This is a genomic window from Liquorilactobacillus sp. (assembly GCF_047719775.1).
GTDB lineage: Bacteria > Bacillota > Bacilli > Lactobacillales > Lactobacillaceae > Liquorilactobacillus.
This window is the reverse complement of the sequence record NZ_JBDNTS010000017.1, coordinates 1-55,336: the sequence shown is the minus strand read 5'-3', so window position 1 is coordinate 55,336 and position 55,336 is coordinate 1. Positions and strand designations below refer to the sequence as shown.

General features: G+C 36.6%; 50 protein-coding genes and 1 tRNA gene. 12 read left to right on the top strand and 39 right to left on the bottom strand.

The window, feature by feature from the left end; genetic code table 11:
• Positions 1–214 precede the first annotated feature (214 nt).
• From alr to ABF682_RS09430, 8 genes are all read right to left on the bottom strand, one after another.
• Positions 215–1,336: an alanine racemase gene (gene alr / locus ABF682_RS09465; RefSeq protein ID WP_415619645.1), complete on the bottom strand. Its 1,122-nt coding sequence runs from the start codon at positions 1,334–1,336 to the stop codon at positions 215–217.
• 20 nt (positions 1,337–1,356) lie between these two features.
• Positions 1,357–1,719 carry a holo-ACP synthase gene (gene acpS / locus ABF682_RS09460; RefSeq protein ID WP_415619644.1) on the bottom strand — a complete coding sequence of 121 codons (363 nt, stop codon included), beginning with the start codon at positions 1,717–1,719 and terminating at the stop codon, positions 1,357–1,359.
• Between the two features lie 338 nt (positions 1,720–2,057).
• Positions 2,058–3,575 carry a DEAD/DEAH box helicase gene (locus tag ABF682_RS09455; RefSeq protein WP_289980335.1) on the bottom strand — a complete coding sequence of 506 codons (1,518 nt, stop codon included), beginning with the start codon at positions 3,573–3,575 and terminating at the stop codon, positions 2,058–2,060.
• A gap of 21 nt (positions 3,576–3,596) precedes the next feature.
• The gene (locus ABF682_RS09450) at positions 3,597–4,979 is read right to left on the bottom strand and encodes a UDP-N-acetylmuramoyl-tripeptide--D-alanyl-D-alanine ligase (RefSeq protein ID WP_415619643.1); all 1,383 of its coding nucleotides are present in this window, start codon (positions 4,977–4,979) and stop codon (positions 3,597–3,599) included.
• Positions 4,980–5,238: 259 nt separating this feature from the next.
• Positions 5,239–6,021: a hypothetical protein gene (locus ABF682_RS09445; RefSeq protein WP_289980337.1), complete on the bottom strand. Its 783-nt coding sequence runs from the start codon at positions 6,019–6,021 to the stop codon at positions 5,239–5,241.
• A gap of 31 nt (positions 6,022–6,052) precedes the next feature.
• The gene (htpX, locus tag ABF682_RS09440; RefSeq protein ID WP_415619642.1) at positions 6,053–6,937 is read right to left on the bottom strand and encodes a zinc metalloprotease HtpX; all 885 of its coding nucleotides are present in this window, start codon (positions 6,935–6,937) and stop codon (positions 6,053–6,055) included.
• A gap of 24 nt (positions 6,938–6,961) precedes the next feature.
• Positions 6,962–7,519, bottom strand: a complete 558-nt coding sequence (locus tag ABF682_RS09435) for a LemA family protein (RefSeq protein WP_289980341.1) — start codon at positions 7,517–7,519, stop codon at positions 6,962–6,964.
• A 702-nt stretch (positions 7,520–8,221) separates the two neighbouring features.
• Complete coding sequence (locus tag ABF682_RS09430) at positions 8,222–8,653, bottom strand: GNAT family N-acetyltransferase (RefSeq protein ID WP_289980342.1); 432 nt, start codon at positions 8,651–8,653, stop codon at positions 8,222–8,224.
• A gap of 191 nt (positions 8,654–8,844) precedes the next feature.
• Between ABF682_RS09430 and ABF682_RS09425 the strand changes: the two genes are divergently transcribed.
• Complete coding sequence (locus tag ABF682_RS09425; RefSeq protein WP_289980343.1) at positions 8,845–8,982, top strand: hypothetical protein; 138 nt, start codon at positions 8,845–8,847, stop codon at positions 8,980–8,982.
• Between the two features lie 422 nt (positions 8,983–9,404).
• Here the strand turns inward: ABF682_RS09425 and ABF682_RS09420 are convergent, their stop codons facing one another.
• The 7 genes from ABF682_RS09420 to ABF682_RS09390 form a co-directional block, all read right to left on the bottom strand.
• The gene (locus tag ABF682_RS09420; protein ID WP_415619641.1) at positions 9,405–10,712 is read right to left on the bottom strand and encodes an NCS2 family permease; all 1,308 of its coding nucleotides are present in this window, start codon (positions 10,710–10,712) and stop codon (positions 9,405–9,407) included.
• Positions 10,713–11,254: 542 nt separating this feature from the next.
• Positions 11,255–11,512 carry a type B 50S ribosomal protein L31 gene (locus ABF682_RS09415; protein ID WP_289980345.1) on the bottom strand — a complete coding sequence of 86 codons (258 nt, stop codon included), beginning with the start codon at positions 11,510–11,512 and terminating at the stop codon, positions 11,255–11,257.
• Positions 11,513–11,735: 223 nt separating this feature from the next.
• Positions 11,736–12,977, bottom strand: a complete 1,242-nt coding sequence (rho, locus tag ABF682_RS09410) for a transcription termination factor Rho (protein WP_415619647.1) — start codon at positions 12,975–12,977, stop codon at positions 11,736–11,738.
• Positions 12,978–13,055: 78 nt separating this feature from the next.
• On the bottom strand, positions 13,056–14,318 hold the full coding sequence (locus tag ABF682_RS09405; protein ID WP_415619640.1) for a UDP-N-acetylglucosamine 1-carboxyvinyltransferase: 1,263 nt from the start codon (positions 14,316–14,318) through the stop codon (positions 13,056–13,058).
• 363 nt (positions 14,319–14,681) lie between these two features.
• Positions 14,682–16,277: a CTP synthase gene (locus ABF682_RS09400; RefSeq protein ID WP_415619639.1), complete on the bottom strand. Its 1,596-nt coding sequence runs from the start codon at positions 16,275–16,277 to the stop codon at positions 14,682–14,684.
• A gap of 191 nt (positions 16,278–16,468) precedes the next feature.
• Positions 16,469–17,038, bottom strand: a complete 570-nt coding sequence (rpoE, locus tag ABF682_RS09395) for a DNA-directed RNA polymerase subunit delta (RefSeq protein WP_289980349.1) — start codon at positions 17,036–17,038, stop codon at positions 16,469–16,471.
• A 43-nt stretch (positions 17,039–17,081) separates the two neighbouring features.
• Positions 17,082–17,510, bottom strand: a complete 429-nt coding sequence (locus ABF682_RS09390) for a DUF1934 domain-containing protein (RefSeq protein WP_415619638.1) — start codon at positions 17,508–17,510, stop codon at positions 17,082–17,084.
• A 149-nt stretch (positions 17,511–17,659) separates the two neighbouring features.
• On the opposite strand from ABF682_RS09390, the gene ABF682_RS09385 reads away from it, so the two are divergent.
• On the top strand, positions 17,660–19,024 hold the full coding sequence (locus tag ABF682_RS09385; protein ID WP_415619646.1) for an HD domain-containing protein: 1,365 nt from the start codon (positions 17,660–17,662) through the stop codon (positions 19,022–19,024).
• 299 nt (positions 19,025–19,323) lie between these two features.
• Here the strand turns inward: ABF682_RS09385 and ABF682_RS09380 are convergent, their stop codons facing one another.
• From ABF682_RS09380 to ABF682_RS09355, 6 genes are all read right to left on the bottom strand, one after another.
• Positions 19,324–19,617 (bottom strand): hypothetical protein, encoded by a 294-nt coding sequence (locus ABF682_RS09380; RefSeq protein WP_415619637.1) that lies wholly within the window; start codon positions 19,615–19,617, stop codon positions 19,324–19,326.
• A gap of 43 nt (positions 19,618–19,660) precedes the next feature.
• Positions 19,661–20,059 (bottom strand): hypothetical protein, encoded by a 399-nt coding sequence (locus tag ABF682_RS09375; protein WP_289980353.1) that lies wholly within the window; start codon positions 20,057–20,059, stop codon positions 19,661–19,663.
• A 172-nt stretch (positions 20,060–20,231) separates the two neighbouring features.
• Positions 20,232–20,597, bottom strand: a complete 366-nt coding sequence (locus tag ABF682_RS09370) for a DUF3899 domain-containing protein (RefSeq protein WP_415619636.1) — start codon at positions 20,595–20,597, stop codon at positions 20,232–20,234.
• Between the two features lie 15 nt (positions 20,598–20,612).
• A complete protein-coding gene (locus ABF682_RS09365) occupies positions 20,613–21,590 on the bottom strand; it encodes a tetratricopeptide repeat protein (protein ID WP_415619635.1) in 978 nt (325 codons plus the stop codon).
• A gap of 81 nt (positions 21,591–21,671) precedes the next feature.
• Entirely contained in the window at positions 21,672–22,439 is a 768-nt protein-coding gene (locus tag ABF682_RS09360; protein ID WP_415619634.1) for a YibE/F family protein, read from the bottom strand.
• Complete coding sequence (locus ABF682_RS09355) at positions 22,436–23,530, bottom strand: YibE/F family protein (protein ID WP_289980357.1); 1,095 nt, start codon at positions 23,528–23,530, stop codon at positions 22,436–22,438. The genes ABF682_RS09360 and ABF682_RS09355 overlap by 4 nt, the downstream gene beginning before the upstream one ends.
• 161 nt (positions 23,531–23,691) lie before the next feature.
• Here ABF682_RS09355 and ABF682_RS09350 point away from each other — a divergent pair, with 161 nt between their 5' ends.
• Positions 23,692–24,660 (top strand): biotin--[acetyl-CoA-carboxylase] ligase, encoded by a 969-nt coding sequence (locus ABF682_RS09350; RefSeq protein ID WP_289980358.1) that lies wholly within the window; start codon positions 23,692–23,694, stop codon positions 24,658–24,660.
• A gap of 238 nt (positions 24,661–24,898) precedes the next feature.
• On the opposite strand, the gene ABF682_RS09345 is transcribed toward ABF682_RS09350, so the two are convergent.
• Positions 24,899–25,606, bottom strand: a complete 708-nt coding sequence (locus tag ABF682_RS09345; protein WP_289980361.1) for a glucosamine-6-phosphate deaminase — start codon at positions 25,604–25,606, stop codon at positions 24,899–24,901.
• Positions 25,607–25,941: 335 nt separating this feature from the next.
• Positions 25,942–26,622, bottom strand: coding sequence for a hypothetical protein (locus ABF682_RS09340; RefSeq protein ID WP_289980363.1), 681 nt, complete (start codon positions 26,620–26,622; stop codon positions 25,942–25,944).
• A gap of 163 nt (positions 26,623–26,785) precedes the next feature.
• On the opposite strand from ABF682_RS09340, the gene ABF682_RS09335 reads away from it, so the two are divergent.
• A complete protein-coding gene (locus tag ABF682_RS09335) occupies positions 26,786–27,373 on the top strand; it encodes a GNAT family N-acetyltransferase (protein WP_415619633.1) in 588 nt (195 codons plus the stop codon).
• Between the two features lie 68 nt (positions 27,374–27,441).
• Positions 27,442–28,401, top strand: coding sequence for an aldo/keto reductase (locus ABF682_RS09330; protein WP_415619632.1), 960 nt, complete (start codon positions 27,442–27,444; stop codon positions 28,399–28,401).
• A 337-nt stretch (positions 28,402–28,738) separates the two neighbouring features.
• Here ABF682_RS09330 and ABF682_RS09325 read toward each other — a convergent pair whose 3' ends face one another.
• From ABF682_RS09325 to ABF682_RS09300, 6 genes are all read right to left on the bottom strand, one after another.
• The gene (locus ABF682_RS09325) at positions 28,739–29,713 is read right to left on the bottom strand and encodes a ribose-phosphate diphosphokinase (RefSeq protein ID WP_289980371.1); all 975 of its coding nucleotides are present in this window, start codon (positions 29,711–29,713) and stop codon (positions 28,739–28,741) included.
• Positions 29,714–29,805: 92 nt separating this feature from the next.
• Entirely contained in the window at positions 29,806–31,209 is a 1,404-nt protein-coding gene (glmU, locus tag ABF682_RS09320; RefSeq protein WP_289980372.1) for a bifunctional UDP-N-acetylglucosamine diphosphorylase/glucosamine-1-phosphate N-acetyltransferase GlmU, read from the bottom strand.
• A gap of 198 nt (positions 31,210–31,407) precedes the next feature.
• Positions 31,408–32,247 (bottom strand): pur operon repressor, encoded by an 840-nt coding sequence (purR, locus tag ABF682_RS09315; RefSeq protein ID WP_289980375.1) that lies wholly within the window; start codon positions 32,245–32,247, stop codon positions 31,408–31,410.
• A 392-nt stretch (positions 32,248–32,639) separates the two neighbouring features.
• Positions 32,640–33,686: a PTS transporter subunit IIC gene (locus tag ABF682_RS09310; protein ID WP_415619631.1), complete on the bottom strand. Its 1,047-nt coding sequence runs from the start codon at positions 33,684–33,686 to the stop codon at positions 32,640–32,642.
• Between the two features lie 23 nt (positions 33,687–33,709).
• A complete protein-coding gene (locus ABF682_RS09305; protein ID WP_415619630.1) occupies positions 33,710–34,696 on the bottom strand; it encodes a D-2-hydroxyacid dehydrogenase in 987 nt (328 codons plus the stop codon).
• 2 nt (positions 34,697–34,698) lie between these two features.
• Positions 34,699–35,877 (bottom strand): aminotransferase class I/II-fold pyridoxal phosphate-dependent enzyme, encoded by a 1,179-nt coding sequence (locus ABF682_RS09300; protein WP_415619629.1) that lies wholly within the window; start codon positions 35,875–35,877, stop codon positions 34,699–34,701.
• 603 nt (positions 35,878–36,480) lie between these two features.
• Here ABF682_RS09300 and ABF682_RS09295 point away from each other — a divergent pair.
• The 3 genes from ABF682_RS09295 (at position 36,481) to ABF682_RS09285 (ending at position 40,304) form a co-directional block, all read left to right on the top strand.
• On the top strand, positions 36,481–37,716 hold the full coding sequence (locus ABF682_RS09295; protein ID WP_289980380.1) for an argininosuccinate synthase: 1,236 nt from the start codon (positions 36,481–36,483) through the stop codon (positions 37,714–37,716).
• A gap of 2 nt (positions 37,717–37,718) precedes the next feature.
• Positions 37,719–39,107: an argininosuccinate lyase gene (gene argH / locus ABF682_RS09290; RefSeq protein ID WP_415619628.1), complete on the top strand. Its 1,389-nt coding sequence runs from the start codon at positions 37,719–37,721 to the stop codon at positions 39,105–39,107.
• A 321-nt stretch (positions 39,108–39,428) separates the two neighbouring features.
• Positions 39,429–40,304 (top strand): polysaccharide deacetylase family protein, encoded by an 876-nt coding sequence (locus ABF682_RS09285; protein WP_415619627.1) that lies wholly within the window; start codon positions 39,429–39,431, stop codon positions 40,302–40,304.
• Here the strand turns inward: ABF682_RS09285 and ispE are convergent.
• The 8 genes from ispE to ABF682_RS09245 all read right to left on the bottom strand — a co-directional run bounded on the left by ispE (position 40,301) and on the right by ABF682_RS09245 (position 48,289).
• On the bottom strand, positions 40,301–41,161 hold the full coding sequence (ispE, locus tag ABF682_RS09280) for a 4-(cytidine 5'-diphospho)-2-C-methyl-D-erythritol kinase (RefSeq protein WP_289980384.1): 861 nt from the start codon (positions 41,159–41,161) through the stop codon (positions 40,301–40,303). The genes ABF682_RS09285 and ispE overlap by 4 nt on opposite strands.
• Positions 41,162–41,293: 132 nt before the next feature.
• The gene (locus ABF682_RS09275) at positions 41,294–41,536 is read right to left on the bottom strand and encodes a Veg family protein (protein ID WP_003687218.1); all 243 of its coding nucleotides are present in this window, start codon (positions 41,534–41,536) and stop codon (positions 41,294–41,296) included.
• A 94-nt stretch (positions 41,537–41,630) separates the two neighbouring features.
• The gene (rsmA, locus tag ABF682_RS09270) at positions 41,631–42,527 is read right to left on the bottom strand and encodes a 16S rRNA (adenine(1518)-N(6)/adenine(1519)-N(6))-dimethyltransferase RsmA (RefSeq protein ID WP_289980390.1); all 897 of its coding nucleotides are present in this window, start codon (positions 42,525–42,527) and stop codon (positions 41,631–41,633) included.
• Positions 42,517–43,080, bottom strand: coding sequence for a ribonuclease M5 (gene rnmV / locus ABF682_RS09265; RefSeq protein ID WP_415619626.1), 564 nt, complete (start codon positions 43,078–43,080; stop codon positions 42,517–42,519). The genes rsmA and rnmV overlap by 11 nt, the downstream gene beginning before the upstream one ends.
• Complete coding sequence (locus ABF682_RS09260; RefSeq protein WP_289980393.1) at positions 43,077–43,844, bottom strand: TatD family hydrolase; 768 nt, start codon at positions 43,842–43,844, stop codon at positions 43,077–43,079. Before ABF682_RS09260 ends, rnmV begins: the two co-directional genes overlap by 4 nt.
• Positions 43,845–43,912: 68 nt before the next feature.
• The gene (metG, locus tag ABF682_RS09255; RefSeq protein ID WP_415619625.1) at positions 43,913–45,952 is read right to left on the bottom strand and encodes a methionine--tRNA ligase; all 2,040 of its coding nucleotides are present in this window, start codon (positions 45,950–45,952) and stop codon (positions 43,913–43,915) included.
• A gap of 119 nt (positions 45,953–46,071) precedes the next feature.
• Positions 46,072–47,025, bottom strand: a complete 954-nt coding sequence (locus tag ABF682_RS09250) for an IpaB/EvcA family protein (RefSeq protein WP_289980397.1) — start codon at positions 47,023–47,025, stop codon at positions 46,072–46,074.
• Positions 47,018–48,289, bottom strand: coding sequence for a hydroxymethylglutaryl-CoA reductase, degradative (locus tag ABF682_RS09245; protein WP_415619624.1), 1,272 nt, complete (start codon positions 48,287–48,289; stop codon positions 47,018–47,020). Before ABF682_RS09245 ends, ABF682_RS09250 begins: the two co-directional genes overlap by 8 nt.
• Before the next feature lie 96 nt (positions 48,290–48,385).
• Here ABF682_RS09245 and ABF682_RS09240 point away from each other — a divergent pair, with 96 nt between their 5' ends.
• Entirely contained in the window at positions 48,386–49,141 is a 756-nt protein-coding gene (locus tag ABF682_RS09240; protein WP_415619623.1) for a hypothetical protein, read from the top strand.
• Positions 49,142–49,448: 307 nt separating this feature from the next.
• Here the strand turns inward: ABF682_RS09240 and ABF682_RS09235 are convergent, their stop codons facing one another.
• Positions 49,449–50,390, bottom strand: a complete 942-nt coding sequence (locus tag ABF682_RS09235; protein WP_415619622.1) for a Ppx/GppA family phosphatase — start codon at positions 50,388–50,390, stop codon at positions 49,449–49,451.
• 37 nt (positions 50,391–50,427) lie between these two features.
• Positions 50,428–51,441: a tryptophan--tRNA ligase gene (gene trpS, locus ABF682_RS09230; protein WP_415619621.1), complete on the bottom strand. Its 1,014-nt coding sequence runs from the start codon at positions 51,439–51,441 to the stop codon at positions 50,428–50,430.
• 328 nt (positions 51,442–51,769) lie between these two features.
• Between trpS and helD the strand changes: the two genes are divergently transcribed.
• The 3 genes from helD to ABF682_RS09215 all read left to right on the top strand — a co-directional run bounded on the left by helD (position 51,770) and on the right by ABF682_RS09215 (position 55,204).
• Positions 51,770–54,040 (top strand): RNA polymerase recycling motor HelD, encoded by a 2,271-nt coding sequence (helD, locus tag ABF682_RS09225; protein ID WP_415619620.1) that lies wholly within the window; start codon positions 51,770–51,772, stop codon positions 54,038–54,040.
• Between the two features lie 281 nt (positions 54,041–54,321).
• Positions 54,322–54,394 (top strand) — tRNA-Thr (locus tag ABF682_RS09220).
• 219 nt (positions 54,395–54,613) lie between these two features.
• The gene (locus tag ABF682_RS09215) at positions 54,614–55,204 is read left to right on the top strand and encodes a sigma-70 family RNA polymerase sigma factor (RefSeq protein ID WP_289980407.1); all 591 of its coding nucleotides are present in this window, start codon (positions 54,614–54,616) and stop codon (positions 55,202–55,204) included.
• Positions 55,205–55,336 lie beyond the last annotated feature (132 nt).

Sequence of the window (55,336 nt, the reverse complement as noted above, 5' to 3'; positions counted from 1 at the left end):
TATACTAAATCAGAGTCTCTATTTAACTTGTACACTTTTTATTCTAGGCCCAAATAATAATCACAATAAACAGAAATTCGCTCACTATTATCACTACTTAATTCCTCAGCCATACTTTCAAATCGATATGCCATTTTGTGACCCCCAGCTATATTTTATCCATTAATAATAACACAAATTCATATTAATGTATCATTAAAACCTTAGTTTATTCTTAATATATTCTTGGAACACGTTCCGAAATTAAACAAGTTACCTCATAATGGATTGTTCCAACTTGATCTGCGACGTCTTGTACCCTGATTTCTTTTTGGCCTTTTTTTCCTATCAAAATTACAGTTGTTCCCACCGCCATTTTCCAAGGAACTTTAACCATGATTTGATCCATACAAACCCTACCAATAATTTCACAAAAATGATCAGCAATCAATATTTTAAATCCTTGCATTTTTCTTAACCAACCATCTGCGTAACCAATCGGAATTGTTGCAATCCATTCATCTTCTTTTGCAGTATATGTCTTACCATATCCGACCGAGTCATTCTTCTTAATTTTCTTAATAGCCGCAACCTCGCTCAAAAGACTAATCGCTGGTTTAAATTCAGAAGGAATACTTAATTCATCGCTTGAAGGATTCAAACCATACATTGTTATCCCAAACCGAATTGTATTACCCCCACACTCCTTATGCCAGATTGACGCTGCTGAATTCGCTACATGCACATATTCAGGCAGCTCCTCTAAACAAGAAATAAGCTCATTGAACTCAGCAATCTGCTTTTCATAATAATCAACTGCCACTTTTTCACCAGAATCGGCCGTTGAAAAGTGTGTGAAGATACCTTCAAAATTAAATTCTGTAGAGTGTTGCTTTATAAAATCAGCTGCTTCCCTTAATTCTTTCTGTGTCCGAAAGCCAATTCTTCCCATCCCTGTATCTAATGCTAGATGAACAGATAATTGCTGCTTTTCAGTGCTTAATACAACCTGCGCTTTCTTCAAAAAATCAATATCCCCGACTGTTGCTGAAATATTATTTTTCGCCATTAACGACGCGTATTCAAACGGATTAACTCCGAGTACCAAAATCAGTTCATTAAGTCCTGCTTTCCGCAACGCCAAGGCTTCATCAATTATTGCAACACAATACCCAGCAACACCAACTTCATGTGCAGCCTTCGCAACTTCAATAATTCCGTGTCCATATGCATTTGCTTTAACAACAGCAAAAATATTTTGCTTATTTGCTAACTGCTTTTTTTCAACCACTATATTATGTTTAATCGCACTCAAATCAACTTTTGCATAAGTCTTTCGATGAATACCTACAACCATTTTTATAACTTCCCTTACAATTAATTGCTTTCTAAAATAACCTCTGTCATTACCAACCTATCAGTATGTGAAATCGATATATGTGCCTTCCCATTTCTTAACGGCTGCTTTGTAACAACTGGTCTGCCACTTTTTTGATCGTTCAAAATTTCTACTTCTTGGAATCCTACTTTTTTCCCTATTCCTGTTCCATAGGCCTTACTATATGACTCCTTAGCAGAAAAACGTCCAGCTAAATATTCATTTTCCCTCTGGTTACTCATCTTCTCAAAACATTCGAGCTCTGCGGCAGTCAAAATCTTGGCAGCAAAACCTTGGTGGCGCGCCTGAGCTTTCTGAATACGAGTAATCTCAGTTATGTCTATTCCAATTCCTTGAATCACTCCACTCATCCTTTTATCAATCTTTGTACAGCCTACTTCTTCCGCTTTTTATGTCAATTATCTTACCACAACTTCTTGATGCACAAAAGAAGACATCTACTTAATACACCTCGAACTATATCTTATTTTACTACTATAAATTATGCATGAACTATTTGAATCAAAATTAGTTACAAAGAACACAAAAAAGGGCTGGAACAAAATTTAACTTTTGATCCAGTCCCTCTATTTATTACGAATAAACGTGTTCCATAAGTCAAAATTCTCCGTCTAACTAGAAATTTTCCCGACTTATGGCACACTCCCCTATAATTACGGCTACTATAACTAAGAACTACTTAGCCTTCCTTAGTTCTAATAGTAAATTTTCTTTTCTTTTTACTATCTCGATTGAATTTATCTCGATTTTGATCTTTTTTTGGTTTACGCCCATTATTACTCTTATGGTTACCTGATTTATTTTCTCTTCTTTGATAACCGCCCTTACCACTTCTCCGATTACGATCATAATGGTTAGAAGATGCTTTCTTATGCCTTGGTAATGGTCGCTCAGGAGTAATCTTAACTGGAACCTCAACTGCAGCATCCTTTGTCATTTCATTCAACAATGCAGCAACTAAATCTTGAGTGTCATATTTTGCTAACAACTCATTGATTTGTTTTTCAAACTTCTTTGCATCGGTCTTCTTAACAAGTTCATCAATGTCATCAATTGCCGAAGTAATTTGTCCATTGAATGCTTCTTGATCCGTAGGTGGCTTCAGGTTTCCCATGCGTTTCTTTGTCAAATTCTCGATAACGCGTAAATAGTCCATTTCATTTGGTGTGACAAAAGTAACTGAAACACCATGATGTCCTGCTCGACCAGTACGGCCAATTCGATGGACATAACTCTCTGGGTCTTGTGGAATATCATAATTATAGACATGAGTAACACCAGAAATATCAAGACCTCGTGCTGCCACATCAGTAGCAACTAGGATATCAAGCTTACCTGCCTTGAACTGCTTAAGAATACTCATACGACGTTGTTGTGACAAGTCTCCGTGAATTCCCTTAGCATTGTAGCCACGAGCTTCCAATCCCTTTGAAAGTTCATCAACACGTCTCTTAGTTCTACCAAACACAATTGTCAGCTCTGGTGCTTGGACATCAAAAATTTTCGTCATTACATCGAACTTTTCAAAATCACGTGCACGGACATAATATTGATCTACTAAGTCAGTAGTTAATTCTTTGCCCTTAATCTTAACAATACTTGGCTTTTGCATAAACCTTTCACCAATTTTTAAGATTGCAGTGGGCATAGTTGCAGAAAATAGCAATGTCTGACGTTTTTCAGGAATTGCCTTAATAATACTCTCAATATCTTCTACAAATCCCATATCAAGCATTTCATCGGCTTCATCAAGCACCATCATATTGACAGAGTCAAGCTTGACAGTTCTTCTTCTAATATGATCTAACAAACGCCCAGGTGTTCCCACCAAAATCTGTGGTGCCTTCTTTAATGAATTAATCTGGCGACGAATATCCGCACCACCGTATACAACTTGAACCTTTGCATGTTCATCACGACCTAGACGATATAGCTCTTCTTGTGTTTGAATTGCCAACTCACGAGTAGGCGACACAATTACTGCCTGTATTTCATTTTTCTTTGTATCAATTTTATTTAAAATTGGCAATCCAAAAGCAGCAGTTTTCCCTGTACCTGTCTGAGCTTGTCCAATAACATCCCCACCCTTTAAAACCAATGGAATTGTTTCTGCCTGGATAGGTGTTGCTTCCTCAAACCCGCTACGGTTTATTGCCTTTAAGATGTTTTCTGAAAGGCCAAGTTCTGTAAATTTCAAAAATTATTTCCTCCTGTTTTATTAAAAACTATTCTTCAACATTAACTTCTCTAATACATTCTCCAAGTGAACTCCATGACTGCCCTTTAACAATACTGAGTCACCGGCCGAAATTTTACTTTGTAAAGCTGCAACCAAATTTTGCTTGTCGGTTGCCTTATACAAGCGAAGATGTTCTTCGTCAAATTTTGATGCTAGTTTTGTAGCCAAATATCCTACTTCTTCCCCACAGAGATACACACTATCAATTTTATCTGGATCAATAACTTCAGCTAAGTTTTCATGCATTTCCTTTGAATTGTCTCCGAGTTGCAACATGTCACCGATTACTGCAATCCTTTTCCCATCTGTTGCCGAATTTGAGAAGGCTATTATAACCAACTTTGCAGCTGATGGGTTGGAATTATACACATCACTTAAAATCCGCTCACCCTTTGCCCCTTGTAACCACTGAGTTCTATTTTTGGTCAAATCAAAAGACCTGAGTGCTTTTTTCATCTCCTCAACAGGTATTCTGAAAAATTCCCCTACACTCAGTGCTGCTAGAGCATTCGTTGCGTTATATGATCCAATCATTGGAATTACAAAATTCTCATTCTCCCACTGTGCTACCCTAAAACTCGTCTCTTTATCATTGCTTACGACATTAAGTGCACGTAAATTAACATTATCTGAAGTTCCAAAAGTAGTCGTTTCCTGCCCTATCTCCTTAGTTCTCTGGACAAGTAAAGGTTCATCACCATTATAGATAAGCACCCCATCTTCTTTTAAGCCATGGGTTATCTCCATTTTTGCATCAGCAATCTTGTCTCTTGTTCCAAAAAACTCAATGTGTGCCTCACCAATCATGGTAATAACTGCAATATCAGGTTCAACAAGGCGACTAAGTTTATCCAGTTCGCCAAAGTGGTCCATACCCATCTCAATAACCAAAGCTTCAGTATTTGGTTCCATTGATAACACTGTCATTGGAACTCCAATAAAATTATTGAAATTGTCATGTGTTTTTTGTACATTAAACCTTCTTCCAAGGATAGCAGCTACCATATCCTTAGTCGTAGTCTTACCATTACTCCCAGTAATAGCGACAACTTTGGGATTTATTTTCTGAAGATAATAATGCGCAATTTTTTGCAGTGCTTGCAAGCTATCAGGAACAACCAATTTAGGAATTGAAACTATGCTCTCATCATGACCTTCTTGCCATAATGTTGCAACGGCTCCGCTATTAATTGCATTTTCGATATAATCATGCCCATCATGTTCCGCAACTAGTGGTATAAATAGCGCACCTTGTTCAAGCGAGCGAGTATCAAAAGAGACACTTGTGACAACTATCTCTTCCCATTCTTCTTTCGGTTCAACCTGTAGAGCTTTCGCAATTTCCGCTAATCGCATCTTCATGTAAATTTCTTCCCTTCATGACATGCTGTCTGAAAGCCAATCTCTCAGCTTCATCTCACTAATATACACAGCATCTCCATTAAAATTGTCCTATGCTATTGTATCACAAAAACTAAAATATCTTAAATTAAACACAAAACAAGACAGAAATTATTTATTGGTTTCTAATACTCTCATCATCTGAGTACTTTTTCACTACTCTGCCAACAAAATATTTCTGTCTTCCTAGTATTAAAGAACTTCGTTAAACGATAAATGATTATAAATTCAAGCTATCTTCAAGTAGCTCTGGTGCCAAAATTTTTAATTTCCACTCTGCAGTGTTCAAGTAGTATTTTAATTCACCAACAAGTTTTGATTTTTCAATCAGCATTGTGGGCTCATGCCACTTTAATTGATACACGGAATCCGGTGCTAGAAAAAAAGGAACTGTCAATTCTTGTCCTTTTATTTGAATTTCGCCAAAGTCAAATACTGTTCCACATACCAATAAAGAATCAATCTCTTTGATAATTGCAGTCTCAAGCGTTTGAAAACGATGACGTGATCTTAAAAAGGGCTTTCTTTCACGATAGGTACTTGCCAACTTATTAGTTAGACACACCGCTAAGATTTGATAGAAACGTGGCAGATATCGATAGTATAACTTTTTTGCACCATTGGGTAAAGTTAAATATACATAATTATTTTGTAATTTATAATAAAAAGGAGACTTAAGATGCGTATACGCATGCCCCAAATATAATAATTCGGCGACTTCATGTGGTGTTAACGATTCCAGATCATTAACTTCATCAAAATCTATCCAGTCAATATTAGGATTCGAATTTTGCAACAGAAATTTCTGTGCGTTATCTTCTTCGAGATACATGTTAAATCCCGAATAAATATCTATCTCTTGATTAGGGTCTACATTCCCTAGTGATAACAAATTCTGTGGCTTAGTCTTTACGCCTCTAAAAAAATCTAAATTTGAAATCCCATATGTTAATGTTAAATGCGATACCTTTTCAATGTGCACATATATAAGGTTATTACGCATCATCAATCCTCTATTCTATTTAAAATAATTATCACATTTTTTTCAATCGTTTAATCCGCTCTTCGGTTGAAGGATGCGTATCAAATAAATGTGTCCAAGAACTGTCTTTGAATGGATTAGAAATGTATAGCGATGAACTACTAGGATCAGCCGATTGCATTGGTTCACTATTTGAAATCTTCTCTAATGCACTTATCAGCCCTTGAGGATTACGTGTTAATTCAACTCCAGAAGCATCAGCAAGAAATTCGCGATTACGCGACAAGGCCATCTGCGCCAGCGATGCAGCTAAAGGACCTAGTACCAAAATGACAATTGATAAAACCAAAACAAGCCAACCACCATTACTTTCGTTGTCACGCTTACGACCTCCACCCCACCAAAATGAATTATATCCAATATTAACCAAGATTGAAATCACGGATACAAGCGCCAACGCTGTCGTCTGCAAACGAATATCATAATTACGAATATGAGATACTTCATGGGCAACAACCCCCTCAAGCTCCTCGCGATTCAAACGAGTTAGTAGCCCTTGAGTTACCGCAACTGCAGAATGCTCAGGGTCTCGTCCCGTTGCAAATGCATTAGGACTCTCGTCATTAATAGTAAATACTCGCGGCATTGGAATTTTGCCTACAAGTGCCATATCTTCAATTATGTGCCAAAGTTCTGGAAAGTCACTTTCCTGCTTGATCTCAACCGCATTATTCATTCCCATCACTATATCCGTCGATCGTGCCAACATCGAAAACATGTAAAAGGCCCCAATGACAGCAGCCATTAAAACACCTGCGACTGAACTATTGAAAAAAACATAACCAATTGCTGCTCCAATAAGAATTACTAATAAGAAAAAGGCGATCATGACATAAACTGTTCGCCTTTTATTGCGTGCTATTTGCTGAAATAACATCTTCAAAACCCCTTCAACAAAGTTTTATTCAAAAGATACTTTTGGTGCATTTTTTTCTTCAGATGGAACTTCCAAATAATCAACTTTTGTTAACCCATGTATCCTTGCAACAAAGTTAGATGGAAAAGTCATTAATTTTTGATTGAATGAAGCAGCGGATGAATTAAACAACTGACGCGAATATGCTATCTTGTTCTCAGTATTACTTAATTCTTCCATCAATTTCGCAAATTCTTGGTTAGCTTTCAAATCTGGATAACTCTCAGCTAATGCAAAAATTGACTTTAAAGAACTAGAAAGCTGATTTGACAGCTCCATTTTTTCCTCATGTGCATCAGCTGGTAATTGTACCATTTGATTACGTAACTCAACAACCTTTGCAAATGTCTCACGTTCATGTTTGGCATAACCTTTGGTAGTTTCAACAAGATTTGGAATCAGGTCGTTTCTACGCTTGAGCTGAACATCAATTTGACTCCAAGATTCCTCTGTATAAACTTTTGCAGTCTGTAGCCCATTATAAAGAGCAACATACCCAAAGACAACTAAAGCAACAATTATGATAATTATAATCCAAGCCATTATAAATTCCTCCACTGTTTATTATTGAGAATAAGGATAAGCTACATAAAAATTATTGAACTAGTAACTATACTTTTCTTCTACTTATCATGAAAAAAGTTCACTAATACAAGACACTTCAACTCAATAGCCGCAAACAAAACTCCCAATAAGATATCTTAAGTCAATCATAGCAAATTTAATTGCTATTATAAAGCCGATTACATTATAATTTGAAAATTATTAAAATTTAGTTTCAGATTGCTAATCATTATTCTAGAATGTCTTTCAATAATTACAACTACCAAACCGTAACTAAATGCATGCTGAATCTTATTATTATTTTTCAGAAAAAAGAGTGTGATGTAAGTGAGGTGCCTTATAAACCTTGAACATGCAAGTCAAGTTTTGGAGGTACTTTTTTGACACGTAATTATACCTACAGAGTTAAGCTGAAAGTCGTTAAAGAATTATGAAACATATTTATTCTGAATAAAAAAGTAAGCCATAACAAAATTGTTATAGCTTACTAACAGGTACCATTAATTAAATGATAGTAGGGTCATTCCACAATGAACACCTACAGACACACTGGAAATCCGCCAGTATTTGTGTCCCTTTCGAAAAAAATCACTAGCCGCCGCAGCGGAACGAATAAATTCGTCTGATTACTTCGACTCATCGCATGAAGTAAACTATACTCTCTTATCCTAAATAAGTCAACTATAGTTTTTTGTTCATTCTATGATGTGGAATTCCTGCATCCAAAAAACCATCTCCGACAACATTGAATCCTAATTTAGAATAAAATTCCTGTGCTTGGTCTTGAGCTCCTAATGTTAAATAAGGAATTTTGTCATCCACTGCGATTTCCTCAATACACTTCATTATTTCCTTTGCATATCCTTTATGACGCTGATTATTCAAAGTAGCCACCCTCTGGATATGCCATGCCCCATCATCTTCCACAATAGTTCTAGCAGTCACTACAGCTTGGCTTTCTATGTATCCAACATAATGCATAGCACTTCCTTCAGCATCAACCTCTAGTTTTTCAGGTACTCCTTGTTCTGACACAAACACTTCTTTACGAATTGCTAGTGCATCTTGATAAACTTTAGATGTTAAATCATTGGTCCTATAAAAGGCAATCATTTATTTCACAGCCTCCTTTATATCTCATTAATAATCATTTTACATGAATAATCTCTGCAAGAAAAGATATTAATTAATTACAATGTTACTCGAATTTTTTTATCTTTTTTTGAATTTTGTTCATGATTGAACTAAAATGTAATTGTGGAATGAATTCCATGTGTGGATTCCAACAAAAAGAGGCGATTACAATGTCAAAGAAGTTGAGTAAAGAAGAAAAGAAAGCATTGGCTCGCAAAGCTCTAGAGGACCGCGCAAAGCATCCTGCAAAAAAGGAAGGCTCCGGTTTTGCACGACTTGATGCTGATGCAAAGAAGTTTGAAAGGTAACCTGTTATAATCTTTTAAACTGTTTTTTATCGTCAATTAGAATAATAAAACAAAAAGGGAACCGCAATAATCGTTTTGCAGTCCCCTTTTTGTTAATAATTATATATCAGTAGTCAATAATCTTTAGCACACCTTTTCTAGTGACTTACGTCGGCACTAAAGTACCGAGCTTCTAGGAACAAGCATAACTTATCTCATACATTTCAGTATTCGACAGCAGTTTACTCTATTTTACTAAGGTTTAGCCCAAACCATTGTGTTGCTTTATATTTTAGTTCTAGCTCTTAATTCCAATCTAGTAAGTATATTCTAGCTTGGTTTTCGCTATTCATACTTTATTTGATTATATATAATCTAATTAATTTTAGCAATAAATTATTAAGTTTTCTTAGACTTAAAACTATAAAATTATTTGCTAATTCTTAATTATTCAAAATCCAGAAGAAGAGCAAGAATACAAAGAATAAAGCATACATGATTGGATGAACTTCTTTTCCCCGTTTAGCAGCTATCATCGTAATCGGATATGCAATCACGCCAAGTGCTAATCCATCTGAAATGCTGTACGTCAACGGCATCCCTAATAAGATTAAAAACGACGGAATTGCAATTTCCATTTTGTCCCATTCAACTTTCTTCATGTTTTGCGCCATTAATACACCTACAATAATCAAAGCAGGTGCAGTTACTTGATTTGTAACAACACTCAAAAGTGGTGAAAAGAACATCCCAAAAATGAATAAGATTCCTGTAACGACAGCTGTTAGTCCAGAACGGCCTCCAACAGCAATCCCTGCTGATGATTCTACGTAAGCTCCTACAGGCGATGTTCCTAACAATGCTCCAGCAGTCATCGCGGTTGAGTCAGACAATAAAGCCTTACCCACTCTTGGCATCTTATTGTCTTTCATGAAACCAGCCTGTTGTGCTAATCCCACCAAAGTACCTGCTGTATCGAAGAAGGTAACTAATAAGAAAGTTAATACAACTACGACTAGCTGCAGTGAATTAATACTTCCAATATGTTGTACGGCTACTAAAAAAGTTGGTTTCAAACTTGGAGCACCAGAAACTACAGAGCTTGGCAATTTAATCATCCCTGTAATCATACCTAAAATAGCAGTTGCGGCCATCCCGATAAAGATATTGCCTGGAACACGACGTACCAATAAAATTGCGGTTATCATAAGTCCAAAAATGGTTAACCAAGTTGTCCCAGAAAAACTTCCTAAAGCAACTAATGTAGATTTATCTGCAACGATAATTCCACCATCTTCCAAACCAATAAATGCAATAAACAAACCAATCCCCGCTGAAATTGCATATTTCAAGTTAGCAGGAATTGCATCAATAATTAATTCACGCAATTTGAAAATTGTAATTAATAAAAAGATAATTGAAGCTATCAAAACTCCAGCCAAGGCTGTTTGCCAAGGTACTTTCATTCCAATACAAACTGAATAAGTGAAAAAAGCATTAATTCCAAGTGCGGGAGCCGTAGCAATCGGATATTTTGCATACAACCCCATTAAAATACATCCAATTGCACTTGCGATGGCGGTTGCTGTAAAAACAGCACCCTTATCCATTCCTGAATCGCCTAAAACACTAGGATTAACAAAAAGAATATACGCCATTGAAATAAATGTTGTAAATCCGGCCAATAATTCACGCCCAATAGTCGACCCTAATTCATTAATTTGAAAATAAGATTCGATTTTCTCTTTCAAAATACTTACTCCTTTTTTACGAACATTGAAATTCGTATTTTAATATAAAACCCGCTTATTAATATACTACAATGTAAAAAAAATGTAAATACGAATATCATCCAACCATAATGTTCGTGTTCCACTCAAAAGGTCGTGTTAATAAACGACTGAAATTTTTGAATTCTAACTTTATTTTATGGGCCACGATTATCTGGCGCAACAGAAAATACTGAATAAAATATAGAGACAAAAAAAGAGCCCTAACCTCCCACGAGATTACGACATCTTCCTTACTTATTGTCGGCACTAAAGTACCGAGCTTCTAGGAACAAGCATAACTTATCTCATACATTTCAGTATTCGACAGCAGTTTACTCTATTTTACTAAGGTTTAGCCCAAACCATTGTGTTGCTTTATATTTTAGTTCTAGCTCTTAATTCCAATCTAGTAAGTATATTCTAGCTTGGTTTTCGCTATTCATACTTTATTTGATTATATACCATCTAATTCATCTTAGCAGTAAATTACTAAGTTTTCTTAGACTTAAAACTATAAAAAATTAGTCTTCTTTATTTGCAAAACCATATTTTTTGTTGAAACGATCCACACGTCCGTCTGCTTGTGTAAACTTCTGACGTCCCGTGTAGAATGGATGTGAATCACTTGAAATTTCAACACGAATTAATGGGTATGTGTTTCCATCTTCCCATTCAATCGTTTCTGCTGAATTCTTAGTTGAACCCGAAGTAAACTTATATCCTGTAGATGAATCTAAGAAAACAACTTTATGATAATCTGGATGGATTCCTGGTCTCATTTTATACTCTCCTTTGCCCTGACCCATTTGCTGTGTCAGAGTTAATCTTTTTACGTACAACACCAAGTATTCTAACATGAATACAAGACGAGGTCAAAAGTTATATTTTGCTCCAGTCTATATTTAGTTAGGATAAACATGCTGCATATGTCAAAATTCTCCATTAACTCCACATTACTCATAGTTTCGAGTTGGTTCTCAAATTTTGCTGATTTTGTACTGTCTATTTTTTTTGTGGTAAATTGCTATTTATTTCGTTAATAAAGGTCTCATTATCTTTTGTCTTTTTTAAAGCCACAATAACATGTTCAGTCTGTTTAGCAATATCACCATTCAAATCCTTGCGTAATTTCCACATAAAATTCATTTTTTCCTCAGAAAGCAGTAGCTCTTCCTTGCGCGTTCCCGATTTTTTTAAATCGACAGCTGGGAAAATACGTCTTTCTGCTAAATCTCTGGCCAATTGAATTTCCTGGTTGCCTGTTCCTTTAAACTCTTCATATATGACATCATCCATCCTGCTGCCAGTATCAACAAGTGAAGTTGCTAAAATTGTTAAACTGCCGCCTTCTTCGATATTTCGAGCAGCTCCAAAAAATTTCTTAGGTTTGAATAAAGCTGCCGGATCAATTCCACCTGAGAGCGTTCGTCCACTTGGAGGAACTACTAAATTATATGCTCTAGCTAATCTTGTTAATGAATCCAACAAAATGACAACATCTTGTTTATCCTCCACTAATCTCATGGCACGCTCTAAAACAAGTTCTGAAACTCTTACATGATTTTCCGGTTTCTGATCAAAAGTTGAATAAACAATCTCGCCATCTACTGTCCTTTCAAGATCTGTAACTTCTTCGGGGCGCTCATCGATTAATAATACAATCAGCTTAACTTCCGGAAAGTTTTGTGTAATTCCATTAGCAATTGCCTTCAACAAACTTGTCTTCCCAGCTTTTGGGGGTGCAACAATCAGGCCACGCTGACCAAAACCAATTGGTGCAAATAAATCTAAAATTCTGGTAGACAAGACTCCTTGCGTCGTTTCAAGCTTCAATTGTCTGGTTGGATACAAGGCCGTCAATGCAGGAAAATGGGGTCTTTCTTTTGCCTCTTCAGGATGCTTTCCATTAACACTGTCAACATGCATCATTCCGTAATAACGTTCATTTGGTTTTGGTTGTCTAACTTTCCCCGCAACTAAATCACCATTGCGTAAACCAAAGCGTCTAATTTGTGATGAGGAGATGTAAATATCTTCTTGAGATGAGCCATAGTTAATAGGACGCAAAAAACCAAAACCATCTTGCTGAGTTGTTATATCCAGAACGCCTGACATGTAATAGAAGCCTTGTTCCTGTGCCTGCGCCCTGATAATTGCCAAAGACAGTTCTTTTTTATTCATCTGACTGTAATAAGGAATTTTAAAATCACGAGCATATGAGTAAATTTCTTTTAAATTTTTAATTTTTAAATCAACTAATGTTAGATTCTTCGTAGTCTTTTCTCCTCAATTATCACTAATTTGCTTGTTATTATGCTTCGCTTATTCGTCAATTATTTTAATTTCAACATCCAAATCTCTTAGCTTCTCAATAATACGTTCATAGCCTCGCAAAATATTATCCGCGTGTGTGATAGTCGTGACACCCTTGGACATCAGCGCCAATCCCACCAACGAGACACCTGCTCTAATCTCACTCGCTTTGACGGTTGCACCACGTAAATTATCAGAATGTCCAACAGTAATTATTCCATCCCGGCTTGATATTGCAGCTCCCATTTTTTGCATTTCAGCAATGTGTTTAATACGTTCAGGATATAACGTATCAATGATTTTACTTTCTCCATTTGCTCTCATCAGCAATGGTGTTATTGGTTGTTGCAAATCTGTTGCAAATCCAGGAAAAGGTGAGGTTTTAACAGTTACCGGGCTTAAATTATCGCCGCCTTTTACGTAGATACTATCTTCATTAACTTCTAAGTAAATCCCCATTTCAACAAGTTTAGCAATAAAGGGTTCTAAATGTTCAGTAATAACGTTCTTTACCAGTACACCATCTCCATTTGCAGCAGCAAACGCCAAATAAGTCCCCGCTTCAATCCTATCTGGGATAATCGTATGTGTATTTGTAGCTTTTAGACTCGAAACACCTTTTATTCGGATTACATCGGTTCCTGCCCCACGAATTTGAGCACCCATATTATTTAAGAAAGTCGCTAAATCCACTATTTCAGGTTCTTTTGCCGCATTCTCAATAATAGTTGTACCGCTTGCTCTAACTGTAGCCAAAAGAACATTAATCGTTGCACCAACAGAAACGATATCAAAAAATATTCGTGCACCTTGTAATCCATTTTCTCCAGTTTTAATTCTTACTGCATCATTTTCTTCAACCACTTGTGCCCCAAGCGCCTTAAATCCTTTAATATGCTGATCAATTGGTCTTGGCCCAATATTGTCTCCACCAGGAAAACCAACAATTGCCTCACCAAACTTGCCTAGGAGCGCGCCCATAAAATAATAGGAAGCACGTAAACTCTTAATCGCCCCACCTGGTAATGGTACACTTTTTATTTGTGTAGGGTCTATTTCTAATTCACCTTTATCAAATACCGATTTAACATTCATTGATTCTAGGATTAACATCAAATTATGAACATCTAAAATATCTGGGACTGAATCAAATTTAACCGGTGTATCTGCTAAAATTGCAGCCGGTATGAGGGCAACTGTACTATTTTTTGCTCCGCCGATTGTGACCTTGCCTGACAGTTTTTGCCCTCCTCTAATAATCATTTTTTTCATTTTTTTTAAAATCTCCACTCGATTATCAAGTCAATATAATATAATACGCAATTAGATGCCTCCGTATTTTTGGTACTACAATATTTGGCACAAAAAGCATCTCTTTTCATATTACAAGATAGGCAGACAGGTTTCAATTAAAAAAGACTTAATTTAAGAAATTTATTTTCCTATCCTTCGAAAAAAATAATTAGTTCTCATTTTACACATCGTACTTGTTTCTTTGACTATCTTAATTACATAAAAAATTTAATTTCAGAAGTCATATAATTATTTTCACATATTGCAAAAAAACAAGTGATTACCTTAAATAACAACTCTACGATAATCACTTGTCTTACACTATTTTAATTACTAAAATTTTTATTTAGCACTTGCAACTACAAAAGCCTGAAATAGTCCTTCAGGTCTTTGGGGCCGTGAAAGAAATTCAGGATGGTACTGTGCAGCCACAAAGAACTTGTGCTCACTTAACTCAACAACTTCAACCAAATGATTGTCAGGGGAAGTCCCCGCAAATGTCAATCCATTTTCAGTAAATGACTTTCGATATTCATTGTTAAATTCATAGCGATGACGATGGCGTTCTTGAATTACTTCTTGATTGCCATAAGCTGCAGCAGCAACTGAACCCTGTTTTAGCTTACATGGATACAGCCCTAGCCGTTGAGTGCCCCCCATTTCTTCAACGTCTTCTTGATCAGCCATTAAGTCAATAATTTTATTCGAACACTTAGAGTCAACTTCTGTCGTGTTTGCATCTGCAAGTCCCACAATATTACGAGCAAATTCGATGCAAGCCATTTGCATTCCTAAACATATTCCTAAGAATGGCACATTATTTTCACGAGCATACTTGATTGACTCAATCATCCCCTCAAGCCCTCGATCTCCGAATCCACCGGGTACAACAATACCGTCATATGGGCTTAATTCTGTTATAACGTTTTCAGCATTCAATTTTTCTGAATCAAATAGTACCACTTCAACATCTGCATTTATTGTATACCCAGCATGTTTCAAAGCTTCAGCAACTGAAATATAAGCATCAGGTAGTTTTACATATTTTCCGACTATAGCAATTTTCACTGAACGATCAAGATGTTTAACTTTATTGGTTAGTTCTTCCCATTTACACATATCTGACTCTGGAGATTCAATGTGAAGCAACTTGCAAACAAAATCATCCATATGCTGTGCCTTCAAATTCAATGGAACCTCATATAAAGTTTCAACATCCATCGACTCAATCACAGCTTCAGGTTCAACATCACAAAAGCTTGCAATTTTATTACGCATACTCTCAGAAATATGTTGTTCAGTTCTCACCACCAAAATATTTGGTTGAATTCCTAGACCACGAAGTTCTTTAACACTGTGTTGTGTTGGCTTTGTCTTCATTTCCCCAGCTGCTCTAAGATATGGTACTAAAGTTGTGTGAATATAGACAACATTCTCACTGCCAACCTCGGCCTTCATTTGACGCAGTGCTTCTAAAAATGGCAGAGATTCAATGTCACCCACTGTTCCTCCAACTTCTGTAATGACAACATCAGCATTAGTAGTAGTTCCTGCACGCATGATTTTCTCTTTAATCATATTGGTAATATGTGGAATTACCTGGACAGTTGCTCCCAAATAATCACCCCGGCGTTCCTTACGGATAACCTCTGAATAAATCTTACCCGTCGTAACATTTGAATATTTGTTCAAATTAATATCAATAAACCGTTCATAATGTCCCAAATCCAAGTCCGCCTCAGTACCATCATCTGTTACAAAAACCTCTCCATGCTGGTAAGGACTCATCGTTCCAGGATCGACGTTGATGTAGGGATCGAATTTTTGAATCATGACTTTCAATCCCCTGTTTTTAAGCAGCCTTCCAAGAGATGCAGCAACAATTCCTTTTCCTAATGATGACACAACGCCACCTGTCACAAAAATATATTTGGTCATTAAAAATTCTCCTTTAAATATTTTTTCAGGGTAGACACGCAATTGATGCACCTATAAAAAATAAAATAACAAGCTCCCTATTCTGATGAATAGGGAGCTTGTATAATTACCGTCCAATGACTCCACACAAAAGTATGAAGTGCCCAACAAAGATTGTACCCAAAAATAATTAACTAGTCAAGACCTAGTAACTATAATTCGTCATCGTCTTCAATATCATCTGACATCTCGGTTAACTGACCTTCAATTCCATCAGGCAAGTCCTCTTCATCCTCATCCGCATCATCAATATCATTCAAATCTTTGCTATATTCTTTAAGTTCAGTATTATCGTCCTCGTTCGTATAATCAGTATCCAAATCGTCATCTTCTGGATCATCATTATAATCGATGACGTCATCATCTTCACTTGCATCAGCCATAAACGCATTGACCTTCTTGCGTTTTTTACTCTTTGGCTTGTCAGTCTCTTCATCTTCAGTATGAACAACTGCCTCGTCAATAGAATCATACGGATACCATGAACGCAAGCCCCAAAGATTGTCACCCAAAGAAATAAAGCTACCATCTACATTTAAGTCAGTGTAAAATTGTGAGAGTCTTTCTCTGATTTCTTCATCGCTCTTGCCAAGATATTCTTGCACAGCATTCACCAAATCGGCAAAAGGAGTAACATCCCCTCGTTGACTTAAAATCGTATGTGCAACTTCAATCAATGATAGTTCGCTTCTATTAGCATCCTTGAATTTTTCTAGCTCCAAACGGTACACGTCCCTTCTACAGTCTAAATATTATCATACATTCTTATCCAGTAAATTGCAATCTTATTTTGTACTCTCCAAGAAGTTTGCCACCACTGTACAGCAGGTAGTCAACGCGTACTGCTCCCGCCAAAGGCAGATCACTAATATTGACATTTAATGATGGTGTGACCGTTTCAATCGGAATCTCACCATATGGTGTTCGATAAGTAGCCGATATTCTTTTATTATCTTCAAAAAAGAGCTGCGTCCGCATTGTCTTACTTTTACGTGTCAATTGAATACTACCATCATTATTGATCTTAAAGGTCACAACCGCAGTCTCATTGTTATAGTCTTCAGTGTACCGCAGATAAATTGAATTCCCCATCTGAAATAAGCGACCCTCAAATTTACGATTATATTTACTGACTGTGCCCTCTTGCTTGGTGAAAGTCTGGAGTGTTATTAAAATAGCTGTCCCATTACTCAAAAAATCATCCCTTTTGTCATCGTATTATATCATTTTTCTAAGTCATCCATCATAAACTTACCATTGTGTAATGGGCAAGAAATATTATAATAAGTTATAATTAATATAATTGATTTATCAGTGCATATCAATATAGGAGTTGATTAGTTATCACTGTTTATACAAGTAAGAAATTAAAGAGAGAAAAAGTTTTGCGCGATCCAATTCACAGTTACATCTATGTCCAGCACCAAGTAATTTTGGACCTTATCAACACACGTGAATTTCAGCGGTTACGCAGAATTCGTCAATTAGGAACCGCAAGCAGTACTTTCCACGGTGCAGAACATTCCCGCTTTACTCATTCAGTTGGTGTATACGAAATTACCCGTCAAATCTGCGATAACTTCCAGCGAAACTATCCTTCAAAAAACCCAAGTGATGGTCTTTGGAACGATGATGAGCGCTTAGTTGCTTTGTGTGCCGCGTTGCTCCACGATATTGGTCACGGTCCGTATTCGCATACTTTTGAACATATTTTTGGAACTAATCATGAAGATGTTACCGTTGATATTCTAACCTCGTCTTCTACTGAAGTTAACAAAGTTTTACGAGAAGTTGCCCCTGATTTCCCGGAAAAAGTCGCGAGTGTAATTCAAAAAACCTATCCTAACCCGCAAGTTGTTCAGATGATTTCAAGTCAAATTGACGCCGATCGGATGGATTATCTTCTCAGGGACTCGTATTATACAGGTACTAATTATGGTACCTTTGATTTGCGCAGAATCTTGCGTGTCATGCGCCCGTACAAGAATGGTATTACATTTCATATCAGCGGAATGCATGCGGTCGAAGATTACATCGTAAGTCGCTTTCAGATGTACCAACAGGTTTATTTTCATCCGGTCTCACGCTCCATGGAAGTAATTTTGAATAGATTGTTGCAACGGGCAAAGTTTCTATTTGAAAACAACCAGTTATTGCAAGAAAATCCGCCGCAACTGCTGCTGCCTTTTTTTGAAAATAATTTTTCTGTTGAAGATTACATTCGTCTGGATGATGGAGTTTTAAACACTTATTTTATCCAATGGTCTATGAGTACCGACAAAATACTAAGCGATTTGGCTAGTCGCTTCTTGAACCGCAAGCCATTAAAGTCTGCACGTTTTTCTACTGTTACTAGCCACCAGCTTCCTAAGTTGCGCGAACTGGTTACTGCTGCAGGGTATAATTCAACTTATTATACTGCAACCAATGATAGCTTTGATTTGCCTTATGATGTGTACGCACCTCATCAAAGTAAAAAAATAACACAGATCGAATTATATCAAGATGATGGCTCACTAATTGAGCTTTCAGAAGTTAGCAAGCTCGTTGCTGCAATTACCGGAGAGTTTTCTGGTGATGAGCGTTTCTTCTTTCCAAAAGAAATGCTGACATCTTCAAAACAAATTGATTTGTTTGCACCAATTTATGAGCAATTTCAAGGATATCTAAAAAATGGCTGGTTAATTGAGAAAAAGAATAACTGCTAGAATGAAAGTAATCTGTGTTGGCGAAATCCGACTCAAGCAGGGAATTTTAGTGCTTAGAAAAACTTATATATAGTCAGAAAAAAGAGCAGATCATAATGAAGAACAAGGAGTTGGGCCAAAAGTTAACTTTTAGCCCAGCCCCTTGTTTATTACGAATAAACGTGTTTCATAGGTCAAAATTCTCCATTTAACTCCGACTTACTCATAGCAAAACACTCGCTAAGTTCATAATTTCTTATTAATACTAACTCTTTGCCATCTTTGAACTTTTTTACAAAGTCTGGACACTTTCTTATTTATTATAATATCATAAAATTATTATTTTCTTGTCCTTTAAGCTGCTTCACTAATTTCAGGCCATCCTTAGTTAGAGCTCCAGGAGCTAAGTTCACAAAACTATCTCCAACCCTTCTAGGACTTTTCGTAATTATCTTCGCTGTAAAAAGTAGTAGCTCAATGGTTGCTAACTCCTGTATTCCAATGCCATTTAAAACTGCAAAGTCAATCACCTGATATTCTTTGAGCTCCCCCCCAACTCTAGCAAAAGTCGCCAAGAATTCTAAGAAATCAACCATAAATCCATAGTCTATCAATATTCTTCCTCCTCGTAATATATGTTTATAAGCCATTGGCTATCTATACTTTAAAAAGATAACATTTATCAATGTTTAAAATATTGGCCTTCTTAATTTTTATTTGCCTGCACATGTCTGGTTCTTCATTTATTTTTTTTTCGAAAATTTTTAATACAGCAATCATTTTCTCTAACTGTAATACTTGTTCTTTAATTTTTCGTTTCTTTTTCAAGCTGTCAAGTTCACTCGTGATTGATTCCGAGCGGAGAATATAATTTAGTATTTTTTGATATCTCATCAATGCAAATTTAATATTTAAAGTAGAGGAGATTGTTTTAAAGTTTTCTGGATCTTGACAATTTTCAAGTAAATCAAAGAGTTCAAGATAATGCCATAATTTTATGGTATAGTTCCCGTAATGCCGTTCAAAAGCTTGTTCTTCATTTCTTATATCACTCATTTTCAATAACGCTCTCCTCAAAATCAAGTAATTTATTACATATAAAAGTGTACTATTATCTTGAAAACAAGGGGTTTTTATTTTTTCTACAAAAGCAAAAAAAAGAAACCGTCTATGAAATATATGCAGTTAACACAAATTTCAATACAGCTTCTTTTTTATTGTTTAATACTTATACGGTAATGATAATAGATAATACTATATATGTGACTCCGATAATTAAAGCGCTTTTGCCAAATTTGCTAAAACGTATCGGTTGGTTCTTAATACTCCCAACTTCACGTACATTTATTTTTGCTTGCTGGTACTCGTCATCAGTCTCGTCTTTTTTCTTATGTTTAAACCAGCCAGCCAATAAATGTGCACCTAACAAAATATCTATAATCATTAGGCAAATAGCAACCAATCCTACCAAAAATAAAATGTTGGAAATCAAAACCCTGTCTATACCAATAATGTTTGCAATTACTAACATAATTCCAACTATCTGAATAGCTGTAACACTTTTAAAATAATATTTTTGCTTGATTCGCTCCATCCTGTTTCCATCCACCTAATTAATATTTGTATATTCACCCGTGATTTCATCAGCTTTTTGAACTTTCCCAGTTGTATAATTGTACTTGTACATGCCCTTTAGATTAGAAACATCTACATTGTCCGGACTAGTGTGTCTGATTTCAATCTGGTATGTGTCATCGTCTAATTTCATAACATAATATTGATCCCCTGCCTCTTGTGGAAGTCCAGTTACTGCCCGAAACTTGGTTAAAATTTGCGAATCAGACAATCCCGCTACTACTGATGAAACCTGGCTGTTTGTTGCACTACTAATCGAACTTCCAGTCTGACTGGCATAAGTTGAACTAACAATCTTGGAGCTGCGTGCATTGGTATAGCCACTTGTCGTTGTTGCCTGACTAGTTGATTCAGCTTGAGATGCTGTACTTTGGTTCTGTGCAGCTGCTATTTTTTGCTGATAACTCTTTGCTTTCTCCTGATAGGAAGCCACAGCTTGGTACTTACTAGACAATGCCATTAATGTTTGGTAGCTTCCCCCAGCTTCAGAATACTTTCCAGCATTGTAATATGCTACTGTTTCATTATAATAAATTTTAGCAAGTTTAACGGCTTGATACTCACGCTGTACAACATCAATTTGTTTAACTAGTTTGTCTGGCTCTTTAACTTTAGCTAGCTGCTGTAACTTTTTCTTTGCCTTTGCTAATTTATTCTCAGTTACTGCTCTCTTGGCAGACAGTAACCTACCAAGATTATTATATAGTACCTTAATTTTTTTGTTCTCGGCGTTCTTTGCAATTACTTTTTCTAACTCACTATATGCCTGTTGCGGCGTTCCCTTATCAAGATACTTCAACGCCTCCGTATAGTGAGACTTGACCTGCTTTGTTGTCATTGAAGAACTACTGCTGCTGCTATTATTGCTGTTACCTGCAGAACATCCAACTGCTACAATTGCTAACAAAGTCAATGATACTCCCCAAAAGGTCTTTTTCAATCGTGTCTTCATAATTGCTGCCTCCCTACTAAATATTAATTATTCCCTTCACAAAATTATAACATGGCATGTATCGTTTAGTATCCAACTAGTCTATGATTTCTTTGGATTATTTATTTTATTTGTTTTAAAAACTGTCATTTCAATTGTGACCCAGATGACTAACACAACTGAAATTGCTGCATAGACTACCAACATTGTTTCGCTTGCAAAAATCTTTGAATTTGCGTAATAGCCAAAACTTGCATCTAATTTTGAAATCAAGATGAATAGTGCAAGATTACCTCCAAACATACCAAAGAATACAGTATTAAATGTCATTCCCATAATTTGCAATCCAATATTTCTACCACTTGTTCGTAATTCTTGCGCTGTTTTGCCACCTCCCTGTTCAATTATTTCCTCCATTCCACTTGCGACGGCAATTGCAGCCTCCGCAATCGCACCAAGTGTACTCAAGATTGTCGTTGCAATCGCAATCGAAGCAAAATTAACACCAATCGCAAGATTGAAAGCCTCGATTTCTTCTGACTGTTCATTGCTGAATCCATATATCTGCATCAAATAATTCATCGGAATAATTAGCAACAACATTACTGCTAAAACAAGTAATGTTGATAAAAAAGCCGTATTGGTCTGTGACTCATTATTATTTCCAACATAGATAATAATTGCAAGAATTGATACCCCTGTAAACATCATTACAAAAATAGGTGGAAACCCACCAGCTATCAAGATGACCGTCAAAAAGAGTAACCCAAAATTAATAATTAACGTAAAAAAAGCCGCTAAACCTCTTCTTCCACCGCTCAAAATCAGCAGCACAGCCAAAACAACTATTAAAACGATGATTGTATTCATTCTTTGCTCCTTTCCAGTGACCAAGCGGCGAATAAGCTCGCGGCCGGAATTACTAATGCTATTCCTATTCCGCTAATTACAGCTTGTACTAAGCCTAACGACATCGTCCATGAAAAAGTATAACCAATTGTATTGCCGGTTCTAAAATATAGAACTGCCATTGTAAAAGTCTCGGCAAAAAAGATTAGCAACAACACATTAACCAGCGGGCCCATAATATCTTTACCGACTTCTCTCCCAGATTGGTAGAGCTGTTGAAATGAAACTTCTGGTCGGCTGCGTTTTAATTCAAACAGGGTTGCCACAATATCTGTTGCCGCATCCATAACTGTTCCTAACAACCCAATCAGAGTTGCAGATAAAAATAATTGCTTCGGTTGTTGTGTTGCAAAATCTAGTGCTTCATAATGCATCCCGCTATCCTTTGTTAACCACATTATGCCTACAGAAATAAGCAATGCAATTGCTGTTCCGCTGACAATTGCTGCAAATGTAACTGTAAATTGCCTATTAAGCCCGATAATTATCGCTAATGTAATTGCTGTGAAAATAATTGCGCTGACTGCAAAAATTATAAAAAAATTTGTAATATTCCATGAAACATCAAGTTGCACAATTATCAAGAACAGTACAAAATTAACCAAAACACTTATAATTGTTCTCAGCCCGTCAATCTTCATAATAATAAATAGCAGACATACCATTATCCAACACATCATAAACAAATAAGTATCTCGTTTGTAATTTGTCGGAGTTACTTCAAGTTTTTTATTATCATAATTAAGCGTGACAAAAAGCTGTTGCCCTTTTTGATAATTTTGACTTAATCCCCCAGATGCTGCATATGTATTCTGAAAACTAACTTTTTCTCCTTTTTTCTTGCTATTCAGAAGTATGCCATACACTGTCTGGTCAGTTTTTTTATCATGATTTCCATATTCGTCTGAGGATTTTTTTGTTTTTCCTTGTTCAACCCGGGTAACTTGTAAAATTGACTGCTTGTACAAGAAAGCATCATGGGTTGATATAAAAAAAATTACGATTGCTCCCAAAAGCAAAATAATACATTCAAAAAAAAGCTTTTTCTTCATTTTATACTCTCTTTTCTTATCGCTTTGGATAAAAGATACCATTCATCCCAATTTTTTAAAAGAAACAATCTATTTTCTTAAAAGAAAAAAGACAATTTGAAAACTTTGCTTTTACTCGCTATAATTTACATTAAATAACCCATGAGGATGGCACATATTTTATGAATAACACAAAAAAAGTTTTAAAACTTCTGTCAGATTCATCTGATTACCTTTCCGGTGAAAAAATCGCAAGTGCAGTTGGTATCTCACGGACAGCAGTCTGGAAAATTGTTAAAAATCTGCAAGACCTGGGTTATCCAATCAAAAGCAAGATGCATTCTGGTTATTACTATGAAGACAATAATCAACTTAATGAATTTATTATCAAGAAAAGCTTACCCGCTTATCTTAAAACGGTGACTTTTGAACTTCACGATTCTCTTAATTCAACTAATAGCAGAGCAAAGGAAATCAGTGTAAATCAAACTACTGAACAACCTTTGGTAATCATCAGTGATCAGCAGACTAGTGGTTATGGTCGCTATGGCCGCTCCTTTACCTCGCCTAGTAAAACTGGAATTTATATGAGTATTTTGCTAAAGACCCAATCAGAAAAACTAAACCCCGGATTATTGACAACAGCCACTGCACTAGCCGTAGCACGCACAATTGAAAAAAAACTGGGAGTTAATACTCAAATAAAATGGGTAAACGATGTATTAGTTAAGCAAAAGAAAGTTGTCGGAATACTGACCGAAGCAGTTAGTGATATTGAAAGTGGATCTATCAACCAAGTAATTATTGGTATTGGAATCAACTACCTCTCTGATATTTCTATTTTCCCCGCTGAGATTCAAAAACGCGTCGGTACTTTGCAAGAATACGCTGAACGTAATCACGTATCTCGTAACTATTTCATTGCACAGCTATTATCCGAATTTTTCTCATTATATTCAGATTATCAAACAGGTGACTTTATAGAGGAGTATAAAGAAAAATCATATCTCATTGGAAAAAAAGTCACCATTACTCAAGGACAAGAAAAAATTAATGGGATTGCTGCCGATATTGATAAAGCAGGGCGGCTTATTTTACAAGATGGAACCACCCTTTACTCTGGTGAGGTTACAAAAGTACGATTAGCTTAAAAAAGTATCTCAAAAATTGAAAATCGTCATCCACCAATTTATAGTGAATGACGACGGCCAATCTTGGGATACTTTTTTATTATCAAACTATTCATGTTGCTCTCTTAACATCTTTGCCTTGTGTAAATATGGGCCATAAGGCAGTATACTTATGCTCTTTGACTTTAGGGGCGGAGAATGTGTTGCCCTTTAGTATTTGAACACAAGCTACTGGCTTATAGCCCATATCGTTAATTAACTATTTTTTTAACTTTGCTGCAGCTGCTTCATCAACAATCACAGTCACATTTGCATGCCTCTGCAAGACACTTGCAGGACATTCTTCAGTCACAGGTCCTTCAATCATTTTGGCGACTGCCACAGCTTTATTTTCTCCAAAAGCCTCTAATATTATGCTCTTGGATTTCATTATTGACCCAATTCCCATCGAATATGCGTACTTAGGTACATCTTTTTCATTCTCAAAGAAACGCGCGTTTGCCTCAATTGTCGAAGGAGTTAAAGCAACTTTATGGGTTGTCAAATCAAAACTTGAACCTGGTTCATTGAATCCAATATGACCATTGCGTCCAATTCCCAACAACTGCAAATCAATCGGATTAGCAGCAATCACTTGATCATATCGCTTAACTTCTTCCTCCGGATCTACCGCACTGCCTTCTGGTAAATAGGACTTTTTGAATGGCTTAAACTCAAATAAGTTTTTTTCCATATAATAACGGTAACTTTGCTCATCTGTTGGTTTCAAACCGACATACTCATCAAGATTAACGGAAATACAATTCGAAAAATCAATCTTGCTTTTTACGAGATACTGATAGGTCGTCACAGGTGTGCTTCCAGTTGCTAATCCAAATACTTTTGCACCACTTGCACATGCATCACAAAAGAGTTCGCTTGCTTTCTTCCCGCCTGCTATACTATCTTTAACAACAATAATATTCATTTAACTTACCTCCATTTAATGGTATAGCCCTATTATAATTGGGCTATACCAAAAAAGCAAGCAACTAAAAAAAGTAAGTTAACCTTATTTACTTTGTAATCTTAACACATCTGTAAGCGCTTGTAAACGTTTATAAGTCATTTTAAGCATTTGATTGTAAAAAAGATATTTTTTTTCTTTTATTAAGCGCAAAACCTCTAATTGAGAGGCTGGTTCAAAAGTCTCCCTCTAGCTTCAAATTACTCATAACAAAGTACTCATTACATTCATAGTTTCAAGTTAGTGCTCAAATTTTCCCGACTTTGTTCTGCCTTAAATCAGAGCTACTTCACTAATCAAATATCCAATTTGCGATGTTTCAACGATGGCAGTACCTTTCGATCAGCCAATCCAATAAAATATCCTTGAAACAAAAGTGAAAATATCGTACCAACATTAACGGCAAAAAGCTCCTTATCATTAATTGCCGTGATAATAATGGCAAAAATCGGGATAAAAAAAGATACCAACTGTGCGATAACTGAATTCCCTTTGAAAAATTTAAAACGAATAATCTGCATCATATCATCACAGGGATGCAATATTAAATTCACTCTCTGATAAATTGAAATTGCAGTAGCAACACAGACTATACCTGCACAATCTAACACAACTCTAATTGTTAATGGTAAATTCCCAATTCCTAGTAAGATAAGCCCTTGTGATAACAGTCCCACAAGATATGCAAAAGAAAACATAAAGATCAGATATCCTGTAATCCGACTGAATGAAATTTTCCCAACTAGAATCAAGTTTACAATAACGGCAAAAAAGCCTTCCAATACAAGAACAATACTTAATGGAATTAAAGTCGCGTGTGCAATATTAACTGCTGCTGCAGTCCACAATGCACTCCCTAGATTTAATGAAACTGTTAATGCATTTCCAAAACTATTTAAGACAATTGAAAAAATAAAATATCCAATCATCAAAGGAGTGTCCCGATGATAAGCATGTATAATTGATTGTTTTTCCATGATTACTGTGTAATTACCTCACTAATATTATGTTTGTATCCACAAAGTATCTTACTTTATCCTCTCCCATACTTCAATCCCTTCTAGCAAGAAGTAAATATCTATTCTTGTTTATTATTAATAACGCGTTTAAAATGATTGAAAAAAGAAAGATTGTGACAAGATGAATACTCCTGATATAAAGATTAGATTAGTAACGTTGGCAGATGCACCTGCACTTTTACATATTTATCAGTACTATGTTCAGCAAACTGCAATTACATTCGAATATGATACTCCTACTATCGAAGAATTTGAAAAGCGAATACGTAATATCTCTCTTAGGTATCCTTATCTAGTAGCCTATGCAGATAATAAAATACTAGGTTTTGCATATCTAAGCTCATTCCATCCGCGTGCTGCATATATTTGGTCCGCTGAAATCTCAATTTATCTGTCTCATGATGTACAACATCATGGAATTGGCACCCTACTATACAATGAACTTGAAAAAATAGCCGCTGCACAAAATATTTTAAATATTAATGCCTGCATAAGTTTACCCAAAACTACCGATACACATCTCCCCATGACAAGTATTTATTTCCATAAAAAAAATGGTTTTAAGAAAGTTGCTCACTTCCACAATGTCGGATACAAATTCAATACTTGGTTTGATATGATCTGGATGGAAAAAAGCAACAATATTCATCCATCACCCATGACCCCCTTTATTCCCTATCCCCAAATTAAGAAAGACTTCTTCGCTTAATACTTAATTATTACAAATTACCTTGCAAGTGCTACAATAAAAATATAATAAAGCAGGGAGGTTATCTAATGAGTGAAAACGTTTTATTTAATCAGGGACAAATAATTTCAAGTAAATATGATTTTAGCAAAGCATATCTTTCAGCAGAGCTTTTTAAGAAAGAGGACAGTAACGGACCTGCACCATCCGCTAATCAACCAGAAATAATTACATTAAGTGATGGAAATGAAATTCCATTGATTGGTTTTGGAACATATACATTGACTGGTGGAGCTGGTGTCAATATAATGATGCAGGCCTTATCAACTGGCTATCGTGCACTTGACTCGGCTGTTAATTATGGAAATGAAGGCGCTGTTGGAGAAGTTATTCGTAGAACTAGTTTAAATCGTGAAGATTTATTCATAACTTCCAAGTTACCAGGGCGTCATCAAAAATTTGATGAGGCAATCACAACTATTCAGGAATCTTTATTTAGAATGCATCTCGATTATTTCGATCTCTACCTAATTCATTGGCCAAATCCACTTGAAGACCATTACGTGGAAGCATGGCAAGCTTTAATTAAGGCACAAAAGATGGGGCTCATTCGTTCAATTGGTGTTTCCAACTTTCTTCCAGAACATTTAGAAAAGCTTGAAAAAGAGACTGGTGTATTACCAGTGGTAAATCAAATTGAACTCCATCCTTATTGGTCTCAACCTGAACAGCGCAAATTCGATAAAGATCATGGTATCTTCACTCAAGCCTGGAGCCCACTCGGACGGGCAAATACTGTTTTACAGGATGGAACTATTCAAAAAATTGCTCAGATTCATAATAAATCAATCGCACAAATTATTCTGCGTTGGGAACTTCAACTTGGTGTAGGTATCATTCCAAAATCAAGTTCGTCAAAGCGGCAATTTGAGAATCTGGATCTCTTTAATTTTGAATTATCTACTGAAGAAGTTTCTTCAATATCGGCACTTGATAAACCTAATGGACGGACAAACAACCAAGACCCTGCTGTATATCAGGAGTTTTAAGATTAAAATATCAATGTTTATGCAATTGATATTTTCTTGTCACCTTGGAACTGGGGCTGGGTCAAAAGTTAAATTTTGATCTAGTTTCTCGATATTATTACGAGTAAACGGGTTTCATAAGTCAAAATTCTCCGTCTAACTTCGAATCACTCATAGCAACTATATTCGTAATTTCTAGTTGGGCTTCAAATTTCCCGACTTTGTTCTGCCTATAAAACTGTACTGAACCATACACAAAAAGTGTCTCACAATCATTAGATTCTTTGTCTAATAATTATGAGGCACTTCTTTTAATTTGGCTCTTTTCTCGATTACGTATGAAATTATTATAATAATTCTAAATATTATGGTACCGATTTTTGAATAGTGGGCTTACCGATCTATTCTCATGGATTCGTGTAATCGCATCCCCAATCAAGGCTCCAACAGAAACCTGAATCAACTTATCAATATGTTTTTCTTCAGGCAACTTAATTGAATCAGTAACTACCAACTTCTTAATAGGTGAGTTCTCAATTCGTTCGATAGCTGGGCCTGAAAGCACTGGGTGTGTGGCACATGCGTACACCTCAGTTGCTCCAGCGTCCTTCAGAGCTTGGGCGGCTAAAGTAATTGTTCCAGCGGTATCAATCATATCATCAATCAAAATACATTTCTTACCATCAACTGATCCAATAATGTTCATAATCTCAGCCACATTAGCTCTAGGCCGACGCTTATCAATGATGGCAATTGGTGCTTTTAGGAATTCGGCTAGCTTACGTGCCCTTGAAACACCACCATGATCAGGCGAAACGACGACGGCATCTTTTTCAAGACCATTCGTCAAAAAATAATCTGCTAATAATGGAGCTCCCATTAGATGGTCCACAGGAATATCAAAGAATCCCTGAATTTGAGCTGCATGTAAGTCTAGTGCAACAACACGCGTAGCACCTGCCTTAACTAACATATCAGCAACTAACTTGGCAGTAATTGGTTCGCGCGGCCTTGCCTTACGATCTTGTCTTGCGTAACCATAATAAGGGATTACAACATTAATCACAGACGCACTAGCACGTTTAAGTGCATCAATCATGATTAACAATTCCATCAAGTTATCGTTGACTGGGGCTGAAGTCGATTGAATTATAAAGACCTCATCACCGCGAATACTTTCTTCAATATTAATGCGAATCTCACCGTCACTAAAACGGTCAACAGATGTTTTACCTAAAGTTACACCAACAGCAGCAGCAATTTTTTCTGCTAAGGGCTTGTTAGAATTCAAAGCAAATATTTTAAGCTTCGGATCAGCATATTGTTCAGACATGATAGCCTCCATTTTTCTATTTCTCTATAACAATACTATTCATTTCTTGCAATAAAATCAAGATTAATTAATGGATTTATCATCAATTATTTTTATGCATCCTCACTTTCAGCCTTTTCAGCGGCATTCGCAACTGGATAACGATCAAAATAACCCTTTTTGTTCACTTGTCTTCCACGAGCAATTGCCATATCGTGTGAGGAAACGTCATTTGTAATTGTCGAACCAGCAGCAACATACGCATGATCAGCGATTTCAAGTGGTGCAATCAGATTAGAACCACTTCCGATGAAAGAATAATCTCCCACATTAGTATGGTGCTTATTGATTCCATCATAATTTACAAAAACCGTCTCGCAGCCAACATTTATATTTTTTCCTAAAGTAGCATCCCCCACATAGGTCAAATGTCCAACCTTTGTGTTCTCACCGATCTGTGCCTTCTTAACTTCAACAAAGTTGCCAATGTGAACATTCTTGCCGATCTCAGCAGCGGGCCTGAGATGACTATATGGTCCAATGTTGCTACCCTCCGACATTGATGCTTCTTCTAACAATGAAGCAGTCACGGTTACATTATTGCTAATCACTGTATCCCGAATTTCGGAATGTGCTCCAATAAAACAATCTTCTCCAATAACTGTTTTTCCCTTCAAAATAACCCCTGGTTCGATTACTGTATCTCTACCAATTTTTACATCAACATCAATATATGTTGTTTGTGGATCAACTAGTGTCACTCCATTTTTCATATGTGTTTCATTAATACGCTGTCTCAACAACTTATTTGCCTGGGCAAGAGCAACTCGATCATTAACACCCATCGATTCATCAAAGTTTTTCATCTTATAAGCAGCTACTACTTTACCAGCATTCTTGAAGATTTCCATAACATCTGTCAAGTAATACTCTCCCTGAACATTATCATTTTTTATCTTGTGCAAGGCTGCAAATAATTGCCTATTGTCAAAGCAGTACACTCCAGTATTGATCTCTGTAATTGCAGTTTCTTTTTCGTTTGCATCCTTTTGTTCAACGATCTTCTCTACAATTCCCAGCTCATTGCGTACAATTCTCCCATAGCCAAATGGATTTGGTGCTTCAGCTGTCAAAACAGTTGCGACAGCACCTTTTTGTTCATGGTATTCAAATAACTCAGAAAATGTTTGTGCTGTAAACAATGGCGTATCACCACATACAATTAATGTAACTCCATCTTTATCCTTTAATAATTCCTCGGCTTGCAATACTGCATGTCCTGTTCCCAATTGATCGGCCTGAAGCGCATATTCAGTCCGTTTTCCCAATTTTTTCTTTACATCCTTTGCTCCATGCCCAATAATTGTAACAATTTCATCCATCTTATTTTCTTCAACCTGCGTCAACACATGCTCAACCATTGCTTTACCGCAAACTGGATGTAACACCTTGTACAACTTAGATTTCATTCTTGTTCCTTGCCCCGCAGCAAGAATCACTGCAAACTTTGAAGTCATCTTAAAATCTCCTCTAAATTAAACCAAATTTTCTCTATAATCATAACCTAAGTGACATAAAGCGTGCAACTACTCTTACCCATTAAATCATTAATGCTTGCATCTTGTGCGTTCTTTTATAATAAAAAAGTTCTGGAAGAATCAGCTTTCACTAATTTCTACCAAAACTAAGCTTTGAATTATTAAGCACTAATCAATTTATTTTGCTGCGTTATCAAAAACTTTTTCAAGATAGTTACCTGCACTAACATGAATCGTCTTGTCCAGTGTATTCACTTTATCGACTTTCAGTAATGATGTATATTCATCAATCATTCTGTGTCCTTCGAAGGTGGCTTCAGCAAATACTGTAATCCCTACTAATTCAGATTCGAACTCTTCAATCATGCTCTTCATTCCATTAACGGTCCCGCCGCCCTTCATGAAGTCGTCAACAACTAAGACATGAGAACCTCTCTTCAAACTTCGCTTGGATAATTCCATCTTTTCAATGCGTTCACTTGACCCCGACACATAATTAACAGAAACGGTTGAACCCTCTGTAATTTTCGAATCGCGCCGTAAGATTACAAATGGAACATTCAAGTAACTCGAAACACTTTGCGCAATTGGAACACCCTTAGTTGCAACCGTCATAACAGCGTCAATCTGCTTGTCAAGATACTGACGAGCAATTACACGCCCAACTTGACGTAAAACATCCGGCCTGCCTAGCAAGTCAGAAAGATATACATATCCTCCAGGCAAAAGACGATCTTGCTCTGACATTTCGGTTGTCATAGATCCAATAAACTCGCGGCATTCTTCTTCACTGATAGATGGAATAAATCTCGCACCCCCTGCGGCTCCAGGAATTGTTTCCAGAATACCAATTCCGCGACTCTTAAATGTTCGTTTCACAATTGCCAAATCTTCACTGATTGATGATTTTGCAGATTCATAGCGTTCAGCAAAATATGTTAAAGAAATTAGTGTATGCGGTCGTTCAAGCAAAAAACGAGTCATATCGATTAAGCGATCGCTTCTTCTTGTCTTCACTCTTTTTTCCCCCTATTTATGCTCTTCCTTAAGAGCTGTGTCCTAAAAAATAATCTATTCAACATTATAAATCATTTTACGTGATTTGAATAGTTTTTTTGTTATTTTTATCAAAATTGTTCGCATTTAATGTCAAATTTTAATTATTATGCCAACTATAATTAGTTACTATTCATTATTTTCTAACATTCGGCTTTAGTGTTCCTTATCTTTTGACACATCCAAGTATCTGCTTCAAAAGAATAAAGAGATATCATGCTAGATAGAAAATCTTACACCCTGGAATGCGCATTGATGTATAAATAAAAAAGCTAAGTCAAAATTTTGACCCAGCTTTTTTTAATTTCATACATATACGTTTCTGATATGCAGTTTTCTAATTTTCTTTCCAACTATTTAATATCCAACAACACATCTTCTGGTCTAATCCACCTCAATTTTTCAACGAAAATATGACGTGAAATATAAGCCAATAGTACAGGTAAGATTACAAAAATCAGCACTAAGATAATAATACTCATTATGTTTTTATTCATTCCCGCATATGCTGCCATTGGTCCAATTAATCCACTGAAGCCAAAGCCTGCACTCATCGAATTACCACCAATGTGTAAAATTGCTCCAATAAAGCCCATAATACCTGCATTGATGCAGACTGGCAAAAATAACAATGGTTTCTTTAACATATTGCCCATCTGAATCTTGGGTGATCCAATAAAGTGTGCAAAACTTGTTCCAATCGGATTCACAGAACTTCCATAAACAGCCAACATAAAGCTCCCAGCTGTAATTCCCAAGTTGGCCGATCCTGAACCAATCCCAGCTAGTCCAATTGCAGTTGCAATTCCAACAGAACTAATTGGCGATACAATTAAGACTGCAAAACAAATTCCCATTAATGTTCCCATTAGTAACGGTTGTAGACTGGTTATATGGCTAATCATTAACCCGATTGTCGTTGCAATCATTTTAACATACGGTAAAACGGCCATTCCAATTCCTCCAGCGATTACAATCACCAGTAAAGGCAGTAATAGCATGGTAAAGTCCTTTAGACGATCACCAATCAATAATGCAATCCAAACAGCAAGTGCGATTGTTAATCCAGTGTTGATAATATCCCCCGTCCCCTTTAAGATGAAAGTTCCATTACCTGCCTGCATTACCCCTGAACCGACCATTGCTGCAATTGCGACCGCAGAAATCTGAATAGGATTGAGTTTGAAGTATAAGGACACACAGACACCTGTAATGATAGGAAGCAGACTCATTGCAAAGCTTGTCATCATAATAATTGTGGTTGCGTAGGGGAAAAAGCCCTTGATAGCCGTCATTAACTGTCCTACTAATGCCGATGGAATCAGGGCAACTACGACCCCTAGACTAATCCCATTTAAAATATTCATTGTGTACTCTTTACCAGAAATTCTTGCTTCCATTTCTATCCACTCACCCTCTGTTTTTAAGATACTAGGTGTTCACTTCTCTCACCTTTAAGAATTGCTACTACATCATCTAAACTAATATCTACCATATTTTTGACTGCAATATTTGTAAAGAAACCGACATGCGGAGTCAAAATTACATTTTTCATCTCGCGTAATTTAATAAGTTGCTGACTTGGCAGCTCTTTATCTTGCAGATTGAAATTAAAGAAGTTCTCTTCACCTGTCAGTGTGTCGAGTGCAGCTCCCGCTATTTCTTTTTGCTCAAGTGCCTCTATTAGCGCATCTGTGTCCACAACAGGCCCACGACATTCGTTTACTAAATATGCTGTTTGCTTCATCAATGCTAACTCATCTTTACCTATTAGTTTTACTGTTGAAGTATTTAAGTCGACATGTAAGCAAATTACATCAGCATTTTGCAAAACTTCTTCTTTACTCATATAAGTGACAAAAGGTTTCAGTTCTTCTCGTTCAACTAAGTCATGTGCAATCACTTTGGCTCCCAAGGCAGCAAATATCTTGGCCGTTGTTCCGCCAATTCGCCCAGCACCGATAATTCCTACTGTAAGTGAATGAATTTCAGTTGCCTGCAATCCTGCCCATCTAAAATCTTGTCTCGCCGCCCTTTCATCAAAGAACTCCAATTTACGAATTAATCTCATCGTATGTGCTAGTGCTAATTCTGCTACTGATCGTGGGGAATAGGCTGGCACATTGGTAATCGTAAGACCATTTTTCTTAGCTGCTGCAAGATCAATTACATCAAAGCCGGCTGTTCTTGTCGTAATTTGTTTTATTCCAGCTGCTTTTAGTGCTGGATAAACTTCGTCCTCGACTTTGCTTCGTTGCTGAATAACAATTCCGTCATAACCATCTAATTCAGAGACACGGTCTGGATGAAGTTCCCAATCAACGGTATCAACTTTAATGTTGTTTCTTTCCGACCAACTTTTAATAGCGGCTTCTTCATCATCTCTAACGCTCATCATCAAAATTTTCAAACTTAGTCCTCCTTATTTTCCTTGACATATACTGCCAAGCGTTCCATTGCTTCTATAATGTCTTCCATGCTTGCTGCATAACTGATTCTAATATAACCCTCACCGCCAGGTCCGAAGCTGCTGCCACTAATAACAGCTACCTTTCCTTTTTCAGCTAGGTCATAAATTAACTTCTTATCATCTTGAATCAGACCTTCTGGAATCTTAGCGAATAGATAAAATGCTCCATCCGGCTGTGCACATTCAAATCCAAGTCCCGTTAATTTGTCAAAGAGGTAATCTCTGCGTTTTTGATATTCCTTTTTCATTATCGAGCCATCATCGAAACCATTTGCAAATGCTTCGGCTGCCGCCTTTTGTGTCATCGTTGCCGTCGTAGTAATCGTAAATTGATGTACTTTACCCAATTCTGCTGTAATCTCTTTTGGGGCACACATTACACCAATTCTCCAACCTGTCATCGCATGGGACTTAGAGACTCCATTGAGGAGAATTGTTTGTTCGCGCAAGCTGTGAACTAGCGATGCATGTTTGCCTTTGTAGTTAATCTCACTGTAAATCTCATCACAAATTGCAAAAATCGGTTTATTTCTCAAGACCTCAGCCAATCCATCAAGTTCTTCTTGTGTATATGTAACCCCGGTTGGATTAGAGGGATAATTCAATACAACTGCCTTAACGGCAGTTCCGTTTTTCTTGAGTGCTGCCTCTAAATCTGCTGGTGTTAATTTGAAACCAGTCTTAGATGTATTTACAAAAATTGGTGTTGCTTGATTCAAGATTGTAATTGCAATATATAATGGAAAAATTGGTGTTGGAATAATTACTTTGTCGCCTGGATTAAGAATTGATGTGAGAGCAGTATAAATTGCTTCTGTTGCTCCATTTGTCACAATAATTTCACTTGCAGGATCGTAGTGCTGATCATACTTTGCAGAAAGAAAATGCGCTGTTGCCTCCAACAGCTCTGGTATTCCGTTAGAGGGTGCATAATGGCTTTGATTAGCTTCAATACTCTTGATTGCAGCTTGCTTAATATGTTCTGGTGTAGCAAAATCCGGTTCCCCCATTGTGAATTTGATTATTCCTGGAATTTTTGAAGCAAACTCATCAAATGAACGTATATCTGATGGCTGTAACAATGCAAGTTCCTTCTTCATGCTTTTTACAAGTGGTTCCATATTAAAAACATCCTTTCTATGTGACTGGTCTTCTAAAATATTTGTAAACAACGTTAAAAGCCTGCAGACTCAATTCATAAGTCTGCAGGCTTGGGTTTTAGGCATTATCCTTTTTCTTGCTTCAGGCCAGACAGACTCTTTAATTGACATCTGTGTGGCTTTGCTAAAAACTACTAGCAAAATAACTCTTATCTTCCTCACAGGTGCATAACACTTTACCTACGTGTCTGCACCCGATCTATTAATCAGTTACAAACACTCGTGAAAAAAATAAAAGTAATAGTAAGTATTCAATTGTACAAGCTTATTAGAATTAATCATAATTAAAATCCCCTTAAAATTGAATAAGTAAAATATAGCTTACTTAACAATTACTGTCAACCATTTTTACATGATTTTCAAATATTATTTTAATTTATATTTTCGGATTTTAGTTTTAATAACAATATACTTTTTGCTTTTTATGAATATATTCGTTTTTAAAAGCATATATATTCATAAAATGGCTTTTTTGAGCTTTTTTTTAAATATTATTGCATTTTAAGTATATTGGTGTTAAAGTTTAATCAATCAAAGATAATCAAAAATCAGGAGGACTATAAAATGGATAAAGAAAAAGTTGTTTTAGCATATTCAGGTGGCCTTGATACTTCCGTCGCAATTGCATGGTTGAAAGACAAAGGCTATGATGTCATCGCTTGCTGTATTGATGTCGGTGAAGGCAAGGATTTAGTTAAAATTAAGCAAAAGGGATTCGAAGTCGGCGCAATCGAGTCAATCACAATTGATGCAAAAGAAGAATTTGCACAAGAATATGCCTTAATTGCACTTCAAGGACATACCTATTATGAGAACAAGTACCCATTAATATCCGCACTTTCTCGTCCTCTGATTGTTAAAAAACTAGTATCTGTTGCTAAAGAATATGGGGCAACTGCAATTGCTCATGGTTGCACTGGTAAAGGTAACGACCAAGTCCGTTTTGAGGTTGGAATCCATGCACTTGCACCAGAAATGAAAATCGAAGATCCAATTAGAGAATGGCACTGGTCTCGTGAAGAAGAAATTCAGTATGCTGAAGATAATAAGATCCCTGTTCCTATCAATAAAAAAAGTCCTTATTCAATTGACGAGAACTTATGGGGCAGAGCAAATGAGTGTGGAATATTAGAAGATCCTTGGGCTAGTGCACCAGAAGATGCTTACGACCGGACAGTCGCTTTAGAAGATGCTCCAGATACTGCAACCACGATTGAAATTACGTTTGAAAATGGTGTTCCCACAGAACTAGATGGTAAATTCTATCCACTTTCAGAATTAATCATGAATCTAGATAAGATTGCTGGAGCACACGGAATTGGAAGAATCGATCATATTGAAAATCGTCTGGTAGGTATCAAGTCTCGTGAAGTTTATGAATGCCCAGCTGCGACAGTCTTGCTGAAAGCTCATAAGGACCTAGAAGACTTGACTTCAGAGCGTGATCTTGCCCATTTTAAACCAGTTATTGAACAAAAATTGAGTGAAATTATCTATAATGGGTTATGGTTCTCGCCGATTATGCCTGCTCTAACTGCTTTCCTAAAAGAATCACAAAAAAATGTTTCAGGCACGGTTCGAGTTAAATTATTCAAAGGAAATGCAATTTGCATGGGGCGTAAATCACCAAATTCCCTTTATGATAAAAATCTTGCAACATATACTTCTGCTGATGAATTTGATCAAGCTGCTGCTGCTGGTTTCATCAAATTATGGGGACTACCCTCTCAAGTATATGCACAAGTACAGCAAAAAAATGAAGAAACTGAAATATCAGCAATTCCTAGCGAGGTTAAGTAATTATGGCAAACGGTAAACTTTGGGGTGGACGTTTTTCAAATCAAAGTGCTGCTTGGATAGATGAATTTGGAGCTTCAATCAGCTTTGATCAAGAAATGGCACATGAAGATCTTGCAGGCTCTATCGCGCATGCGCAGATGCTCAAGAAAACCGGGATCATCCCTGCAGAAGATGCTGCTAAAATAATAGCTGGTCTGCAGGATCTTCAAGCAGATTTGCAAAATAATCAGCTTGAGTTCAAGACCTCTTTGGAAGATATTCATATGAATATTGAGACTATTTTGACAGCAAAGATTGGTCCAGTTGCTGGTAAGTTGCATACCGCCAGAAGTCGTAACGACCAAGTTGCCACTGACTTGCATCTCTACTTAAAAAACCGGCTGCCAGAGATTATCGCCGTGCTCCATGACTTGCAAGTCGTTTTGGTAAAAAAAGCTGCTGCAAATGTTGAAACAATTATGCCTGGATATACGCACCTTCAACATGCACAACCCATCTCTTATGCTCATTATTTGCTTGCTTATTATGAGATGTTGCAGCGTGATATCGAACGTTTTGAATTTAATATCAAGCATACTGATATTAATCCGCTTGGTGCAGCCGCTTTAGCAGGGACTACCTTCCCAATCGATCGTGCTTATACTACTGAACTTTTGGATTTTAGTGTACCTTATTCGAATTCACTTGATGCCGTTTCCGACCGAGACTTTGTTTTAGAATTCCTAAGTAACGCTTCAATCCTAATGGTTCATCTGTCACGCTTTTGCGAAGAAATCATTCTCTGGTGCAGTTATGAATTTGGCTATCTAGAATTGGATGATAGTTACTCTACTGGTAGCTCAATCATGCCACAGAAGAAGAATCCTGATATGGCAGAACTTATTCGTGGAAAAAGTGGGCGTGTCTTTGGCCATCTTCAATCTCTTCTAACAACAATGAAGGGCATTCCTCTTGCTTACAACAAAGATATGCAAGAAGATAAAGAAGGTGTTTTTGATACCGTCAAGACACTTATTCCAAGTATTAAAATATTCACTGGAATGATTGAAACGCTTAAAATCAAGCAAGATAAAATGCTGCACGCAACAGAAAGAGATTTTTCAAATGCAACGGAACTTGCAGACTATCTTGCTAGCAAAGGGATGCCTTTCCGCCAAGCACATGGAATTGTTGGCGAATTAGTCTTAGCAGGAATTCAGTCTAATAGAACTTTACAGGAGATTCCGTTTGCAAAACTCAAACAGATTTCGCCATTAATTGAAAAAGATATCTACGATAAGTTAACTTCAAAACAGGCGGTTTCTCGGAGAAATTCATTTGGCGGAACAGGTTTTGCACAAGTAAAAGAACAGGTTGCACTTGCTGCTGAAAAGCTGAATATCACTCTTTAGATACTGTCGACAGTAGACTGGAATTTTATCAGCTTATCCCGTTTTCTCTTCCTACATTTAAGTAAAAATTTTGACTATGTTATAATAAAAGCAAAATAGAGGAACTGAGTCAAAAGTTAAATTTTGATTCAGTTCCTCTATTTATTTCGTACAAATGTGTTTTATAGGTCAAAACTCTCCGTCTAACCTCGAATTAGTACTCAAATTTTCCCGACTTATGGCACACACCTTATTTGCTTTTGCGCATATTTTTACTAAATATTTTAATTTGTTAAACAACTATGTATAATTAGAGTGTATTGATTTGGGGGAGTATCTAAAATGAAAAAAAAGATTTGGTTCATATTACCACTTGTCATCCTGTTAATTGCAGTGTTCGTAGCACCAATCGTTCAGAAAAAAGATTCATGTCAAAAAAACGTAGTAACTAAACATACTGCATCAGCTAAGCAACTAGTTACTACTAGGAAAAAAGCTAAATCTGCTAAGTTAAAGCATGCTGATCCTACTGCGCACTGGACTTCACTTACTAGTCCCGTAAAAATTCCGATTTTGATGTATCACAGTATCTCAGATAAACCAGGAAATTCACTCTGTATCCCACCAGAACAATTTGCCAATCAAATAAAGTGGTTAAAACAAAATCACTATTACATGCTGACACCAACTCAAGCCTACCTTGTCCTCAAGACAAATAAGGTTCCATCAAAAAAGATTGTCTGGGTGACTTTAGATGATGGCTACTTAAATAATTACACTGCGGTTTATCCCGTAATTAAACAGCTAAATGCCAAAGTCACAATCAATATGATAACTGGCTTTTCACAAAATCAGGGAATGCTTACATTGCAAGATTTAAAAACAATGAAAAAAAGTGGCCTCGTCACCATATCAAGCCATACTGTTCATCATGAAGAATTAAACACACTCACCGCTGAACAGCAAAAACAAGAATTAGTTGCATCCAAAGCTTGGCTTGATCGCAACCTTAAGCAAAATACAAATATGATTTGCTATCCCGTTGGCCGCTACAACGACGCCACAGCTATATTGGCTTCTCAAGCAGGTTACAAACTTGGCTTGACAACAACACCAGGTTTTGCCTCAGCTTCACAGGGACTCTTTGCTCTGCACAGATTACGCGTCACTCCTGGCATGTCTAATTATTCTTTTTCACATCTTGTATCCACTTATTAGTCTAAATTACAAGGACGAACTAGGTAAACTTCATCGCAGAATCCTCTGAGACTATTATAAACATGCTGTGCTCTTGATTTCTTTGAGCATAACCCAAAAACGGTTGGTCCACTCCCTGTCATTTGAGCTGCTTCCGCGCCAAAAGCAATCATTTTGGCCTTTATTTTTGCAACCTCAGGAAGCTCCGCAATAGTTAACCCTTCTAAAGTATTCCCCATGGCTTTAAAAAGCCTTGTGGGATTTTTTTCCCTAATTGCTTCAACAACCTCATCCACATTTTGATGGGAAAGTTCTGCATATGATATTTTTTTCAAAATTGTGGGTGTTGACACACTGGCACGCGGCTTTGCGATAACAATCCACATTGGTGTTAATTCTCCCAGTGGGGTTATTATTTCCCCTCTGCCAGTTACCAATGCAGTTTCACTAAATACACAGAAAGGAACATCTGAATCAATTGTTAGTCCGATTTTTGCCATTTCTATTCGTGTTAAGTTCAGTCGCCACATCTTATTTAAGCCCCGTAAGACGGCTGCTGCATCTGCAGAGCCCCCTCCCATTCCAGCCGCAACTGGAATATTTTTCTTTATCTTGATTCGCACTCCTTGATGACCTGCAAATAATTGCTGCATCTTCTTAGCGGCCTGGTATGCTAAATTTCGCTGATCCTGTGGTAAAAATCCTGCATCCGTTTCTACCTGTATGCCTAGTATGTCGCCAGCGGATTCAATCTTGACATAATCAGCCAAATCTACTGCAGTCATGACCATGCGCCACTCTGGACTGCCATCAAGATTACGAAATGGAGTATCCAAAGATAAGTTAATCTTGGCTGGTGCCTTTTCAATTATCTCCATCTTGTCACCTACTCAAATGTTTTAATTCCATTATACTTAAAAATAATGTATCTTGAAAAGCTTTTTTTGCATAAAAAAAAGCCTTGTAATAATCCACAGGCTTGATTCTTAAATCCAAACTTAAGTTATATATTAAACTCCTTCACTAAAATCAAGTTCAATATTTTTTGTGAGGACGTCCGTATAACTATAAGAAACTCTTTCAAAAGCATTTTCTTCTTGATTTAAGTCGACTACGAAAACTGCCGGATAAGTCTCACGTAATATCCCGTGGCGCCTTACCGTTTTCTTTCTACCAGTCTGTGCGACAACAGTTAAGTTCTCTCCGATACAACTATCAAGCTTACTTTTGATTGTAGCTAATGTTAATGGCATTGTCTTCACCTCTCCTGTGAAACAAATTATATCATAGTTTCACAAAAATTGCAATTATACCACAACACATATAATAATTTCAATTAAAAAAACATTATTTTTCAATAATTTTAGCTTCAGATAATTTATTCGTAAGCAAAATAAATTCATCAATACTAAGTCTTTCTGCTCTAATTTGCGGTGAAATCTGCAAATCGGATAAAACCTGCTGCATTTTTTCCTTGATTACAGGTTCTTTCCCATAAATTCCTTGCAGATTATTCCACAGACTCTTACGGCGATGTGCAAAACAACCTTTAACAAGTGCAAAGAACTGTTCCTCTGAATATGGCTTCAGATACTTCTCTTGCAATGGTGTCAGGACAACAATTGCGGAATCAACATTCGGTTGCGGCACAAAAACTGTTCTTGGGACTATAAATGCCGTTTTACACTCCATTTGATACTGAACCCGAGTTGTTAGTGCACCATAATCCTTAGTACCAGGCTGTGCACTTAGGCGATCAGCTACTTCTTTTTGCATCATCACTACAATTGCTGCGAAATTAATTTTTGTAGCCAACAGATGCATGATTATCGGACTAGTAATGTAGTACGGTAAATTGGCAACAACTTTAATTGAATGTTTTCCATCAAAATTATTCTTAATTACTTCTTCTAAGTTCGCTTTCAAAATATCTTGCAAGACAATCTTTACATTATCATATTGGCCTAGTGTCTCAGCTAATACCGATATCAACCGTTCATCAATTTCAAGTGCCAAGACTTGATGAGCTGACTTAGCTATCTGCTCAGTCAACGCACCTATTCCAGGACCAATTTCAATCACATCATCGTCTGCTGAAACATTTCCGGCCGCGACAATCTTATGCAGAATATTAATATCTGTTAGAAAGTTCTGTCCCAAACTCTTTTTGAAGTTAAGGCCATAAGTTTCCATAATTGCACGAGTACGCACTGGTGAAGCAATCTCTGGATTTTCATTTTTCATTTTGTCCATCCCCCATTTCGTCTAATGCATCCTTAAGCTGTCTTGGTGTAATTTGAAACAAGTTAAGCCGATTATATAATTGTTTACCATTTGTATATCCGATTTTCAAAGTTTCTCCCAGTAATGCTCTTTTCTTTTTGGCAGTCGGACCAGCTAATAATCCAAGATCCCATAAATCTTCCCTCGTAATTAATGGTTCAGAATCAGGAACCTCTGTGTACAAATTAGCTAAGGCCTCCCTAATTACCGCAACAGACGCATGTTCTACACCCAGACTTCCCTTTGCACTAGGTGCTGCATCCTTTTTATTCAGGAAAGCATGCTTAACACCAGGAACCTCACGTGTAATAATATTACGGATCTTTTCACCTGAGAAATCAGGGTCGGTAAAAACAATCACCCCTCTGCTTTCTTGCAGCTGTGCGATTTGTTCAATTGTTTCATCACTAATTGCAGAGCCGCGTGTTTCAAGCGTATCTGCATTAACAGCCATTTTGATGCGCTTTGTGTCATCTTTGCCTTCAACAACTAAAACTTCTTTTATTTTTTTCATCTTATACCTAAAATCTCCATTGTATTTTGATACGTCTGCTTTGCCAGAATGCCTGCCTCAATTCCTTTAAGCTGTGCCAAATACTCGACAGTATATCTTACATATCCCGGTTCATTTCGCATTCCTCTGAAAGGAACAGGTGCCAAATACGGTGCATCAGTTTCTACCAAGATCCGATTCAATGGCGTCACCATGAAAGCTTCGCGTACCTCTGCTGCGTTCTTAAATGTGCTAACGCCACTATACGAGAGCTTCATTCCTAAGTCTAAAAACTTCTTAGCCCAGATTGCATCACCATTAAAACTATGCATAATTCCACCAATTGAAGCGACATCCTCATCTTTTAAAATCTGATAAACATCACCAAAAGCATCTCGATTATGAATTGTAACTGGAACATTGAGTTCATGTGCTAGGCGCACTTGCGTACGAAATACATCCTGTTGCTGTTGATGATCAACAGTACAGTGATAGTCAAGTCCAATTTCTCCCAGTACATTCAACTTATCCATCCTGAGATCTTCTTTAATTTGATTAATATATGCTTCATCAAATTTTGCTGCATCTTCTGGATGACATCCGACAGCCCCATAAATTTGTGGGAAAGTCTTGATTAACATTTTTAGCTTTTCTGTACTATTTTTATCATACCCAACAACTAACATTGCTGTGACGTCTAAAGCTGCTGCTCTTTCAATAACATCCGGAATATCATTATCAAACTGTGGCGCGTTTATATGTGTATGTGAATCGAATATTTCCATACTTTCTCCTTTACTAACAAAAAGAAGTCAATCTCACAAAAAATGCGAAAAAGACTCCATTTATGTTTCTAACCAATTAATGAACCATTAGGAATCGCCTCAGAAATAGTTAAAAGTTCAACTTTATCGCCATATTCAGCAGATAACAACATCCCTTGACTCAATTCTCCGCGCATTTTGCGTGGCTGCAGATTAGCAACAATTATAACTTTCTTGCCAACCAATTCTTCTGGTTTGGAATACCACTTAGCAATCCCCGAGAGAATTTGTCTAGGCGCCTGATCACCTGCATCAAGGCTGAATTTAAGTAACTTATCTGCCCCTTCGACATGTGAAACAGCTAAAATCTCAGCTGCTTTGAGCTCAACCTTATCAAATTTATCAAACCGAATTTCTTTCTTTGTTAAATTTAATTCAGGCTTCTCTAAGACATTTTTATCGTCTTCTTGCTTTTGTTTTGCAGCCTCTGCCATTGCTTTTCTACCCTTTGCTTTTTCATTTTTAGTCATTTTGGATTGAATATATGCCACTTCTTCTTCAACATCTAAGCGTGGAAAAATCGGAGTTGCTTTTTTAACAACTCTGGCACCACTTGGTAAATCGGTATAGGAGATATCCTTGATTTCCATATTATTGTGCATCAATCCAAGTTGAGCAAAAATTTCTTTCGGAGCATGTGTTAAAACCGGCTGTAATAAAATAGCGATTATTCTCAAACTAGCTACTAAATGAGCTAATACACTATCTAACTCATTCTTACGCGCTTGATCCTTTGCCAACACCCAAGGCTCGGTCTCGTCAATATACTTATTAGTTCGACTAATAAGTGTCCATACTTCTGCCAAGGCATTCGAGAAATGAACTTCATCCATTTCTTTTTGATAATTTGCAATCATCTGTGTTGCAACTTTTTCTAAGTCTTCATCGAAAGAAGTAACATTGGATCTCAATTCAGGTACAGCTCCATCATCGTATTTATTAATCATTGCAACGGTTCTGTTCAGCAAGTTTCCCAAATCATTTGCCAAATCAAAGTTAATTTTATTCACAAAGTCTTCTGGCGTAAACACTCCATCATTGCCAAACGGTACAGCACGCATCAAATAATAGCGTAGTGCATCCAAACCGTAACGTTCAACCAGCATTTCTGGGTAAACAACATTACCTTTCGACTTAGACATCTTACCATCTTTCATTAATAACCAGCCATGTCCTATCACATGCTTTGGCAATGGTAAATCAAGTGCCATCAAAATGATTGGCCAATAGATTGTATGGAAACGCACAATTTCCTTACCCACCATATGAATATCGGCAGGCCAAAACTTGTTAAATAACTCTTGATTTTCGGTTCCATAACCAAGAGCAGTAATATAGTTACAAAGTGCATCAATCCAAACATAAACAACATGTTTTGGATCACTAGGAACTTTTACTCCCCAGTTAAATGTCGTTCGTGTAATTGCTAAATCTTCCAATCCCGGTTTAATAAAATTATTCAGCATCTCATTTTTTCGCGAAGTTGGGATAATAAAATCAGGGTGTTCATCATAATACTTAACCAAGCGGTCGGCATATTTGCTCATCTTGAAGAAATAACATGCCTCTTTAACGAGTTCAACTTCATGCCCAGACGGTGCTTTGCCGCCAATAACATCCCCAGCTTCATTACGATAAACCTCTGCTAGTTGAGATTCAGTAAAGTATTCCTCATCGGAAACTGAATACCAACCAACGTACTCACCCAAATAAATATCGCCTTTTTCCAAAAGTTTCATAAAAATCTTTTGAATTGCTGACTCATGATAGTCATCTGTTGTTCGAATAAATTTATCATTTGAAATTTCAAGTAATTTCCAAAGCTTTTTAATCTGCGCCGCCATCTCATCAACGTAAGCCTTTGGTGTGACTCCAAGTTCTTCAGCCTTTTGTTCAATTTTAAGTCCATGTTCATCTGTTCCTGTTAAGAAGAAGACATCATAATCTTGTAGTCTCTTGTATCGTGCCATTACATCACATGCAATTGTAGTATAAGAGTTGCCGATATGCAGCTTCCCTGATGGATAGTAGATTGGTGTTGTAATATAGAAACTTTCTCTTGTGCCCATTAATTCAAATCCTTTCGTACGGTCTCACAGTAATTATGACCTATTTCCCCATTTTAAATTGATTGTTAATTATTATAAGTATATCATATTTAATGATATCAAATTTAAAAAATTAAAAATTAACGTTTTAGATATGGAAATTCAAACTTATCAAAAAAGGCCTCAACTTTCATTCCATATAAATCTTTGAAAAACTTATCCGAATCCACAGTGGGAGCGGTAATTACAAACGAGTTTTGCCCATTATACATTCCTAAACCTATATATGCTGGTTTGTCCTGATACACATCATGCATTTGTGAATTTTTAACATTAAAAACCTGGCGAACTTCTAATTTTAACTGTCGTTCACTGATTACGGGTGTCAAAGTGACAAATTCACGTAGATTCATTCCCATCAAGCCAAGATCATCCAAACATTCATCAAACTGTGTAAACACACGAATTATTGCACGATGAAGGCCTTGGACCCCAGCCAAACCTTTTTTTGTTGCTACCTCAAATAATTGTTTTGCCGCACGATAAGCACGTGGATAATCTCGTTCAAAAACATCTGCAACCTTTTGAACTTCTTTTCCAAAAAAGACGAGCGCATCAAATAACTGTACTATTCTTAAAACCATCACATCGTCTATTTCAGCCTCTGGTTCCGGTTCAAGTGTCTCTGTAATTCCCTTCAAGTACAAATCTTGAATCTCTTCGGTGAAAAGCCCCATTTGCCGTTGCATATCATATACATCAAAGTGTAAAACCGTATTGTATAATTCAAACCCAGTCGCGAGAAAATTATTGTCTAAGTTCCGATTCTTAGTAGTCAGGTTAAAAATAATCTCTGGTACATTATTAATTCTAACAAGCAGATGTAACAACTCGTGAGTAAGTGTGTAATCAGGACAAGTGATGTCATCTATTTCGATTATTAGATTTCCTCCACTCAAATATTGTTGGGCTTGATCATGTCTGATAAACCCCGCTTTCTCGTCCTTATAGATAATTTTAATCTCATTTGGAAAGCCAGTTCTCGCTTTTTTTAATAACTCTTTTGTCTGTTCATTCAAGTTAACTTCAGCCATTTTTATCCTTCTTTCGATAATCCGTTAATATTTTCTTGGCACTAGCTATATCTCGTTTATCCGCTTGCAGCATTTTATCAACTAATACAGCTTCTTCTGCCACATTAGCACCTGCTGCTATAACCAATGACTTAAGCTGCAGTCTCATATGACCTTTTTGAATTCCTTCCGACACTAGTGCTAACAAAGCTGCCAGATTTTGTGCTAGTCCTACAGAGACGATAATTTGTTCAAGTTCCCGTGCACTCGTAATCTTCATCAACTTTTGATTCAAGCTAACCAGAGGTACGATTCCAATTGAACCTCCTATAAATCCAACAGGCAGTGGTATCTCTAATTCTCCAACTAAGTAGTCGCCACTTATTTTCCATGTACTCAGGCCTTTGTATTGCCCATTTCTGGCTGCGTATGCGTGTGCGCCACTCTCAATGGCACGCCAATCGTTACCACTTGCCATTACAACTGCATCAATTCCATTCATAATTCCTTTATTATGGGTTGCTGCACGATAAGTATCCAGTTGCGCTACACGACTGGCTTGGACAATTTTTTGTGCAATAATTTCACCTGCAAATCCATTTTTTGATAATAGTTCATACGGAATTTTGCAAGTTGTGCTTGCTAGGCATTCAGTTGCATAATTTGATAAAATCGACATTAGCACTTGTTGCCTTAATACTGCTTCAAGTCTCGCAGCAACAGCTTCTAACATTGTATTAATCATATTAGCACCCATTGCTTCTTGGACATCAATCGCAATATTAAGTACCACTAAATCTTCTGCAAGGATACGCGTCTTCAACCATCGTGTCCCTCCACCACGTTTTTTTAGTGAAGGATGCGCCTGATCAGCCACTACCAAGAGGTCTTTTGTTAATTTCTGAATCTCTATAATCAATTTTGCTGAATCTTCAACACTCTCTAAAATAATCTGTCCAATCATCAATCTTTCACTGGTTTTCGCCAAAAAGCCGCCTGCTTTTGCTATAATCGCTGCTCCATGACTGCTTGCAGCTACTACTGATGGTTCTTCAGTGACCATTGGAACTAGATACCTTTTATTATTTATTAAATAATGGAATGCAATTCCTTCAGGATAGCTATAATCAGTTATATAGTTTTCTATCATCGTATCGCCAAGAGATTTATTGTGGGCAGAATTTTTCAAAATCTGTATTTGTTCTTTTGTCAGTTTTTCATTTTGACTGATATGATTTATACGTTCTTCCCATGACTTTTGATAAAATTTCCCATAATTTTGCATTCCTGATCTCCCTTTATCCTAATATTTTGCACAAAACTTGTTCTTTCATTATATAATAATATCTATCAACACTACAAAGGAGTAACATCTTTTATTATGCATAAAAAAACTTCTATTTCAGTAATTATCATTGGCTTATTGCTCGGTTTATTTTTGCTATTCTTTTTAGTACTTCGTTTTCATGTCACCCAGAGCAACACCCGAGAAAGGTTGACGGTTGCTGTTGTTACTAACTCTGGTGAAAATAAAAAAGTTGTGACTTTCAACAAAAAAGTTGGAACCGCACTTGGAAAAAGAATTAATAAAAAGGTGGTCTTCAAAACCGTAACTGCTGCAACTGCAATGCAGAACAAGCAAAAATATGCTGCAATCATTGGACTATACAAAAAAGCACTAAACAAGCAAGAACGAAAGCATGCATCTGCCTATCTCTATATTCCTAATGAATTAGTATCTCTTAAAAGCAAAGGGCTATCAAACCTAACTGCAACGACAGCAAAAATAGCACTTGTCAAAAATCTTGACTATCCTCAAAGCCTTATTCTTTCAGACATTAAGCTCCATTTTGAGCGCGAATCTTCGGCTGCTGATGCAATCGATTCCGTTATGACAAAAAGAACTAGAGCAGCAATTATCAGCACCATAGACTATACTACGCTGACATCCAAAAATATCGCTTATTTGGAAAATCTGAAGACTAACCAAACAACTCCCTCAATTTCTGCTCAAACCTACTATCTTTATCTCAATAAAGATAGTAGTGTAAAAAAGGCCTTTACTGCATTTCAAGAATCACAAGCACTTGCAAAGCTGTCTTTTAATATTTTAGGGCAAGATTATACAAAACAATAATTACTCTATCTCCAGTATGAGTATCAAATAAGACGTTCATTCAAATAATATAATATTAAAATATAAGGAGTTATAAATCGTTAAACTTCAAGGTTAGACAGGAAACCTTGCCTTGTAGAATACATTTATCAAAATTAGTAAAAGGGAGTTTACCATAAGCGGGAAAGTTAGACGGAGAATTTTGACTTATGAAACACGTTTATACGAAATAAATAGAGGAACTGAATCAAAATTTAACTTTTGACCCAGCCCCCTCATGCTGACAATAATTTTTTACTGTTATCTGCTCAAACAGATGAACTGCAGACTATAATTTCTTCTCGTTGATCATCTCATACAGCAGTCCTTCACGTACTCCACTCTCAGAAAAAATTATCTTCTTACTATTCAAGTGCTCAAACAATACATCAAGTGGCGTCATTCCACCAAGAATTATATCAGAACGTGATTCTTCCATTCCTTTGATATTCAAACGTTCTTCAGTAGAACATTTTAGTAGATTGGTATAAATTTCTTTAAAATCAGCAACAGCCAATTCATAACCATGGATGTTATCTAAGTCCGAATGCCCTTCCTCTGCCCGCTTTATTCGTGCAACGGTCCTATTACATCCTCCTAATAAGACTACCGGCAAGCCTTTTGCCTTGTTCAACCATGGTAATTCGGCAAATAGATTAGCACTAAAGCGCTTGAATATTTTCAAGCTTTCGTCAGATAAAGTACCCTTTCGACAGAATTGCTCACTTAGACTTACCGCACCATAAGGCAAACTAATAGAATGTATTAAACACCGTTTCTTTACTATGGCAAGTTCCATACTTCCGCCACCCATATCCACAATCAAGAAATCTTTGAGCGTCAAAGTTGAAATGACACCTAAATAGTCATAGTAGGACTCATCATTCCCAGATAAAACACGGATTCTTGAACCAGTTAAAGCCAAGATTTCATCAATAAATTTCTGACTATTAGTTGCTTCACGGACTGCTGCTGTTGCAATTGACAATATCTGATAATCCGAATACCCCTGATAGATCCGCTTAAAATTCCTAATTGCTTGAATAGTTCTCTTGATAGCTCCTGCGGATAATTCTTTTCGGCCCTCATTCCCCATTCCCTCAGCAAGTCGCGTTGTTTCCTTCAATCTCTTCACTTCAGCAAATCGATGTTCGTTACCAATTTTTTCCATTTTATTGATTGATAATCGAACTGAATTAGAACCAAAATCAAGAACTACCAAATTTTTCAAACAAATCTCCTCCAACTTCATTCATCATTTGTCAGAACTACTTGAAATAATTAACACCAATTGCGGCTCTAACTTCACTTAAAGTCTGTTCTGCAACCGCATTAGCACGGGCGCTTCCTTCTTTTAGGATATCATACACGGCAGGAATGTCTTTAGCAAATTCTGCACGTCGTTCTCTTATTGGTCCGAATTTTGTCTCCAAAACCTCATTCAAATAACGTTTTATCTTAACGTCCCCTAATCCCCCAGCTTGGTATTCTTGTTTTAATTGTGCAACTTTTTCCTTATCTTTATCAAAGATATCCAAGTACGTGAACACCATATTGCCGTCAATCTTCCCTGGATCCTCCACATGAATATGAGTAGGATCTGTATACATCGACATGACCTTCTTCTTTAAAGTATCTGCATCATCTGAAAGGTAGATGCAGTTGTTTAATGACTTGCTCATTTTTGCGTTGCCATCCAATCCAGGCAATCTGCCAGCTCCCTTTTCAGGGAAAACTCCTTCTGGCTCAACAAGGACCTCTTGTCTATAAATGGTATTAAAACTTCTAACAATTTCACGTGCCTGTTCAATCATTGGTTCCTGGTCATCGCCGACTGGCACTAGATTTGCTTTGAAAGCCGTAATATCTGCTGCTTGACTCACTGGATAAACAAAAAAGCCTGCTGGTATGGAGCGCTCAAAATTCTTCTGCTGAATCTCTGCCTTCACGGTAGGATTTCGTTCCAAGCGAGAGACAGTCACTAAGTTGAGATAATAGGTTGTTAATTCAGCTAAAGCAGGAATTTGTGATTGTATAAAAATAGTTGATTTCGCTGGATCAATTCCAACAGCCAAGTAATCAAGCGCGACCTCGATTAATGACTTGCGGATTTTTTCTGGATCGCGTGCATTGTCTGTAAGTGCCTGCTGATCTGCAATCATGATAAAAGTATTGTAGTCGCCGGTATTTTGTAGTTTAACACGGTTTTTTAATGAGCCGATATAGTGCCCAATATGAAGCTTCCCCGTTGGTCGATCGCCAGTTAAAATTGTTTTTTTCATTGTCAAATTACTCCTTTCAAAATAAAAAATCCCATTGCTAAAAATAGCAATAGGACGTAATTAAGCGCGGTGCCACCTATCTTGCAGTATAAACTGCCTCTCATTACAACATATTTTATTAATTTTATATTCTCCCAGTCCAATTCGTTTGCTTTTGCATCTCTCAGCTAGATAATGCATCTCTGTTATAATCAAACTACTAACCTGATCATCGAATAGTTTCATTTTACCGCAAAGACTTTACTAAAGTCAAAAGCTTCTTACATTGTTGTCTCGTCTTGTTTGTGATAACATTATTCTCTACTAAAGAACAGAAAAGGAGATTCTATTGGATAAAGAAAGAAATTCCGAACAAAAAAGAGTTGATACCATTGTTGCTAAGATTGAGAGCTCACTCACAAAGACTCATCATGAATATAAAAAAGCACGTGCCGAACGTTCATCTGTTGAAAAAAACTATGTTCAGAATGCTAAGATCAATACTTTTGAAGTTGATGATCAAATGGAGACCAACGCTGAGGTACAGCAGCAAAAACAATTAGTTGCAAAAAATGTGGAAACCGAAAAAATTTTAAATAGACAAATTAGCCTCCTATCTGATTTGCGGAACTCACCTTATTTTGGTCGAATAGATATTCATGAAGATGGTGAGCCCTCTCCTGAAACACTTTATATTGGAACGTCTTCTTTCAATGATGAGCAGGGAAATTTTCTAATTTATGATTGGCGCGCACCTATTTCAAGTATCTACTACAACGGTACACTTGGAACTGTCAGCTATACTACCCCGATGGGCAAACAAAGAGCTCAACTTTTGAAAAAGAGACAGTTTAGAATTCAATCTGGGAAAATCACTAATATGTTCGATACCAACGAGACAGTTGGCGACGAACTTTTGCAGGAAATGCTAGGTGAGCAAAGCGATGAATATATGAATAATATCGTATCCACTATTCAAAAGGAACAAAATGATATCATTCGTGATACTACACACGACTTGTTAATTGTCCAAGGTGTTGCTGGCAGTGGTAAAACTTCTGCAATTTTGCAACGTATTGCATTCCTTCTATACCATAGCCGTGCTGACTTAAATGCAGAGCAAATCGTTTTGTTCTCACCCAATCTGCTGTTCAGTCACTATATTTCAGAGGTACTTCCTAGTTTAGGTGAACGGAATATGCGCCAAGTAACTCTTGCCGAATTCTTTGCCCAACGCTTTGAGGGATTAAAGGTTGAAACTCTCTTTGACAAATTCGAAAAAAAGAGTAAGACCTCTGATAACACTGAAATTACCATCAAAGAAGATACTGCTTTTATGCATAAAATCAAAGAATATGTAACGAGACTTGATAATTCACATCTTTTCTTTAATGATTTAATTCTTATTGATCAAGTGATTTTTTCAAGCTCCGAAATCAGACTGTTATATTCCAAGCTACCCGTAGCTCAGCCGCATTATTTGCGACACTTTGAACTTAAAAATATCCTTATTAAAGAACTAAAAAAGAAAATAAAGAAGGAACTAAATGCTCAATGGGTACTCAAAAAAATTGATAGCTTAACTGAAGAAGAATATTATTCGCTCCTAGGGGATTATCAAAGAGGCCGTTTTGAAGATATTGAAGCTGAGGTAACTTATCTTAGTAATAAAATTGTTAGCGCTAAGTTTGAACCAATCTACGAAGCAATCTACAATAATTACTTCATAGATATATATCATCAATATAACGACTTTTTGGAAAAAATATTACCAGATGATGTTGGAACATTCAATAATCAATTAGAATATCACCAAATTCGGCTCGCCGACTGTGCCCCGCTCTTATACCTGCGTGATCAAATAACTGGTGAAGGACAAAATCATTCAATTCAGCATCTTTTTATAGATGAAATGCAGGATTATTCGCTTGCGCAGATGTATTATTTGCATGCAGCCTTCCCAAATGCACACCTCACGCTTTTGGGTGATAGCGAACAAGCATTATTTCATGAGATTCAACCACCGCAGGAATTAATGGAATCACTTAGGCAAACAATTAACCCTAAAAAGGCTAGAATGATTGAACTGAATAAAAGCTATCGTTCAACTTTCGAAATTACTTCGTTTATGAAAGCATTACTACCTGATGGTGATAAGATTCAGGCTTTCACACGGTCAGGTTCATTACCAAAACTAGTACTAACCAATGAATCCGATGCTGTTGCAAAACTCTTATCAGAGGCACAATTGCTACTCAAAAAGAATGAAACAGTTGCTATAATTACAAAGGATATTGCAATGTGTAAAACATTATTGAGTTCTTGCAAGGCTAAAGATGCACCAACACTCATTACAAACAACGACCGCTCACTACCTAAGGGTCTTGTTCTCTTACCTATTTACTTAGCAAAAGGACTTGAGTTTGATGCAGTAATTGTTTTTGAGGTTTCCCAGAATAACTTTGCCGCTAATTCTTCTCGTGGAATTCTCTACACTATCTGTTCAAGAGCTATGCATGATTTAGTCTTAATTAGTGTTAAAGGAGTCTCAAATCTAATAACAACTATTCCTAGTGACCTCTTTGCCATTGAACAGGATATTACATTTAAGCAAAAATAGTTCTTTCATTATTATTAATTTAATTTTGCATTTACTTGTATATTCGATCATAAAAAATGCCCCATAATAATTAGATTTTTTGAGATCTAACTATTATGGGGCACTTCATTTGATGTCTGACTTTGAATTTCTCATAGCAAATTACTCACTGTGTTCGTAATTTAGAGTTAGTACTCAAATTTTTTCAACTTATTTCACATCCTAATCCAATTATATCTATCACTCTTCAGGTCTTGCATTTATTAATACGATATAATATACTATTTGAGTTAGTATTTATTGCCACTTTAGCTCAGCAGGTAGAGCACCACCATGGTAAGGTGGGGGTCACCGGTTCAAATCCGGTAAGTGGCTTATGTTTCTATATTTTAAAAGACTGCAATGGTTTGTTACATTAATGAGGTGCAACGATTTTGGAGCACTTCATACCGCAGTCTTTTTTTGTCTCTATTTGTATAAGTAACTTTTTAGAAAATTTATTTACTATTTTGAGAAGAGCTTCTCTTTTTATTATCGCTATGCCTGATATTATTAAATAATAAATATATCAAAAAGAATGGTGGCGTTAATAGAATGAAAACTTCTTTAAATAATAATAACACAATTGAACAAATCTTAAATATTAGAAGTGCTAACAGCAATGAAGATTTTCAAAAATTATTTTTACAATATCGCCCACTTGTTTTGAATTCAATTAATCGCTATCATTTTAGATTTTATGAAATAGACGATTTGTTGCAAGAGGCACGAATTGTTTGCTACCAGACAGTTTTGGCGTACAACATAGGTGGAAAAATTACATTTGGTAAATTTTATCAACAAAGTTTGCTGAATTGCTTTTGCAGTATCTTACGTAAAGAAAGTGCAACAAAACGTCAGGCAGATAAATTTGCTGAATCTTTTGAAAACATCTTAGAAACACAGGGTGAATACTACTCAAAATCTGCAGTCTCTCATATTTCGCCTGAAAATACAACTATTATTAATGAAGCCATCAACCGGCTACCTTCCTTACTTTCAGACTTTGAATATCATGTTTTTTCGTTGCTCTATTTTAAATATCAATCTCCGGAGGCAATTGCTATTTTACTTAAAGAACCACAAAATAAAGTTAATCGGGCGGTCAATCGTTGTAAAAATAAGTTGACTGAAGAGCTTTTTTAATTCTTTATTAAATACGTTTATTCACACAAAAAAAAGAACTGAGTCAAAAATAGATTTTTGACTCAGTTCTTTCTAATCTGCACGGCAACGACCTATCCTCGCAGGGGGCGATCCCCCAACTACTATCGGCGC

Excerpts from the sequence above, each read along its gene's own strand:
- trpS (WP_415619621.1), bottom strand. The coding sequence starts at position 51,441 with ATGAAAAAAACAATTTTAACTGGCGATCGACCAACGGGGAAGCTTCAT.
- ABF682_RS09425 (WP_289980343.1), top strand. The coding sequence starts at position 8,845 with ATGTCAAAGAAGTTGAGTAAAGAAGAAAAGAAAGCATTGGCTCGCAAA.
- ABF682_RS09330 (WP_415619632.1), top strand. The coding sequence starts at position 27,442 with ATGAGTGAAAACGTTTTATTTAATCAGGGACAAATAATTTCAAGTAAA.
- ABF682_RS09295 (WP_289980380.1), top strand. The coding sequence starts at position 36,481 with ATGGATAAAGAAAAAGTTGTTTTAGCATATTCAGGTGGCCTTGATACT.
- metG (WP_415619625.1), bottom strand. The coding sequence starts at position 45,952 with ATGGGCACAAGAGAAAGTTTCTATATTACAACACCAATCTACTATCCA.
- ABF682_RS09215 (WP_289980407.1), top strand. The coding sequence starts at position 54,614 with ATGAAAACTTCTTTAAATAATAATAACACAATTGAACAAATCTTAAAT.
- alr (WP_415619645.1), bottom strand. The coding sequence starts at position 1,336 with ATGGTTGTAGGTATTCATCGAAAGACTTATGCAAAAGTTGATTTGAGT.
- ABF682_RS09445 (WP_289980337.1), bottom strand. The coding sequence starts at position 6,021 with ATGCGTAATAACCTTATATATGTGCACATTGAAAAGGTATCGCATTTA.
- ABF682_RS09340 (WP_289980363.1), bottom strand. The coding sequence starts at position 26,622 with ATGGAAAAACAATCAATTATACATGCTTATCATCGGGACACTCCTTTG.
- ABF682_RS09415 (WP_289980345.1), bottom strand. The coding sequence starts at position 11,512 with ATGAGACCAGGAATCCATCCAGATTATCATAAAGTTGTTTTCTTAGAT.
- ABF682_RS09400 (WP_415619639.1), bottom strand. The coding sequence starts at position 16,277 with ATGACCAAATATATTTTTGTGACAGGTGGCGTTGTGTCATCATTAGGA.
- ABF682_RS09250 (WP_289980397.1), bottom strand. The coding sequence starts at position 47,025 with ATGGCTGAAGTTAACTTGAATGAACAGACAAAAGAGTTATTAAAAAAA.
- ABF682_RS09260 (WP_289980393.1), bottom strand. The coding sequence starts at position 43,844 with ATGGAAATATTCGATTCACATACACATATAAACGCGCCACAGTTTGAT.
- ABF682_RS09430 (WP_289980342.1), bottom strand. The coding sequence starts at position 8,653 with ATGATTGCCTTTTATAGGACCAATGATTTAACATCTAAAGTTTATCAA.
- ABF682_RS09245 (WP_415619624.1), bottom strand. The coding sequence starts at position 48,289 with ATGCAAAATTATGGGAAATTTTATCAAAAGTCATGGGAAGAACGTATA.
- rsmA (WP_289980390.1), bottom strand. The coding sequence starts at position 42,527 with ATGAAAAATGAAAATCCAGAGATTGCTTCACCAGTGCGTACTCGTGCA.
- ABF682_RS09355 (WP_289980357.1), bottom strand. The coding sequence starts at position 23,530 with ATGAAGAAAAAGCTTTTTTTTGAATGTATTATTTTGCTTTTGGGAGCA.
- ABF682_RS09435 (WP_289980341.1), bottom strand. The coding sequence starts at position 7,519 with ATGGCTTGGATTATAATTATCATAATTGTTGCTTTAGTTGTCTTTGGG.
- ABF682_RS09345 (WP_289980361.1), bottom strand. The coding sequence starts at position 25,606 with ATGAATATTATTGTTGTTAAAGATAGTATAGCAGGCGGGAAGAAAGCA.
- glmU (WP_289980372.1), bottom strand. The coding sequence starts at position 31,209 with ATGACTTCAAAGTTTGCAGTGATTCTTGCTGCGGGGCAAGGAACAAGA.
- ABF682_RS09275 (WP_003687218.1), bottom strand. The coding sequence starts at position 41,536 with ATGCCATTAACATTAGCTACAATCAAAAGTAAGCTTGATAGTTGTATC.
- argH (WP_415619628.1), top strand. The coding sequence starts at position 37,719 with ATGGCAAACGGTAAACTTTGGGGTGGACGTTTTTCAAATCAAAGTGCT.
- ABF682_RS09310 (WP_415619631.1), bottom strand. The coding sequence starts at position 33,686 with ATGGAAGCAAGAATTTCTGGTAAAGAGTACACAATGAATATTTTAAAT.
- ABF682_RS09370 (WP_415619636.1), bottom strand. The coding sequence starts at position 20,597 with ATGGAGCGAATCAAGCAAAAATATTATTTTAAAAGTGTTACAGCTATT.
- ABF682_RS09240 (WP_415619623.1), top strand. The coding sequence starts at position 48,386 with ATGCATAAAAAAACTTCTATTTCAGTAATTATCATTGGCTTATTGCTC.
- ABF682_RS09360 (WP_415619634.1), bottom strand. The coding sequence starts at position 22,439 with ATGAATACAATCATCGTTTTAATAGTTGTTTTGGCTGTGCTGCTGATT.
- ABF682_RS09300 (WP_415619629.1), bottom strand. The coding sequence starts at position 35,877 with ATGGAACCACTTGTAAAAAGCATGAAGAAGGAACTTGCATTGTTACAG.
- ABF682_RS09375 (WP_289980353.1), bottom strand. The coding sequence starts at position 20,059 with ATGAGTGATATAAGAAATGAAGAACAAGCTTTTGAACGGCATTACGGG.
- ABF682_RS09365 (WP_415619635.1), bottom strand. The coding sequence starts at position 21,590 with ATGAAGACACGATTGAAAAAGACCTTTTGGGGAGTATCATTGACTTTG.
- ABF682_RS09350 (WP_289980358.1), top strand. The coding sequence starts at position 23,692 with ATGAATAACACAAAAAAAGTTTTAAAACTTCTGTCAGATTCATCTGAT.
- rnmV (WP_415619626.1), bottom strand. The coding sequence starts at position 43,080 with ATGAAAAAAATAAAAGAAGTTTTAGTTGTTGAAGGCAAAGATGACACA.
- ABF682_RS09285 (WP_415619627.1), top strand. The coding sequence starts at position 39,429 with ATGAAAAAAAAGATTTGGTTCATATTACCACTTGTCATCCTGTTAATT.
- ABF682_RS09405 (WP_415619640.1), bottom strand. The coding sequence starts at position 14,318 with ATGAAAAAAATGATTATTAGAGGAGGGCAAAAACTGTCAGGCAAGGTC.
- ispE (WP_289980384.1), bottom strand. The coding sequence starts at position 41,161 with ATGGAGATAATTGAAAAGGCACCAGCCAAGATTAACTTATCTTTGGAT.
- ABF682_RS09325 (WP_289980371.1), bottom strand. The coding sequence starts at position 29,713 with ATGTCTGAACAATATGCTGATCCGAAGCTTAAAATATTTGCTTTGAAT.
- ABF682_RS09450 (WP_415619643.1), bottom strand. The coding sequence starts at position 4,979 with ATGAAGATGCGATTAGCGGAAATTGCGAAAGCTCTACAGGTTGAACCG.
- ABF682_RS09335 (WP_415619633.1), top strand. The coding sequence starts at position 26,786 with ATGAATACTCCTGATATAAAGATTAGATTAGTAACGTTGGCAGATGCA.
- htpX (WP_415619642.1), bottom strand. The coding sequence starts at position 6,937 with ATGTTATTTCAGCAAATAGCACGCAATAAAAGGCGAACAGTTTATGTC.